The sequence below is a fragment of the Shewanella sp. UCD-KL12 genome (assembly GCF_001957125.1).
Lineage (GTDB): Bacteria > Pseudomonadota > Gammaproteobacteria > Enterobacterales > Shewanellaceae > Shewanella.
Window position 1 is genome coordinate 1 of the sequence record NZ_MPHJ01000022.1, and the last position, 57,671, is coordinate 57,671.

50 protein-coding genes and 1 pseudogene are annotated in these 57,671 nt (G+C 43.5%); 20 read left to right on the forward strand and 31 right to left on the reverse strand.

Annotated elements, in window-relative coordinates:
• Both BM736_RS22895 and BM736_RS22900 read left to right on the forward strand, forming a co-directional pair.
• Positions 1-201 (forward strand): annotated as a pseudogene (locus BM736_RS22895) (alpha-amylase family glycosyl hydrolase); the annotation flags it as partial.
• A 521-nt stretch (positions 202-722) separates the two neighbouring features.
• Positions 723-923 carry a hypothetical protein gene (locus BM736_RS22900; protein ID WP_076416602.1) on the forward strand — a complete coding sequence of 67 codons (201 nt, stop codon included), beginning with the start codon at positions 723-725 and terminating at the stop codon, positions 921-923.
• Here BM736_RS22900 and gltS read toward each other — a convergent pair.
• On the reverse strand, positions 913-2,142 hold the full coding sequence (gene gltS / locus BM736_RS22905; protein WP_076416603.1) for a sodium/glutamate symporter: 1,230 nt from the start codon (positions 2,140-2,142) through the stop codon (positions 913-915). The genes BM736_RS22900 and gltS overlap by 11 nt on opposite strands.
• 267 nt (positions 2,143-2,409) lie before the next feature.
• Between gltS and dapD the strand changes: the two genes are divergently transcribed.
• On the forward strand, positions 2,410-3,441 hold the full coding sequence (dapD, locus tag BM736_RS22910; protein ID WP_076416604.1) for a 2,3,4,5-tetrahydropyridine-2,6-dicarboxylate N-succinyltransferase: 1,032 nt from the start codon (positions 2,410-2,412) through the stop codon (positions 3,439-3,441).
• A gap of 122 nt (positions 3,442-3,563) precedes the next feature.
• Here the strand turns inward: dapD and BM736_RS22915 are convergent, their stop codons facing one another.
• Both BM736_RS22915 and BM736_RS22920 read right to left on the reverse strand, forming a co-directional pair.
• A complete protein-coding gene (locus BM736_RS22915; protein WP_256717995.1) occupies positions 3,564-3,986 on the reverse strand; it encodes a hypothetical protein in 423 nt (140 codons plus the stop codon).
• Between the two features lie 58 nt (positions 3,987-4,044).
• Complete coding sequence (locus BM736_RS22920) at positions 4,045-4,476, reverse strand: DUF3291 domain-containing protein (RefSeq protein ID WP_076416650.1); 432 nt, start codon at positions 4,474-4,476, stop codon at positions 4,045-4,047.
• Between the two features lie 270 nt (positions 4,477-4,746).
• On the opposite strand from BM736_RS22920, the gene BM736_RS22925 reads away from it, so the two are divergent.
• Positions 4,747-5,841: a GGDEF domain-containing protein gene (locus tag BM736_RS22925; protein ID WP_076416605.1), complete on the forward strand. Its 1,095-nt coding sequence runs from the start codon at positions 4,747-4,749 to the stop codon at positions 5,839-5,841.
• Between the two features lie 262 nt (positions 5,842-6,103).
• Here the strand turns inward: BM736_RS22925 and BM736_RS22930 are convergent, their stop codons facing one another.
• Entirely contained in the window at positions 6,104-7,393 is a 1,290-nt protein-coding gene (locus tag BM736_RS22930; protein ID WP_076416606.1) for a dicarboxylate/amino acid:cation symporter, read from the reverse strand.
• A gap of 344 nt (positions 7,394-7,737) precedes the next feature.
• On the opposite strand from BM736_RS22930, the gene BM736_RS22935 reads away from it, so the two are divergent.
• The 4 genes from BM736_RS22935 to BM736_RS22950 all read left to right on the forward strand — a co-directional run bounded on the left by BM736_RS22935 (position 7,738) and on the right by BM736_RS22950 (position 13,985).
• Complete coding sequence (locus BM736_RS22935) at positions 7,738-8,991, forward strand: dicarboxylate/amino acid:cation symporter (protein WP_076416607.1); 1,254 nt, start codon at positions 7,738-7,740, stop codon at positions 8,989-8,991.
• Between the two features lie 343 nt (positions 8,992-9,334).
• On the forward strand, positions 9,335-10,732 hold the full coding sequence (locus BM736_RS22940) for an MFS transporter (RefSeq protein WP_076416608.1): 1,398 nt from the start codon (positions 9,335-9,337) through the stop codon (positions 10,730-10,732).
• A gap of 14 nt (positions 10,733-10,746) precedes the next feature.
• Positions 10,747-13,155, forward strand: a complete 2,409-nt coding sequence (locus BM736_RS22945) for a GH36-type glycosyl hydrolase domain-containing protein (protein ID WP_076416609.1) — start codon at positions 10,747-10,749, stop codon at positions 13,153-13,155.
• A gap of 71 nt (positions 13,156-13,226) precedes the next feature.
• A complete protein-coding gene (locus BM736_RS22950) occupies positions 13,227-13,985 on the forward strand; it encodes a sugar-binding protein (RefSeq protein WP_076416651.1) in 759 nt (252 codons plus the stop codon).
• A 45-nt stretch (positions 13,986-14,030) separates the two neighbouring features.
• On the opposite strand, the gene BM736_RS22955 is transcribed toward BM736_RS22950, so the two are convergent.
• The 7 genes from BM736_RS22955 to BM736_RS22985 all read right to left on the reverse strand — a co-directional run bounded on the left by BM736_RS22955 (position 14,031) and on the right by BM736_RS22985 (position 22,437).
• On the reverse strand, positions 14,031-14,486 hold the full coding sequence (locus BM736_RS22955; RefSeq protein ID WP_076416610.1) for a YaiI/YqxD family protein: 456 nt from the start codon (positions 14,484-14,486) through the stop codon (positions 14,031-14,033).
• 160 nt (positions 14,487-14,646) lie between these two features.
• Positions 14,647-15,246: a glycine zipper domain-containing protein gene (locus BM736_RS22960; protein ID WP_076416611.1), complete on the reverse strand. Its 600-nt coding sequence runs from the start codon at positions 15,244-15,246 to the stop codon at positions 14,647-14,649.
• A gap of 258 nt (positions 15,247-15,504) precedes the next feature.
• Complete coding sequence (locus tag BM736_RS22965) at positions 15,505-16,449, reverse strand: LysR family transcriptional regulator (protein ID WP_076416612.1); 945 nt, start codon at positions 16,447-16,449, stop codon at positions 15,505-15,507.
• A 442-nt stretch (positions 16,450-16,891) separates the two neighbouring features.
• Entirely contained in the window at positions 16,892-17,068 is a 177-nt protein-coding gene (locus BM736_RS22970; RefSeq protein ID WP_076416613.1) for a carbon storage regulator, read from the reverse strand.
• Between the two features lie 212 nt (positions 17,069-17,280).
• Complete coding sequence (locus BM736_RS22975) at positions 17,281-18,657, reverse strand: sodium-dependent transporter (RefSeq protein WP_076416614.1); 1,377 nt, start codon at positions 18,655-18,657, stop codon at positions 17,281-17,283.
• A 232-nt stretch (positions 18,658-18,889) separates the two neighbouring features.
• Positions 18,890-20,128: a kynureninase gene (gene kynU / locus BM736_RS22980; protein ID WP_218638781.1), complete on the reverse strand. Its 1,239-nt coding sequence runs from the start codon at positions 20,126-20,128 to the stop codon at positions 18,890-18,892.
• Positions 20,129-20,595: 467 nt separating this feature from the next.
• Complete coding sequence (locus BM736_RS22985; protein WP_083700494.1) at positions 20,596-22,437, reverse strand: LVIVD repeat-containing protein; 1,842 nt, start codon at positions 22,435-22,437, stop codon at positions 20,596-20,598.
• A 459-nt stretch (positions 22,438-22,896) separates the two neighbouring features.
• Here BM736_RS22985 and BM736_RS22990 point away from each other — a divergent pair, with 459 nt between their 5' ends.
• The 3 genes from BM736_RS22990 to BM736_RS23000 all read left to right on the forward strand — a co-directional run bounded on the left by BM736_RS22990 (position 22,897) and on the right by BM736_RS23000 (position 26,834).
• On the forward strand, positions 22,897-23,979 hold the full coding sequence (locus BM736_RS22990; protein WP_076416616.1) for a M43 family zinc metalloprotease: 1,083 nt from the start codon (positions 22,897-22,899) through the stop codon (positions 23,977-23,979).
• A 287-nt stretch (positions 23,980-24,266) separates the two neighbouring features.
• On the forward strand, positions 24,267-24,887 hold the full coding sequence (locus tag BM736_RS22995) for an NAD(P)H-dependent oxidoreductase (RefSeq protein WP_076416617.1): 621 nt from the start codon (positions 24,267-24,269) through the stop codon (positions 24,885-24,887).
• Between the two features lie 15 nt (positions 24,888-24,902).
• Complete coding sequence (locus BM736_RS23000; protein WP_076416618.1) at positions 24,903-26,834, forward strand: monovalent cation:proton antiporter-2 (CPA2) family protein; 1,932 nt, start codon at positions 24,903-24,905, stop codon at positions 26,832-26,834.
• A 90-nt stretch (positions 26,835-26,924) separates the two neighbouring features.
• On the opposite strand, the gene hpf is transcribed toward BM736_RS23000, so the two are convergent.
• A complete protein-coding gene (gene hpf / locus BM736_RS23005; RefSeq protein WP_076416619.1) occupies positions 26,925-27,281 on the reverse strand; it encodes a ribosome hibernation-promoting factor, HPF/YfiA family in 357 nt (118 codons plus the stop codon).
• A gap of 717 nt (positions 27,282-27,998) precedes the next feature.
• Here hpf and BM736_RS23010 point away from each other — a divergent pair.
• The 4 genes from BM736_RS23010 to BM736_RS23025 all read left to right on the forward strand — a co-directional run bounded on the left by BM736_RS23010 (position 27,999) and on the right by BM736_RS23025 (position 31,027).
• Positions 27,999-28,313, forward strand: coding sequence for a hypothetical protein (locus tag BM736_RS23010; RefSeq protein ID WP_256717996.1), 315 nt, complete (start codon positions 27,999-28,001; stop codon positions 28,311-28,313).
• A 99-nt stretch (positions 28,314-28,412) separates the two neighbouring features.
• Positions 28,413-30,059 (forward strand): PepSY domain-containing protein, encoded by a 1,647-nt coding sequence (locus BM736_RS23015; RefSeq protein WP_076416620.1) that lies wholly within the window; start codon positions 28,413-28,415, stop codon positions 30,057-30,059.
• 1 nt (position 30,060) lies between these two features.
• Positions 30,061-30,408, forward strand: a complete 348-nt coding sequence (locus tag BM736_RS23020; protein WP_256717997.1) for a DUF3325 domain-containing protein — start codon at positions 30,061-30,063, stop codon at positions 30,406-30,408.
• Between the two features lie 142 nt (positions 30,409-30,550).
• Positions 30,551-31,027, forward strand: coding sequence for a hypothetical protein (locus BM736_RS23025; protein ID WP_076416621.1), 477 nt, complete (start codon positions 30,551-30,553; stop codon positions 31,025-31,027).
• 101 nt (positions 31,028-31,128) lie between these two features.
• Here the strand turns inward: BM736_RS23025 and BM736_RS23030 are convergent, their stop codons facing one another.
• The 5 genes from BM736_RS23030 to BM736_RS23050 all read right to left on the reverse strand — a co-directional run bounded on the left by BM736_RS23030 (position 31,129) and on the right by BM736_RS23050 (position 34,376).
• Entirely contained in the window at positions 31,129-31,791 is a 663-nt protein-coding gene (locus tag BM736_RS23030; RefSeq protein WP_076416622.1) for a potassium channel family protein, read from the reverse strand.
• Positions 31,792-31,795: 4 nt separating this feature from the next.
• On the reverse strand, positions 31,796-32,902 hold the full coding sequence (locus BM736_RS23035; RefSeq protein WP_076416623.1) for an AI-2E family transporter: 1,107 nt from the start codon (positions 32,900-32,902) through the stop codon (positions 31,796-31,798).
• A 274-nt stretch (positions 32,903-33,176) separates the two neighbouring features.
• The gene (locus tag BM736_RS23040) at positions 33,177-33,767 is read right to left on the reverse strand and encodes a hypothetical protein (RefSeq protein ID WP_076416624.1); all 591 of its coding nucleotides are present in this window, start codon (positions 33,765-33,767) and stop codon (positions 33,177-33,179) included.
• A 74-nt stretch (positions 33,768-33,841) separates the two neighbouring features.
• Entirely contained in the window at positions 33,842-34,051 is a 210-nt protein-coding gene (locus tag BM736_RS23045) for a hypothetical protein (protein ID WP_076416625.1), read from the reverse strand.
• A gap of 139 nt (positions 34,052-34,190) precedes the next feature.
• Complete coding sequence (locus BM736_RS23050; protein ID WP_076416626.1) at positions 34,191-34,376, reverse strand: hypothetical protein; 186 nt, start codon at positions 34,374-34,376, stop codon at positions 34,191-34,193.
• 232 nt (positions 34,377-34,608) lie between these two features.
• Between BM736_RS23050 and BM736_RS23055 the strand changes: the two genes are divergently transcribed.
• Together BM736_RS23055 and BM736_RS23060 are read left to right on the forward strand one after the other, a co-directional pair.
• Positions 34,609-35,058, forward strand: coding sequence for a hypothetical protein (locus BM736_RS23055; RefSeq protein ID WP_083700497.1), 450 nt, complete (start codon positions 34,609-34,611; stop codon positions 35,056-35,058).
• Positions 35,055-36,041: an HlyD family secretion protein gene (locus tag BM736_RS23060; protein WP_076416627.1), complete on the forward strand. Its 987-nt coding sequence runs from the start codon at positions 35,055-35,057 to the stop codon at positions 36,039-36,041. The genes BM736_RS23055 and BM736_RS23060 overlap by 4 nt, the downstream gene beginning before the upstream one ends.
• Before the next feature lie 14 nt (positions 36,042-36,055).
• On the opposite strand, the gene BM736_RS23065 is transcribed toward BM736_RS23060, so the two are convergent.
• The 5 genes from BM736_RS23065 to BM736_RS23085 all read right to left on the reverse strand — a co-directional run bounded on the left by BM736_RS23065 (position 36,056) and on the right by BM736_RS23085 (position 43,878).
• Positions 36,056-37,066, reverse strand: a complete 1,011-nt coding sequence (locus BM736_RS23065) for an AraC family transcriptional regulator (RefSeq protein ID WP_076416628.1) — start codon at positions 37,064-37,066, stop codon at positions 36,056-36,058.
• A 73-nt stretch (positions 37,067-37,139) separates the two neighbouring features.
• Positions 37,140-38,015, reverse strand: a complete 876-nt coding sequence (locus tag BM736_RS23070) for an outer membrane beta-barrel protein (RefSeq protein ID WP_076416629.1) — start codon at positions 38,013-38,015, stop codon at positions 37,140-37,142.
• A gap of 4 nt (positions 38,016-38,019) precedes the next feature.
• Complete coding sequence (locus tag BM736_RS23075) at positions 38,020-39,054, reverse strand: DUF2955 domain-containing protein (RefSeq protein ID WP_076416630.1); 1,035 nt, start codon at positions 39,052-39,054, stop codon at positions 38,020-38,022.
• Complete coding sequence (locus tag BM736_RS23080; RefSeq protein WP_076416631.1) at positions 39,044-40,210, reverse strand: HlyD family secretion protein; 1,167 nt, start codon at positions 40,208-40,210, stop codon at positions 39,044-39,046. The genes BM736_RS23075 and BM736_RS23080 overlap by 11 nt, the downstream gene beginning before the upstream one ends.
• Positions 40,211-40,596: 386 nt before the next feature.
• Positions 40,597-43,878, reverse strand: a complete 3,282-nt coding sequence (locus BM736_RS23085) for a S41 family peptidase (RefSeq protein ID WP_076416632.1) — start codon at positions 43,876-43,878, stop codon at positions 40,597-40,599.
• Between the two features lie 165 nt (positions 43,879-44,043).
• Here BM736_RS23085 and BM736_RS23090 point away from each other — a divergent pair, with 165 nt between their 5' ends.
• The gene (locus tag BM736_RS23090) at positions 44,044-44,523 is read left to right on the forward strand and encodes a hypothetical protein (protein ID WP_076416633.1); all 480 of its coding nucleotides are present in this window, start codon (positions 44,044-44,046) and stop codon (positions 44,521-44,523) included.
• Positions 44,524-44,594: 71 nt separating this feature from the next.
• On the opposite strand, the gene BM736_RS23095 is transcribed toward BM736_RS23090, so the two are convergent.
• The 4 genes from BM736_RS23095 to BM736_RS23110 all read right to left on the reverse strand — a co-directional run bounded on the left by BM736_RS23095 (position 44,595) and on the right by BM736_RS23110 (position 49,129).
• Positions 44,595-45,398: a hypothetical protein gene (locus tag BM736_RS23095; protein ID WP_076416634.1), complete on the reverse strand. Its 804-nt coding sequence runs from the start codon at positions 45,396-45,398 to the stop codon at positions 44,595-44,597.
• Positions 45,388-45,960, reverse strand: coding sequence for a sigma-70 family RNA polymerase sigma factor (locus BM736_RS23100; protein WP_179079102.1), 573 nt, complete (start codon positions 45,958-45,960; stop codon positions 45,388-45,390). The genes BM736_RS23095 and BM736_RS23100 overlap by 11 nt, the downstream gene beginning before the upstream one ends.
• A gap of 142 nt (positions 45,961-46,102) precedes the next feature.
• Positions 46,103-48,205 (reverse strand): VWA domain-containing protein, encoded by a 2,103-nt coding sequence (locus BM736_RS23105; RefSeq protein ID WP_076416636.1) that lies wholly within the window; start codon positions 48,203-48,205, stop codon positions 46,103-46,105.
• Positions 48,206-48,286: 81 nt separating this feature from the next.
• Positions 48,287-49,129 carry a hypothetical protein gene (locus BM736_RS23110; protein WP_076416637.1) on the reverse strand — a complete coding sequence of 281 codons (843 nt, stop codon included), beginning with the start codon at positions 49,127-49,129 and terminating at the stop codon, positions 48,287-48,289.
• A gap of 276 nt (positions 49,130-49,405) precedes the next feature.
• On the opposite strand from BM736_RS23110, the gene purE reads away from it, so the two are divergent.
• Positions 49,406-49,888 carry a 5-(carboxyamino)imidazole ribonucleotide mutase gene (gene purE, locus BM736_RS23115; protein WP_076416638.1) on the forward strand — a complete coding sequence of 161 codons (483 nt, stop codon included), beginning with the start codon at positions 49,406-49,408 and terminating at the stop codon, positions 49,886-49,888.
• A 1-nt stretch (position 49,889) separates the two neighbouring features.
• Positions 49,890-51,038: a 5-(carboxyamino)imidazole ribonucleotide synthase gene (locus BM736_RS23120; RefSeq protein WP_076416639.1), complete on the forward strand. Its 1,149-nt coding sequence runs from the start codon at positions 49,890-49,892 to the stop codon at positions 51,036-51,038.
• Positions 51,039-51,106: 68 nt separating this feature from the next.
• Here BM736_RS23120 and BM736_RS23125 read toward each other — a convergent pair whose 3' ends face one another.
• The 5 genes from BM736_RS23125 to BM736_RS23145 all read right to left on the reverse strand — a co-directional run bounded on the left by BM736_RS23125 (position 51,107) and on the right by BM736_RS23145 (position 57,476).
• A complete protein-coding gene (locus BM736_RS23125) occupies positions 51,107-51,724 on the reverse strand; it encodes a hypothetical protein (RefSeq protein WP_076416656.1) in 618 nt (205 codons plus the stop codon).
• A 133-nt stretch (positions 51,725-51,857) separates the two neighbouring features.
• Positions 51,858-52,268 carry a hypothetical protein gene (locus tag BM736_RS23130; RefSeq protein ID WP_083700505.1) on the reverse strand — a complete coding sequence of 137 codons (411 nt, stop codon included), beginning with the start codon at positions 52,266-52,268 and terminating at the stop codon, positions 51,858-51,860.
• Positions 52,255-53,853 (reverse strand): glutamate--cysteine ligase, encoded by a 1,599-nt coding sequence (gene gshA, locus BM736_RS23135; RefSeq protein WP_076416641.1) that lies wholly within the window; start codon positions 53,851-53,853, stop codon positions 52,255-52,257. Before gshA ends, BM736_RS23130 begins: the two co-directional genes overlap by 14 nt.
• A gap of 166 nt (positions 53,854-54,019) precedes the next feature.
• Positions 54,020-56,854: a pitrilysin family protein gene (locus BM736_RS23140; RefSeq protein ID WP_076416642.1), complete on the reverse strand. Its 2,835-nt coding sequence runs from the start codon at positions 56,852-56,854 to the stop codon at positions 54,020-54,022.
• 196 nt (positions 56,855-57,050) lie between these two features.
• On the reverse strand, positions 57,051-57,476 hold the full coding sequence (locus BM736_RS23145) for a YqaA family protein (protein ID WP_076416643.1): 426 nt from the start codon (positions 57,474-57,476) through the stop codon (positions 57,051-57,053).
• Between the last annotated feature and the right edge of the window lie 195 nt (positions 57,477-57,671).

Sequence of the window (57,671 nt, forward strand, 5' to 3'; positions counted from 1 at the left end):
ATCGACTCTAGCCGCCCAAAATTACTTGATGAACTTGGAATCTCATCCAATGCTTGGGTAACCTCAGCAAAAGAGTTTCGCCGCCAATACAGTGGTATTAGTGGTCGTTGGGATGCTATGTGTGATTTTAAAAAACAGCATCATTGTGGTCAATGGTGCAAAGGTAAGGCCAGTAGCGATGCACTTCACCCCTCGCCTTAGTCGTATATAAACTATCTACAATGGTTTGAGATAATTAGTGGCTTCGAATAAACCAAGATACTTTTTCTAATCAATGTCAGTTTGAGTTGACTCGATGATCTAGCAAGCTTCTGTCCATAAATCAGTTATGAACTGTAAATCTCACGCTACATTGAACTTGCTGGCAGAGCATCTGCTATGGGACGTGCAAGCTTCTAAATCAGGATGATTTAGTAGAGCCATCAGGGATGATTTTACGGCGACTTGCAAAGGGACATAGCAGATGAGCTGCATTTTATTAAAGTTAGATTGTTTGCTTTTGGCTGTATGAGCTACCCAAAGCGGCTTTTGTCCAGAAGTTAGTTACGAGCAGTAAACTGCAATCGAAGAGAGTAATAACCTGATGTAGATGCAGCTGTGGACTTCGGTTTCATGGTGAGGTATCACTTAGTGATACTCTTCGAACGGGAGATAGGGATATCGAACTGGCACTTCAACATGAAGGTTGTTTGAAACCGCAGAGCGCCCAGGGATGGACTCTTATGAAATCAAGAGCTAGCGTTCCACAGAAGTATCTACATGTGGGCCTGCTGCAGGCAATAAACACCAATGAAGCTTTGGTACTCAGTAAACTGACAAGTATCAAACCTGCCAGATACCCCCAAAAAGCTACTTGTTACTTGCTAGCAGGCAAGCTCCAAGTAGCTGGTAAGTTTCAAGCCGCTGACAAGGTTAGAAATTAACAAACAAGTTAATGATCATCGCATTGACGATATCGATAAAGAATCCACATACCAAAGGCACGATAATGAAGGCTTTGTGGGCCGCACCGTATTGCTGAGATACTGCGGTCATATTCACAATTGCTGTCGCCGTCGAGCCGAGTGTCACACCACCAAAACCTGAACAGATCACTGCGGCTTCATAATCTTTACCCATCATCCTAAAGACAATAAACACGGTAAAGACAATCGACAAAGTAACTTGTAGTGCCATCACCACCGAGATATACGCAAGACTGCCTTCAAGCTCCCAGATTTTGAGACTCATCAAGGCCATAGTTAAGAACATACCTAAGCAGATGTCTTGAATAAGTGACAAGCCTTTAGAGGCATCCTCAACATAGGTTCTATCTTTCTCTTTATCTCGACTTAAATAAGCGCGGCCAATATTACCTATGATGATACCCGCTAACAGACAGGCGACAAACATGGGCAGTTTAAGCCCTGCACCTTGCAGCCCTAAATCAATAAAGTAACCAATAATCAGGGTAACGTTCAACCATAACCAAGCACGTAAAACACCGAAGTAATCGACCTGAATATGCTTAGTATTATTGTTATGACTGGCACCAATATCTAAATTGTCATCAAGGTTAGGTTTTACCTGATGGCGTTTCATCAAATATGCCGCGATTGGGCCACCGATCACACAAGCTGCAATTAAACCTAAGGTATTTGATGCTATGCCTAGCTCACTGGCATTGGCTATTCCTAAATCCTCAACGAATGTAGGCGTCCAGGCCATAGCGGTTCCCACGCCACCAATAAGAGAGATTGAGCCGCTCATCAAGCCAGCTTTAGGGTCTAAGCCAAATAGTGTAGCAACACTGACGCCCATAAAGTTTTGCAGGAAGATAAAGACACTCGAAAGCACCAATAAGATAAGCAGAGGCTTGCCACCTTTAAGTAAGGTTGCAATATCGGCTTTTAAGCCAATACCGGCAAAGAAATAGAGCAGTAAGATATCTCTTACCTCTAAATTAAACTCTATCTGCAAACCAAAAGCGTAATAGAGGATCCCCACGATAGCTGCGCAAGCAAAACCACCCACTACAGGTTCCGGTATGCTGTATTTACGCAATAACTCATAACGAGAGATGATAGCTTTGCCGATAAACAGCGCAATAATCGCTAAAGTGAATGAGACAAAGTCTTTAATTTCGACTACCTGAGGTTCCATCTAATCGCTTCCTCCAAAAAATGAACGTACAGTTTACATAAAGTTAACAACAAACACATTAGTAGGTGCTTTCTTTTCATTAAGGCTGACTTAGAAGCAACTAAAACAGACCTCAGTCTGAAAATATGGTATTAAATAACGCAAAAAAAGTCATAAGTGAATGGGGCTAAAACTTTAAATGGCATATTAACCGAGCAATCAACACCCTATTGCCGGACAATTTGTTATAAAATCAATTATATCTTTTATCATGGAGAAAAAAACAACATGGCAACATTTTCACTTGCTTTTGGTAGTGCTACAAAAAACAACCAAGGAAAAATCATTGAAGCATTTTTCCCTAATCCACTACTAAATCCAGCTGAATCACTGATAACGGATATCAGCGCGATATTGGACTATCAAGGTGGTAATGAAGTTTTTGAAATTTCATCAGAACAAGCGACCCAACTGGCAGCCATTTTCACTCAGCATGATGATGCAGCCAACGCCAAGTTTTCATCATCTGCAGCACACAGTATTCAACCACTTGTTTTAGTTATCCTTGACCAAGACTCAAAACCTGAGACTGTCGCTGAAGGCTTCTTAAAGCTGCAACTGATTTCTCATCGCTTGATCAAACCACACGGTACTGTGTTAGATGGCATTTTTGGCTTATTACACAATATTGCTTGGACAAATCAGGGTCCTATCGACTTACCTGAATTAGCAGACCGCCAAATTGAAGCCCGATTAGCTGGTGAAGTACTTACTGTTAATTGTGTTGATAAATTCCCTAAGATGACAGATTACGTTGTCCCTGAAGGTGTGCGTATTGCACACACGGCGCGAGTTCGTTTAGGCGCGCATATAGGTAAAGGCACAACAATCATGCATGAAGGTTTTGTTAACTTTAACGCTGGCACAACCGGCGTGAGCATGGTTGAAGGTCGTATCTCTGCCGGTGTTGTCATCGGAGAAGGGACTGATATCGGCGGTGGGGCATCCATTATGGGCACACTCAGCGGCGGTGGACAGCTAGTCATCTCCATGGGTGAAAACTGCTTATTGGGCGCAAATGCCGGTCTTGGTATCCCATTAGGTGATCGTTGTACTCTTGAATCTGGCTTGTATATTACAGCGGGTTCTAAAGTACAGATGTTAGATGCTCAAAACAAACCTTTTGAAGTTGTGAAAGCAAGAGACTTAGCGGGTCAAAATGATCTGTTATTCCGTCGTAATTCAATCACAGGTACGATTGAATGCTTAACCAACAAGACGGCAGTTGAGCTTAATTCGGAACTACATTCAAATAACTAATTTTGCACAGTCGCTTAATTTGAATAAGTTGTACTGAATTATATTAAGGCAGAAGTAGACGTATTTAGCGCTATCTCTGCCTTTTTTGTAGCGGCATAAGGCTTTGAATATAAAAAATTAACCTAATTTCTGGTGTAAATTTGTAAAATAGGAGCGATATGCTTACCAAATGAAAGTGTCATAGAGATACTTTCTCCAGCTTTAAATTTTTGTTTATAGTGTCTTGGTGAGATACGTTTACCGTCCCCCAACAACGCCATAAGCTGATCATGTTGAAAAATTCGGCTGCCCGATGACTGGTTTTCAAGAGTCACAACCGCCCTTCGCTCCCCTTTCTCATTACTCATCAGTACATAGTTAACTACGCTAAAATCACTGATATTCGGTTGAATATCGCTATCGTTAGTAAAGTTGAGCGAGACATCATCGGACACGATACGGTCAACACTAAATACCTCACTTTTACCTTTACCATTGGCTGATAAACAGCTAAAACTGATCAAGGTAGAGAGCACTGCTATGCTTGCTATCAAGTTACGTCTCAAACCAACCTCCTACAAAAATAGATTTATTAGCTTCACAATGAAAACCTTACTGCTTTCATTAATCAGCTCTACGCTTAAAACTGAACGCAAAATCGGACTCACCATGCTCCCTGAAGTAGAGCAACCTCTCTTTTGCTTCTGCCACACTGGGCTGGTGACCTTCTGGTACCCACCAAAGCACATAGTTGGCCTCTTCTAACTTTTCAAACCACTCACTTTTACGCTTCAAAAAATCGATATGGTGAGTCTTAAATAAAAAGGATTTAAGTGACTCAACGGACTCCCAGACTGACAGGTTCACAATCAGCGATGGATCGTCGAAGGCTTGAATACTGGTCGCATCGCCACTTTCGTCCTGTAGTCGCCATACAAAACCTTGGCTGGCTTCAGCAATGGCATTAATGGGCACTAAGTTATCGACAAACTCTTTCATTAAAGGTTCATCCATTGCCGCCTTAGTACGGGCAATATTTATCTGAGCAAGCTGCATTTTCTCTGGCATCTAACGTCCCTATCCATATCGAGCAAATGTAAGTTTACTGACTCTACCTTAATTTAACTGGTGCTTAAATATACGAAACCAACTCAAATGTAATAATTAATAACCAGCTTTTGCGAACAATATGAATCATTTAAACAAAAGAAAAACGCCTTACAATATCAGCTCAATAAAGTAAAACGTGCGCTAGCACAAAGACATAAAGGTATTCAGCCCCTACAATCCTTCGCGGATAATAATTTACAAGTTTCGGTTAAAGATATGGATTCTTTTCAGTGGGATAGCCATTATATTACAGGGCTAAATGATGTTGATGAACAGCACCACAAGCTCGTCAGTTTGATCAATCGATTCGGTTGTCAGATAGCCAGAGATCAACTGGTATTAGAAGATATTGAAGCGGTGCTGAGTGAGCTTTGGGATTATACCCAACATCACTTTTCTGATGAAGAAGCCTTGATGAGACAAAAAGGGGTTGATGCGCGACACGTCGCAGAGCAGATAAAAGACCATCAGTACTTTCTGAATGAAATTTTAGAATACCGCGCCTGCATATCCATACAAAATAGAGAGACATTAAAAGGTTTACTCAAATTTCTGACCCAATGGTTAGCATTTCATATTCTGGGCGCCGACCAGAATATGGCTATGCAGATAGCAGCGATAGACTCAGGTTTAACGCCTGAGCAAGCTTACAATCAAGAGCAGCTACAAAGCAGCAATGCGACCACACCGCTTCTCACCGCCTTAAATGGTCTATTTGAACAGGTATGTACTCAAAATGAGCAACTTAAAAAGCTAAACCAATCCCTTGAAGAGAAGGTCTTAGCACGAACTCAAGCGCTTCTTGATGCCAATTCTCACTTAGAAAAGCTATCAAATACCGACCCATTAACTGGGCTGTATAACCGTCGTTATGCCATGGAGAAGCTAGTCCAGCTCTGGAGCCAGTCACAGACTAATCAGCATAGTTTAGCCTGTATCTTAATTGATGCTGATGACTTTAAGTCGGTCAATGATACATTTGGCCACGATGCTGGCGATACGGTTCTCTGTGAATTAGCCCGCCATTTAACTCATCATTTACGAACCGATGACTTAATCTGCCGCCTTGGGGGAGATGAGTTTATTGTGATCAGCCCTAACACAGGGCTTGCTGATATTAAGCAGTTAGCAGCGAAACTCCATTTCGAGATAGCCAATATAAAAATTGCACTCGGTGGGCATTATTGGCTAAGCAGTATCAGCGTTGGCGTTGCTGTTCAAACGCCCCAGATGACTCACTATCACGAACTGATTAAACAAGCCGATGAGTCGCTGTATCAAGCCAAAGCCAGAGATATTCGTATCGCCTAGTTAGCCAGCTAATCATCCCCAGGCTCAGTGATATCATGATCTTGCTCAGAAGGGTGTAGCTCCCCGCCCTCTAAGCAGGTGGTAAGGAGACTATAACTGGCAGTGTAAAACTAGCTTCATCCTCACTCAAACCTGCTAATCATCCCCAGGCTTAGTGATATCATGATCTTGCTCAGAAGGGTGTAGCTCCCCGCCCTCTAAGCAGGTGGTAAGGAGACTATAACTGGCAGTGTAAAACTAGATTCATCCTCACTCAAACCTGCTAATCATCCCCAGGCTTAGTGATATCATGATCTTGCTCAGAAGAAAGCACCCAAGCCTCTCCTTCTGAGCGTGCAATAATCACCGTACCGCATGCATCACTGTAGACATTAACTGCGGTTCTAAGCATATCCAACACTCTATCTGTGACTAAAAGCAGGCCTATCGCCTCCAGTGGTAATCCTATTGCACTCAATATGACAGTAATGGCCACTAAGCTGGCTGCAGGGATGCCGGCAACACCAATTGAGGTTAATAGAGCCACTAAGACGATGGTGAACTGAGTCACTAAGCCTAGCTCTATGCCATAAGCCTGCGCGATAAACATAGCGGCAACACACTCATAAAGCGCCGTACCATCCATATTGACCGTCGCGCCAAGAGGCAACACAAAACTGGCGGTTTTTCGTGATACTCCGGCGCGTTTTTTTACACACTCCATAGTCAAAGGCAGCGTGGCCGATGAAGATGCGGTAGAGAAAGCCATCAAGATGGCAGGTGACATAACAGTTAATTGCTTTAACGGGCTCACACCTGCAACAAACTTAAGTAAAATAGGAAGCGCGACAAAGGCATGTACAGCGAGCGCAGCCATTACCGTTAACAGAAAAACCAACATGGGCGCAAACGCATCGAAGCCTGTGGCACTCACCGTCTTAGCAATGAGTGCGAATATGCCAATAGGCGCGAACTTAAGAATAAATTGCGTTATTAGCACCATAGTCTTAGACACTCCGCGCCAGAAATCCCTTAGTACTTCTCCCCTACGTCCCTCAACCCGCCCCATGAAAAAGCCAAACAATAAACTGAAGAAGATAAGACCAAGCATCTGGCCTTCTGCTGCTGCCGAAATGATATTAGTTGGGATCATGCGAATAAAAATATCGACTAAATCTTTACCGCCTCTGCCCTCAACCTTAGTCAGACTTGATTCAAGCTCTGCTGTATCTGCATGAAGGTTAAGTAGCTCACCTGCAGGGGCGCCGTCGACCATACCTGGCGTTGTGATGTTGACTATGGTGAGACCAATTAAGATAGCGATTAAACTGGTTGTCACGTAATAACCTAAAGTTTTTAGCCCTAAACGCCCTAGATTGTCCCCCTGATTAAGGCTAGCCATACTGGAGATGATTGATGCCATGATCAAAGGAACAATGACCATTTTAAGGGCATTAAGAAACAGGGTGCCAACAAAACTAAAAACTTGATAAAAGTAGCCTTCAGGAGAGGTCAATAAGCCAACCAAGACAGCGATAACAATCGCTATCATTATCTGCCAATGAAGCTTCATCAGTTACACCTCTAGCCAAATGACTATTAACTCCCTACAAATACTAGCCAAGCACAGAGCATTTCGCTAAATCTGCTAAATATTTAGTGCATTTATCCTTAACCACGACGAACTTGTTAATAAAAAGCATCTCAAACAGACGTTATGTGTACCAGCTCCCCACCTAAGGTTAATGCCACCCCCAGCCTAAGTTATGGCTTTAAGGGGATTAGGTTAAAGTTAACGCTAATTGCCATGGTAGGACTTGTTAGCAGCTTGTATATAACAGAGTATTTTTAGCACTAATGACGGAAGTACAGCTCTAGGGAAGGGGTAAATATTATTAAAATTGAAGGTGCAGACTTATGTTCAAATCTCTATCATCCCGCATATTTGTCGGCTTATTTGCCGGCTTATTGTTAGGAACCATTATTCAATATGGTTTTGCTGGCAGCAGTTTTGCCAACACAACCTTAGTCGATATCGCTTCTGGCGCAGGCAGCATGTTCGTGCAGCTGATCATGATGCTGGTTGTTCCACTCGTTTTCTTCAGTATTGTCACAGGCATTGTTGAGCTACGAGATCTTAAGTCATTTGGTCGTTTAGGCAGCAAAACCTTTGCGCTATATCTAGCTAACACCATAGTGGCTATCATAGTCTCAATCGGTTTGGCCATGTGGATAGCACCTGGCGCGGGTATGCAGCTAGTGGGCGATCAAAATGCCAGCCTGACTTCAACTGAGCTTCCAGGCTTTATCGACATGATAGTCAACATCATCCCGAGCAACCCTGTCCATGCCTTCGCTACGGGGAACATGCTCCAGATCATCTTTATGGCGCTACTCACAGGTGGCATCGTTAAAGCGCTAGGTGATGAAGTTAAGCCTGTTGTGACCTTCTTCCAGCTGGGTAACAAGATCATGCTCAAGATGATCACAGTGGTGATGAGCGTGGCACCTATTGGTGTGTTCGCCCTTATGGTCAAACTCGGTGCGACTTTTGAACCTGAAGCTTTCCTAAGTGTATTTAGTTACATGGCGGTTATCGTGGGTCTACTGGCTTTCTGGGCCCTAGTGGTTTACCCGATGGTGATTGGTATGACAACCAATATCTCAGCTTCTGAGTTTCGCCGTAAAACCCGTGAGCAGTTCCTGTTCTCACTATCAACGGCTAGCTCAAATGCCACGATTCCAGTAACTATGCGTACCTTGACTGAAAAACTTGGCGTTAAGCGCAGCGTCGCAGGTTTCGGTGTCCCTATGGGCGCTACGATGAACATGAGTGGTGCTGCAATTTACATCACTGTGGCCGCCTTCTTCGTCGGTAATGCCTTCGGTGCCCCAATCACTATGGAGCAAGTTCCGGTACTGGCATTTAGTGTGTTCCTATTATCAATCGGCGCTGGCGGTGTACCTGGTGGTGGTATCGTCATGATTGGCGTATTGATCCACCAGATGGGTCTACCTGTAGAAGCGATTGCTTTGGTTGCAGCACTAGACCGTATCATTGATATGTTCTGTACCAGTACCAATGTTGTAGGAGACTCAGCAGTTGTGACTATGGTCGATCACAGCGAAAAAGTAGAAGAAGCTAACGTCAATGCACCTGTAAAATCTTAATTAAACAGCTAATTCTTAATCATTGATAATAAAAAGGCACCTTAGGGTGCCTTTTTTCATTACCTATATCCCCCTCTTCGATTACAGCGCTAAAGATTACTTTCCCCTTTTTATCTCAACACTTAGCTATTTTAAAAGCACTTGTATAGAGCAAGCCTCCACGCGTCATTAAACAACACCAACAAGCTACAGAGTAAAAAACAAGCTATTCAAACTTAAAACCTCATGCTATGTTAAATAAATGTAAGCGGTTACATTTATTGGTAACCTCACATTAAATCTGTTTAGCCACCCTATATGTAGCTTGCTAAAAGCTGAAATTATCGCCATTAAGAGCCGGACTATGACAATTCAAACTAACACTGTGGGTACAAGTTCCTCTTCAAAGACCAATGAGCATCTATCACTTAAAGAGAAGTGTGGATATGCCATGGGGGATGTGGCGTCTAATTTTTACTGGCGAGTATTCGATGTTTTTCTTTTCATCTTCTACACAGATGTATTTGGGCTATCGCCTGCTGCCGTCGGGACCATGATGCTAGTCACACGTCTCATCGATGCCTTTTCCGATCCTTTAATGGGCGCACTCGCTGACAGAACTCAAACTCGATTTGGCAAATTCCGCCCCTATTTAATTTGGGGCATTTTACCTATTGCTGCAGCGGGCGTGCTCACCTTCACAGTGCCGGACCTAAATGACTCAGGCAAACTTATCTGGGCTTATGCCACCTATATCTTCATGATGTTGGCTTACACCTTCATTAATGTCCCTTATGGCGCCCTACTCGGTGTGATAACCGGTGATACACAAAGCCGTACAACATTGACCAGCTTTCGTTTTATTGGCGCATTCTCGGGTGGTACCTTAGTCGCCTACCTCACCCCTGAGCTTGTAAGCTGGCTCGGGGGTGATAATGTTGAGTTAGGCTGGCAGCTGACAATGGGCCTATATGGCATTGTTGCAGCGCTGCTATTTAGTCTCTCTTTTTTCACTACGAAAGAGCGTATCTCTCCAGCGGCCAACCAAAGCACGCCTATCAAGCAAGATATTAAGGATCTATTTAATAATCGCCCTTGGATAATTCTATTTTCCCTAGCACTGATCATTATGATGACCATCTCACTAAGGGGCAGTACCGGGACTTTCTACTTTAAGTATTATGTCGGTCGTAAAGACTTAATTGGCAGTTTTGCCATGGTATATATGTTGTCTCTGGCAACCGGAGCGGCTTTAACCCCTCTGCTGACCCGTTATATGGATAAACGTAACCTACTATTTGTTTTGATGTCTTTAGTGACTATCTTCTCGGCGTTATTTTACTTTGTGCCTAGCGATAACATCCCGCTGATTTTTGCCCTACAGATAGCCATAGGCCTATGTCTCGGCCCTAAGTCTCCGTTGGTATTCTCTATGTATGCTGATACCGCAGACTTTTCAGAATGGAAAAATGGCAGACGGGCTACAGCAATGATTTTTTCTGCCGCATCATTTGCACAAAAGCTGGGAGGAGCGCTAGCGGGTGCCATGATAGGCTACCTACTCTCTTCAATGGGCTATGTGGCGAACCAAACTCAAAGCGCTAGCTCTGAGCAGAGTATCGTCTTGCTGATGACAGCCATACCCGCCCTGTTTGCCCTCTTATCGCTGTTTATCATTCGCCTATATCCACTCAATGACAGCAAGCTTAATGAACTACAAGATGTGTTATCTGCACGTTCAGCTAAAGCGAAAACAAGTTAATGTCGGAATACCCTATGAATAACCAAGCGCCTTTCTCATGTGTTGATCACGCATTGTACCTTCATGATCCAAAGAGCATGCCTAAAGCAAGCGGCTTTCTTTGGAATCCATCAATGATGTTACAGATGAACTGCAGAGGTTATGCGACTGCACAATTTATGCAGCCAGAGCCAGCAAAGTACGCTCATGGCCCAGCCCTTGAAGCCAAAACGTTTATGCAGCCTGAACACAGTTTCTACGCTCATCATCCGGCGCGCTTTTTTTACATCAAAGATGAAGATTCTAAAAAACTATTTTCAGCCCCTTTTGAGCCTGTGCGCCAGGACGCTAACCAGTACCAATTCACCGTACAGGCAGACAAGATAAAGTGGTTGATCAATTTTGATGATATAGAGATTGAGATAACACTTAATTTATCTGCAACCGATATTGTGGAGATGTGGCTGGTAACTCTTAAAAATGAAGCAGCCAAACCAAGAAATATCAGCTTCTATCCCTACTTCACTATTGGCAATATGTCTTGGATGAACCAAGGCGCTGATTTCGATACCGATCTCAATGCGATAGTCGCAAGCAGCGTAACCCCCTATCAGAAGGTCAGTGACTACCCTCGCCAAAAAGGGTTTAAAGACCTCACTTTTCTACTCGCTGACCGAGTCCCTTGTGCCTGGACATCACACCAGGCGAGCTTTGAAGGAGAAGGCGGTCTACATAACCCGGACAATATAGCCGCACAATACCTGTCACAAGAAGCTAGCCTATACGAAGCGCCTATCGCGGTTTATCAATATCGCTTAACGCTGGATAAGCAACAAACTGAACGCTTCAAATTTGTCTTTGGACCCGCCAAAGATAAAACCGAGATAGCTAAGATCAAACAGACTTACTTAGATACACAAGGCGGTTTCGAGCAGCAACAAGTGGCTTATAAAGCCTATATCGCCAACTACAAAGCCTGTATGCATATAGAAACGCCGGAGCCGCTTTTTAACCAAGTATTTAACCTCTGGCTACCAAGGCAGATGTATTACCATGGCGATGTAAATCGGTTAAGTACAGATCCGCAAACCCGAAACTATCTGCAAGATAATATGGGGATGAGTTATATCGCCCCTGAACGCAGCCGCTCAGCCTTTCTTAAAGCGCTATCACAGCAGCAAGTCAGTGGTGCTATGCCCGATGGTATTTTATTGAGCGCCGATGCTGAGCTTAAATATATCAACCAAATCCCTCATACCGATCACTGTGTATGGCTCCCTATCTGTATTTTGGCCTACCTCAATGAAACCGGAGATTTGTCACTGTTAAAGGAGAAGCTCCCCTATGCTGATGCGCCGCAGTCAGAGTCCGTTTTTCTGCATGTCAGTAAGGCATTAAACTGGCTTGTAGAGCATAGAGATAGCCGAGGCTTGAGCTATATCAATCAGGGTGATTGGTGCGATCCCATGAATATGGTGGGTTATAAGGGCAAAGGGGTATCAAGCTGGTTATCGCTAGCCACCGCCTATGCACTTAACCAATGGGCAGAACTCGCCCACCAGCTTGGCCACCATCAAATAGTTGATGATTACCTGACACAAGCTGCAGAGATAAACCAAGCGGTAAATCAACACTGTTGGGATGGTCATTGGTTCGCCCGGGGGATCACCGACGACAACCGTTTATTTGGTGTACAAGCAGAGAGTGAAGGACGCATCTACTTAAACCCTCAAAGTTGGGCCATGATGAGCGGCGCGGCTGATGAGGTGCAGCAGGCGAGCTTATGCAGGGCGATAGATGAACAACTGATGACCCCTTTTGGCCCTATGATGCTGGCTCCTTCCTATACTCAGATGCAAACAGATATCGGCCGACTGACTCAGAAGTTTCCTGGAACTGCCGAAAATGGCTCAGTGTATAACCATGCTAGCGTTTTTTATGCATGGAGCCTCTGCAAGCTGGGTAAACATCAACAGGCATTTGAACTACTTGTCCAGATGCTCCCCAACTTCCAAGATGCGATTTATCGAGGACAGTTGCCTAACTTTATTCCTAACTACTATCGCGGAGCTTACCATCAATACCCAAAAACGGCAGGAAGAAGTAGTCAGCTATTTAACACTGGTACTTTAGCTTGGTATTACCGCTGTTTTGTTGAAGAGATCATAGGAATTAAAGGCGATCTCAATGGGCTAATTATCAATCCGCACCTACCAAAACAGTGGCCATCTATCAGCCTGGAGCGCAAATTTCGCGGCGCCATATTTCATATCTCTATCAAACAAGTTCCATTAACCGCTGGCTCACCAACAACACCCCTTATCACGGTCAATGGTAAACTGATAAGTGGCAATCGCATCGATAATTTTAAAGCGGGTGAGCAATATACAGTTACTGTCGATGTGCCTACAAACTTAACCATGACCCAGAGTAAGGCCACATGAATATGAGCAGTTATCAGCAAGTATCATGGAACTTGGTATCATGGAACTTGGTATTAGTGTACTTGGTATTAATGCCCTTGGTATTAGTGCTTAGCAGCTTATTAAGCTCGCAAAGCCATGCATATGAGGCACCTTGGACCAAACAAGCACCACAAATTGATGGAAAGGCCGATGATACCGCTTGGTCTAAGGCTGCATGGCATCAGCTCGATCATCACATCGATGGAGAACGGCCTAGTGTGGATGATTTTAGTGGACGATTTAAAGTTCTCTGGGATCAAGACAAACTTTATCTACTTGCTGAGATCACCGACGACATATTAATAGACCGCTATGCCGATCCGCTGTACCGATATTGGGATGATGACTGTTTAGAGTTATTTATCGACGAAGATATCTCTGGGGGAGATCACCAATTTAACTTTAATGCTTTTGCCTATCACGTGGCACTCGACAATCAGGTTGTCGATATAGCCCCTCCCCTATCATCAGAGGCTGGATCAGTTCATACCAACTTTGTCTTGTTAAATCAGCATATCAACAGCGTATGGAAGCGCGATGAACACGTACCTCATAAAGTCATCTGGGAGCTCGCAGTCCACGTCTATGATGATACGTTTAGTATGGAGCCTAGGGTAAATAAGCCGAGCAAGCCGGTAAAGCTTTTTCAAGGCAAAAAGATGGGATTTATGCTGGCCTATTGCGATAACGATGGCAGCGAATCACGGGAGCACTTTATGGGCTCTCACGCCATCAAGCCTGTTAATGGCAGCAAGAATTTAGGCTATATCACAGCAGATGTGTTTGGTGAGCTTCACTTAGTTAAATAGCGAGCAAAATATGAGCCTATTGGCGACAAAAAGTGCCCGTATAATTTAACTCGGTTTATGGTGCTTAGTGATAAATCTATCTAACTGATTGGCAAACGCCTGACGCTCACTCTGGCCGAGCGCAGCAGGGCCACCTGTCTGTACGCCACTGGCTCGCATAGTATCCATAAAGTCGCGCATATTGAGTATCGACTTGATATTTTGCTCGGTATACAACTCACCACGTGGGTTGAGTGCTATACCACCTTTATCGATAACTTCTGATGCTAAGGGAATATCGGCCGTGATCACCAGATCGCCAGCATCAAGGCGCTTAACTATCTCATCATCAGCCACATCAAAGCCTGAAGGCACAGTGACCATCTTTATAAAGCGAGATGGAGGCACACGCATCGAGTGATTAGCCACAAGCGTGACCTCCACTTTAGCTCTATCTGCTGCCCTAAATAGGGTTTCTTTAATTACGCCGGGACACGCATCGGCATCGACCCAAATTTTCATGTTATCTCCTTTTCCTCTATCTCTTTATCATAAGCAAAAGGCGTAGCGCACAGATAGAAGAAACCGCCATGCTCGGCAGCCTTTATCGATTAATAAGGCTTTAGCTTTAATGGGCGGCACCTTAGCACAAAGCGCCTCTCAAAACACTAAAGCCCTGCGCTTACTTTACACTGTAGCCCTTAGCTTCAAGACAAGCTGAACTTGCCTTAAGGTAGTTCTCAGTCCCCTGAGTATTAGCCAGCTGTACTGACTGATTTTCAGCAGCTTGCGCTTGAGCCTGTTGCTGAGCGGCATTTTGCTCAGCCTGTGCCTGTTGCTCAGCAGCCTGAGCATTTGAACGCCTACTCTGGCGGCGGCCAGCTATAGCGCCTACAGCAGCGCCCGTTGCGGCTGCATCGCTACGGTCTTCATCACCAATTTCAGCGATAACGGCGCCAGCAGCAGCGCCAGCCATCGCGCCGCGCATTCCTGAGCCACTGTCAGAACCTTGCTCTACGCTTTGAGTAGTGCTTGTCGGTGCTGCATAGCTAATAGATTCTGCCACTTGTGGATTTTCAGGATCAAAGCCCGTCTCCTCAACAGCCCAAGCATGACAACTTTGCTTGTCTATACTTTGCTGCTCCTTGCTCTGTCCATCTTCTGGAAAGATATACTGCTCAGCATTAACAGCCGTTGAGAAGCAAAGTGCTAAACCTGAAATAGCTAACGCAGAAAGCGTCAGTGATGAGGTACGTAAAACCTGTGATAAAGATGATTTCATAAGGGTATCCTTTTAAAAGATGAAAGCTCAGGACAACAACAAAATGAACCTGAATGCTAAGCGCAGTAGTCTGATAACCACTTGAGTGTTAATACTCCAGTGACACGCTGCTAGGCTCAGAAAAAGATGATGAGCCGTTTATTGTGCTCATCGGATAGGAGAGATATTAGACAAAACGAAGTAAAACAAAAACAGCAACAAAAGAAACAAAGAGTTCCATTAATAGGAACTCATAACAAAGTTCACAGCAATGAATGTCTAGATTAAAAACCGCGTCGTTGCAGGAAGGGTTGCGCTTGGCATATCAGATTGTTCAAGCTCAGTAACCGCAAAATCGATAAAGCGCCGTACGACTAATGGCATAAATTGGTTACTGCGATACATTATCCAGCTGTGAAGTTGATAGACGACCCTCTCTTCACACAGAGGAATAAGCTTGTTATGGCTCACGAGTAACGCCCCTAAATGTACAGGTAATGCAGCAATCCCTAAGCCTGAAACACAGGCATCAATCAAGACTTGTACGTCATTGGTAACCAGTACGGTATCCAGCTTCTTCGGGTCAAAACCAGGCGCTAAACTGTGTTTAAACACTTTACCGCTGGGCAGACGTGTTTGAATATACTTAAGGCCGTCGAGCTGTGAGAAATCCTTCGGAACACCGACGCCACCAAATTCGGCGCCATCAAAGAATGAGGGAGCAGCGTAGAGTTTGAGTTTTGCCGTTTTGATTCGCCTAGCTATCAAGCTGCTATCTTCTAGCTCTTCACCAAAGCTAAAGCCGATATCGATATGTTGTTGAGAGAGGTTCAACTCCTCATTAGTGGTGATAAGTTCAGCTTTGACTTGGGGATACTTACCCATAAATTGATACACAGTGTTAGCCAACAACAGTGAATGAGCATTGGCTACCATCTGAACTCTTAGCTCACCAGATACCTCTTTTGTAGGTTCGGCAAGTTCAGTCAATGTTTGCTCAAGCTCAGCCAACATGGACTTCGACTTTTGATAAAAGACCTGCCCCTGTTCAGTTAAGCGCATCGATTTAGGTTCACGAGTAAAGAGCTTGGCACCAATTTCAGACTCTAGCGCCTTAATACGGCGACTAATATTAGACTTAGCTAGATCTAAGGTGTCAGAGGTTTTAACTAAGCTGCCACTCTCGACCACCTGCTGAAATAATTTGATATCTTCTGTCTTCAAACTTCACCCTTAAATCACATATACCATCTCTCTAAGGTACTTCATGTTCCAAAAAACTGACACATAAATCTGTGTTGTTCTATATTTTGAAACTCTTCAGTTAAATAAACAATTAGCTTATGAGCTCATCATCGGCTAAGTCAGCTCAGGTTTATGGGCATTGGGAGAGCACACTTATTAAGAGAGAATCGGACTTAGAAAAGAATAGGAAGTAGGAAGGTAACAGTGCTTTTCATAAATGGATAAGGCTGTTGCAAGGCAATAAACCGCAAACTAGCATGTTCACAGCTGCGGGGATATGAAGAGCTTAAGCGAAAGCTATTGAGTTGAGAAAAGATTAGCCGCTAAATATTGAGTCACTCAATACTTGTTCACAAAGCGCTTATTTAGAAGGTGTTTCAATAAACACTGAAAGTGAGCTTAGTAAACATCAGCTCACTCACTAATCGCCTAACTCTAAAATTTCACTGCGGTAGATATCAACTGAGCTATCAGCTTCAATGCCTATTCTATTATCTGAGAATACATTAATCTCGATATCTTTTAATTGCTGGCCCTTTTCATCAAAAATATTAGTAATGATGATTGATGAATTGGCCTTTCTGGTAAGTACGAGCATATGACCTCCCTGTATAAAAAGCTCTTCATAGGTGTAGCAATGAAGTCAGAAATTAGCAAGAAATAGCATAAAGCAGGTACATGACAAAGACATGTAGCTATTAAATATTATCGGCCGCTAAAGATAAAAAAGCCCCCACTCTCACAGCGAAGAGTAGGGGTAAAAGGAAATTTTTACCCAGTAACCACCTAGATCAAGGCTAATCCTTCAGACTATGCCGTGACCATTGAAAGAAAGACTAAGCCTAGCCCAACAGGGGCAACATAGCGGATTAAGAAATACCACACCTGATAAGCGATAGGCATCTCATCTCCATTAAGCTCATCAAATGTGATGGTTTTAGGTAATATCCAGCCTACGAATATACCGACGAAGATACTGCACAGTGGCATCATTAAGGTGGTGATGAAAAAATCAAAAACATCAAAGAAGGTTTTACCAGCAAACTTATCGATAAAGCCCAGAGGATGAACACCAGATAAAATATTGAATGAGAAGATTGAGAGTAGGCCTAAAGCCCAGCTCAGGCAGCCACAAGCGACAGCCGCTTTACGCCGAGACCATGATGTTTTCTCTCTGAGCCAAGCAACTGCACATTCCATCATAGAGATAGCCGATGTTAACGCTGCAAAAAACAGTAGTAAGAAAAACATTGGGCCGATAACACCACCGCCCGGCATCTGGTTAAAAGCAAAAGGTAGCGTCATAAACACGAGCCCTGGCCCACCGCTTGGGTCCATGCCATAGGCGAACACAATCGGGAATATCGCCATACCAGCTAGCAGCGCCACAAGTGTATCTGCGGTGATTATCGTCAGTGATGCACGGGGAATATTGGTCTTACGATCTAAATAAGCGCCGTATGCCATCAAGTTTGTGATCCCGACTCCTATCGAGAAAAATGCTTGGCCTATGGCATCGAGCACAACATCTGAATCTATTTTGGAGAAATCTGGAACAAACAGGAACTGAGCCGCCCGGTTAAAGTCGCCTTGAATAGCCGCAAAAATAACTAAACCCACCAGCATAATAAATAGTGCGGGCATCAACACCTTCACCGCTTTTTCGATACCCGCTTTTATCCCACGTGCAGACACGAATACCGTGATAAGCAGAAAAGCGCTGGCCCAGAGAAATAGCTCGCCAGCACTGGCATTTAGTCCATCGAAAGTGGCCTGCATCGCTGCATAATCGGCATTGGCAATCTCACCACTCCCTGACTTAAACACGTAGGCAATCGTCCATCCCCCTACAACGGTATAAAAAGAGAAGATGAGAATTGCGGCCGCAACCCCAAATAAGCCCATCCAGCGCCAGTTTAATGATTTCCCAGCTTCTTTCGCCACAGCAGAAATCGCGTTAGGTGGGCTCATCTGACCGCGACGGCCGACCAATAACTCTGCCATTAATATGGGAAGTACGATGACTAATACAGCCAGAATGTAGATAAGTACGAAAGCGCCGCCACCATTTTCACCCGCCGCATAGGGAAAGCGCCAGATATTGGCTAAACCCACTGCGGAGCCCACTGCGGCAAAGAGGAAGCCTAATTTAGATGACCACTGTTCATGTTGTGTTGATTGCTGCATGTCCTGCCTCGCTTTATTGTTATTTGCCTGCCTGCTTATCACGAGTCAAGGTGTGAGCAAGAGAGGCTAGCTCTTTTATCAGAGTCTCTGCGTAGGTAATGCTGAAACGGTAAACCTGAGGGTTAAATACGTTAATTAAGCTGATGTGCGATGTCGCACGAACTGCTCACGCTAACCTATTGCATTAAAAAGGTATCAGTTAACCCATTAACCAATACCTATTTAAAGCGATTTAGGTCACTGCATGTCGTTGGTTATACTGCGCTTCTTGCCAACGTCCTGTATCCATAATCTGCTTAATTTCAGCAATGGCATCCCAAAGGTCGACATAACGTAGGTAGAGCGGCGTAATACCAAATCGCAGCGTATCAGGTGCTCTGAAGTCTCCCATGATCCCAGCAGCAATCAGCGCCTGCATAATCGGGTACCCCTCTTTATGGCTCATGGCAACTTGGCTACCTCTAAGTTCACCTTTTGGGCTAATCACTTCAAAACCATACTCGCCACATTGCTCTTCAATTAGGCGGATCATCATGTCGCCCATGGCCAAAGACTTGTTACGGATCTGCTGCATGTCTGCGCGGGCACTGATCTCGATACCAATTTCTGATACAGACATAGTTAAAATCGGCTGAGTACCGCTTAGCATCTGCACTATGTCATCCGCCGGGGTATAGTCACGTTCAAATGCAAATGGCGCCTTATGTCCCCACCAACCAGTAAGAGGTTGTAGAGCCTTACCTTGGTGACGTTTAGCCACAAAGATAAATGCAGGGCTACCTGGGCCGCCATTGTAATATTTGTAGGTACAACCTATGGCAAAGTCAGCATTACAGGCATTAAGTTCAACAGGTAGGGCACCAGCGCTATGACACAGATCCCAGACTGAAATTGCGCCGACCTCATGGGTCAATGCCGTAATAGCCTTCATATCTAGCAAGCGTCCACTCTTATAGTGAACCTGAGTCAGACACACCACAGCAACACGACTGTCGATGGCCTTTACAATATCGTCGCCTTCAGCGAAAACGATTTCATAGTCACTATCAAGCTGCTCTATTAACCCTTGAACCATATAGTTATCTGTAGGGAAGTTACTGCCCTCCATCACTATTTTTTTTCGTTCAGGGCGTAACGTCAGTGCAGCAGAAAGCACCTTATAGAGGTTAATGCCAGTCGAGTCAGTCATAACAACTTCACCCGCATCGGCGCCAATTGTTGTCGCGATTTGATCGCCTATATGCGTGGTTAACGTAAACCAGTCATTGATATTCCAGCTCTTGATTAAGTCCACGCCCCATTGGCGACTGACGACATCTTGAGCACGGGCTAAGGCTTTAGTCGGCATCGCACCTAACGAGTTACCAGTCATATACACCACGCCTTCAGGCAAGGTGAACTCATCACGAAAATGAGCTAAAGGGTCTTCTCTATCTAAACGTTCGCAATCTTCACGGGTGAGGTATGTCACAGCTCTCTCCATCCTAGAAGGCCGGTAGTTAACTGACTGTCAGTCCACCAGCACTTTATTAATTTGGTTTTATTGTATTTATTTTCAATATTTTATTTTGCGCTTTGAATAGATACTAATCACAACTGATTTAACTTAAAAATAATATTAAGGTCAACAGGTATAACATTTTTAACATACCTAAAACCAGATGAAAAATGTCAAAGTTTGTTGCCAGTATCAGGCTTTAAGGTGTGTATGTTCGAAGGTTTGTGAGGCTTACGATTTATTGAAAAAAACCTGCTATCAAAAAGTAATAGCAGGTTGTTCAACGCAACTGGGAGGAAGAGTGAAAATGAAAGTTACACAATTTAAAGCCGTAAGATGAAGACTTCATATGCTCCCTAGCGCAACAGAAATGCTTGCCCTAGGGATTGACCCATAATACCTGTTAGCGATTGATAGGCATTAGTAGCGATGAGAGTCGATCACCGCTTTTCAGCGACACTCTTATCGGCAGCTAATGCCTGCTTAGGTTGTAGTGGCCAAGGGGTCGTTGGCGCATTAAAGCTTGGCTCACCTAATACCGGACTGGATAACACATAGATCCCGTGATTAGTGAACAACCAGAATAGATTACGATCATACTCAACATAGACACCATGAGATAAGTTACCACGGGCAAAGTCCGGTACGCGCTCTTCATTAAATGGTGGTACAAAGTAAGCCGTGATCTTAGGGTCTTTAGTGTCGGTTACATCAAACACCTGTAACCCAGCATTGTAGAAGTTAAAAGGTAAGATCCCAGCTTTAGGTGTACCAGGTTGTGTATAGTAGCCAGTACGCTTTGGGCCAAAACTGCCACGGCGCTGACAAAAGTCAGTAAACTTAGCATCTGCAGGTGGTGTTGGCCTTGGTAATACCCCTACAGCAAAAGGTTTTTCAGGATCACTGACATCAATCATATGCACATCTTTATATGGCTCGAAACAGTCTTCATTGAGTGGGTAACCACTGAAATACACGATCCCGGTCTTTTCAACTTGAGATACATCGATAAAGTCGCCCTCGGTACCTGCAACACTTGGGGCAAAATTCATATGACTAACCACTGTCATATTGGCAGGGTCAGATATATCAACAACATAAAATCCTAGCCCCCCCATAGCTGCATAGCCGTACTTACCGCCTTTCTCCACAGGAGTCGGGATAAATAGTGACATACGAGCGCCCATCCAAGAGGTGCGGTTGCCCGCCCTTGGGTTAGCCTTATAAACCGCTTCATGCTCTTTATCGAACGCGATTTGGCCTGGTACAGTCAGCTGATTAAGAAACTTAGGATTAGCTGGATCTGACATATCCCATGATTGATAACCCGCAGAATAGAGATCGTTGCCATACTCTGTCAGTGCATAGCTGGCATCAGGCGCTGCTGCAACAAACATGGTATCGCCACCAAAATACGCAGGAATATCACGTACGCCAGAGCCTTGTTGCTCACCAATTTTTGCATCGGGATGGTTTATATCGGTGGTACGCTCAGCGAGCAGTGTCCAATCTTTTGGTAGTGGACCATTCATCTCATAGACTTTAAAGCCTTTAAGATGATTGGCTTTTCGAATCGCTTCCACTTTTTCGGGTTCAGCCATCTTGTCATGAAGTAAACCAAAACGTCTTATCTCGAACGCTTGCACCATCACATACTTACCCAGCTTTTCATTAAACTGAATGGAAGCGGCACCAAACATATCATCTTCTGGGTAGGGATTATGTTCAACACCCTCGGGACCATTAGGCCCCCAATTCTTTCCGCGGGTAAACAGTAACTCTAACTTTTTCGGATTAGTAATATCGAAAATTTTAAGCTCTCGGCGCACGTACTGATATAGGTATCGACGTCCGTCAAAATCCACCATATTTTGCCAAGTGTGAAAAGGCTCAACTGTAATTGGATAATAAGCCTCTACTTTCATGTTCTTGCTGTATTGCTCTTTATCCCAATAATCAAGCAGACCATCAAACGGTTTACTTTCATAAGTATGAGCCGTCGCTATAGGATGAGTAAAAACCCCGGTTTTAGCATCCATCCCATAGCTCCCTTTAACAGGATCAACAGGCTTTTTATTACCGACCAGCTCACTGACATGCTTAACCCACTTATCAGTTACATTTTCGGCTTGACCACTCGCTGCTTGCGAGCTGAAAGAAAGTATCACTGCAAAACATGCAGCGGACAGAGTTGAAACCTTACATAAGGTAGAAACAGGCAGGTTTTTAATTGTTTTTTTAGCGCCTTTGGTTCTACAAATCACTTCGGTAGAATAAGCCATACTTCCTCTCGAATCAGTTGGTTACGAACAACACTACAGATAAGTGCCGATAACAATATCAGTTCGATTCTAAGAAAGCATTACATAATAAGATAATAATATTACCTGCCACGGTTATAGCTTTTTAGATATATCCATAACCAAGCAACAGTAGATTTTTCAAGTTGCTGATTACTGATTATGGACGCATCAGATATCTAATAGTATCAAACAAATACCAACTAACTACCGACTCTCCTAAGACGGTCACAACCATAGTTGTTTACAATTTGCTTACATCGTCTATTTACAAGTCAACCCATACAGGTATATTAAATATTGGATATTTTATTTTAATTACTTATTTACCATTTGTAGTTTGAGTAATGATTAATAATGTTGTCATCCAGCTCATTAGGCAGGGCCCTTCAAGGTTCGTTTGCTTAACTACCCTAAATTAATAATAAGAGTGACAACACAATGATAAATAAAATAACCCTCTCAATTTTCGCTGCTGCCGTTACAGCAACATCATTGGCACATGCCAAACAACCAGAGTTTTCAGATCATCACTGTAAAGCCGCAGAAACCAACGCTCAGCACTACAAAAACTTTCCATCAGCCTTGATTGAAGCCCAAGCCAGACATAAAAAAATAGCGAACGTTCACTCAGCAAGACAAAGCGCCGCTCAAGCGGCGCAGGGAAATGCTCATTCGCAGGATAGTAGTGACACCTCTTATATTATGGGAATATCAGCAACACCAAGTTATATCGTCCCTGTGGTATTTCATGTATATGGCACAGTGCATAATGGCGATACAGTCAATGATGCAGTCATTATCGATGCGCTCTATAAGACCAATGAGGACTTTCAAGGACAAACTGCCGACTATGCTGATATTGACCCTGAGTTTCAAAGTGTAAAAGACCACCTCAATATTGAGTTTCGCCTCGCTGGTATTGATCCCAACGGCAACCCAACGACTGGAATAATCTATCACCCAGAGTCATCAGGCGCGGGGAACTACTCAAGCTCAGATGTGAAAAATGATCACTGGGATAATTACAAGTATATGAATGTCTACATTCAAAATGACTTGTATGCCGATGGCGTCACGAACAACTCAGGAGTTGCTTGGTACCCTGATAGCGGAATGTCTGATGATGGTTTAGCACGTGTGGCATATAACGGCGCGTATTTAGGCACCAATACCGATGAGAATTTTCGCTCAGTACTCACCCATGAGTTTGGTCACTTTATGGATTTGATTCATACCTTCGAAGGCGGGTGCAAACGAGGTGCGGCTAAGCGCTGTTCACGCACAGGCGATGAAGCCTGCGATACACCACAGCAAAATAGTTGGCAGATGAACCCAGGTGATGGCGGCATTCTTAACTGCATGGGGCAGACTATCAATTGGCAAAACTTTATGGCTTATTCTGATCAATATGCCAACTTTACCCAAGATCAGGTCGATCGCATGATTAATGGTTTAAACAGCTCTTCACGCGCAAGCCTTTGGTCTGCATCGAACCTATCAGCAACAGGCGTTGCCAACTAATTAGCAAGCCTATGACACGCTCACTGGCCACCGATATGGCTAGTGAGCAAAACAATAAAAATATGATAAAGAACAGACCAACTCAACAATACAGCTCAAATACCCCTTCATAACTATCGCAGCGAAATACCCGCCAAATAGATTAAACGTTAAAACTCTGGCCATTCGGTCATAGCAAGATTAAAGCGTAAGCATATCCACTCTCAAATAAGTGCGAACATCTTTCTGCCTATGCTAACTTATACCAATTGATATTAGCGCTAGCTCCCCTCACACAAGGATCTGTTATGCCCGAGGAAAGAAAGAAAATCTTAGTCTTATTCGCCCATCCTTCCCAAGAGCGCTCGGAGGTTAATAGGCTACTATTTAAAGCGAGCCAAGAGCATGTTGACGTAACAGCAGTGGACCTTTACCGAGAGTACCCTACTTTTCACATTAATATTGACAAAGAGCAGCAACGTTTAATCGACCATGATGTGATCGTTTTTCTTTTTCCACTGCACTGGTATTCGACACCCGCCATCTTAAAGCAGTGGCAAGACTTAGTCTTAGAGTATGGTTTTGCCTATGGTGAAGGCGGCACAGCATTAAAAGACAAAGTATTCTTTTGCGCCACCACTGCAGGCGGCAGCGAACATGCCTACCAGCACGAAGGCTACAATCACTTCTCTATCCGTGAATTACTGCACCCGATAGAACAAACGGCCAATTTAACAGGCATGAAATACCTTGCCCCCTTAGTGCTATTTAGCAGTCGAAATGCCAAAGAAGAGGGACGGATCCCAGCCCATGTTCAAACATATAGCCAGCTTTTATCTGCATTAGCGAGTGATACTCTAGACTTAGAAAATGCGGCTTCACGGCCTTTACTTATGCGACCTACAGAGCAAGAAGCCGAATCACATTAGGAGAAGGTATTTATTATGACCGCTTATTTTATTCAAGCCTTTATTTACCTTTGCGCTGCAGTGATAGCCGTACCTCTAGCTAAACGCTTAGGGCTCGGCTCTGTCTTGGGCTACCTGATTGCGGGGGTCGTGATAGGCCCCGTTGTGGGCTTAGTAGGAAGTGAAACCAATACATTGCAACACTTTGCTGAGTTTGGTGTGGTAATGATGCTCTTTTTAGTTGGTTTAGAGCTCGAACCCCGCATGCTTTGGGGGATGCGTAATAAGCTATTAGGTTTAGGTGGGTTACAGGTAGGCCTCACTACTGCTGTCATTACGGCTGCAGGGCTCTGGTTTGGCCTCGTTTGGAGTGTAGCCTTGACGGTCGGTCTTATTTTCGCTCTGTCATCCACTGCTATCGTGTTACAAACATTCAACGAAAAAAGCCTCACTAAAACCGAAGGTGGGAAAAACGCTTTTTCAGTGCTGCTATTTCAAGATATTGCCGTGATCCCTATGCTGGCACTTATTCCGCTACTGGCTCTGCCTGAATTAGTTGAAAAGGCTCAAAGCCTTGTTGGCCAAGCAGCAGAACATCATGAGGAGCTGTCGCTCGTTGCAGGACTTCCTGGCTGGGCATATGGCATCACAGTGTTGCTCGCCATCGCCATTGTTGTCATCGGTGGTCACTACCTAAGTCGCCCCTTATTCCGTTATGTGGCCAGCTCGGGACTACGTGAAATATTTACCGCCACGGCGCTGATGCTCGTTATCGGTATTGCAGCCTTGATGAGTTTGGTTGGCCTATCACCTGCCCTTGGCACATTTTTAGCCGGCGTAGTGCTGGCTAACAGTGAGTTTCGCCATGAGCTTGAATCCAATATTGAACCCTTTAAGGGACTTTTACTGGGGCTGTTTTTCATCACAGTAGGGGCGGGTATAGATTTTGATGTACTTGCGAGCAATATAGGACCGGTTCTAGGTATCACTGCTGCAGTCATGCTAGTCAAAGCCTTAGTCCTGTTTCTGTTGGCTTTTATTTTTAGAATAAAAAGTAGTGACCGCTGGTTATTCGCGCTGAGTTTAGCCCAAGCGGGAGAATTTGGCTTCGTACTGCTTAGCTACACAGTGCAAAACCATGTTATACCAACCGAACTGGCTCAGATGCTCTCCTTAGTGGTTGCCCTGTCTATGTTCCTAACGCCGGGTCTGTTTATCTTTTTCGACAAGGTGATCTTACCTAGATACACCATCAGTGAAAACGATCGTGAAGCCGATGAAATCACAGAAAAAGGCACTGTTATCATCGCTGGTGTAGGCCGTTTCGGTCAGATGGTAAACCGTTTTTTACGCGCCAATAAGATTGAAACAGTGGTATTGGATCAGTCCGTATCTCAAGTTGAGAACCTAAGAAAAATTAATGTGAAGAGTTTTTATGGGGATGCCACGCAACCAGACTTACTTCATACCGCGGGCATTGAAGATGCCGCGATGTTAGTCATTGCTATCGACAATAATGAACGTGCTGTCGAACTGACGCAATATATCAAGCATACCTACCCTAAGGTGAAAATCTTTGCCCGTGCCTTCGATAGAGGACATCATTTTGAGCTAAAGCATGCCGGCGCTGACTTTATTGTTAGTGAAACCTATCATTCTGCACTAGAGCTAGGTAAAGAAGCGCTCATAAACCTTGGCGTTCATCCGTTTAAAGCTGAACAGAAAAAAGCGACACTACGTGAGCTAGAGCTTTGCTATAAAGACTCCCTCTATGAGATGTGGAAGAAAAATAGTGAAGACAGTAAATACAGCACTCACTTCAGAGAGCTATTTATCGAGCTAGAAACCGCTATAGCTAAAGCGATGAAAAGTGAAAGTTTTGATGAACAAGCTAAAGTTGAACGCGGCTGGACACCACCGCCAAAAGGCTATGAAAAACAGATGAATGAGCTTAGTGATGAACGATAAATTGGCGCTAGCTATTGAATAGTCATATTCAAAACACAAAAAAGCCACCTTGCGGTGGCTTTTTTATTTAAACAGTTTTTACTTATCAGCCTAAACTAACTTCATATCCTGAATGATTTCATGGGCAATTTCTGGTGTAGTACTGACAGGCTTTTCATGCTTATCAGCCTTTAGCTGACCTTTACGGTGCTTAAGCGCTGCATCGAGCTTCTTCTTTGCAGCCGCAATAGCCGGATACATTACATCGTTTTTCCCCGATGCAGAAATTCGACTACCTTCATAATTAGTGCGTAACTCAACCTGAAACTCTCCATGCTCTTTTGAGATGGTTACATCTAACGAGATGAGTGTCGGGAAGTGGGTTGCGATCTTGGAAAACTTTTCGTCCAAATGTTCTTTGATTGAATCTGTAACATCTACGTGGTGACCAGAAAGATTTATTTTCATAGGTTTTCCTTTTAAGAATTACTTCAATAATAGAACTGGGGATTGATGGTTTAAAACACAAGGGCTAATTTGAAAAAATTATTGATATTTTCTCTGCCACGCGTTTCTACTCTGTATTTTCCCACTCAATCTGCCGTTCTCAGCTCTGTATCTATTCTAACGTTTACTGTACTAGTACCGACTATAGACAATAAAAATGCTGACAAATTCAATGTCGTGCGGACTTTTTCATTTCATTCTTGACTCAACTGGCACACGCCACGAGTTCTTATGTTTCCCCTAATCTGCTTACATTCATATTTACTCCTCATATTTCCTAAAAGCAAGCACCGTCAATATTCAATGTCTAAAATTAAGACAAAACTAAGGTAAACGTCATAAAAATAGGCAAAGCGTCGAATTATTCCACAGATAAATGAGTGAATATTACAGGGCTGTTAAGCCTAAGCATAAACCATCACACTTGTCTCTGGAGTAAAAATTGGCCACTAGTTAACAAGTCCTGTCGCTCAGACTACTCAATCAGCAGCACACTTAGCCAAGCAGCTCCGCAAATCAATATCTTATAAATGTGAAATAGCTCTCTAAATGAAGATTTACACGTAAATACGAATGAAAATAGTTATCATGGGCAACTTGTTGGAGTAACATTATTCATATCATTTTGATGTTCCGTTTTGATAAATGGATAGAAAGATAAATTGGGATTAGTGAATAGTGACGATAGAGCAAGTGAGATCTTGGGTTGGTAAAGCGGTCACAAGCAAACGTGATAGTTATAATGTCACTGTCATATCACGAAGTACGGCAGCTATTTTTGGCGGTTACATACTCGCTGCAACGCTATGCAGCTTTATCGCAGCGGCCCTGCCCTTACCTTTGGTTGACGCAACATTAATAGCAACCATGCTTTCGTTCGGTTTTTACGCCGCAGCAGCAATAAGAGCATTTAGCGTCGCCAGCTCCCTCCAAGCTTGGTTAGAGTTATTGGGGTTAAGCTTAGTCATATCTCTTTTAACTCAGTTATTTTAGTTAACTCGATAGCCAAATTATTCTTACTTCGCATTTTTAAAAGCAAGCCAAGCTATTGCTTGATCTCGATATAATAACCAACTCTCCTTAGGCAAAATAATGAAAGATACCTTTTTTCGCACCATGACTTGGCTACATACTTGGGTTGGGCTGCTTGTATGCTGGCTGTTGTTACTGGTTTTTTTTGCTGGCACGTTAAGCTATTACCGCCATGAGATGAATTTATGGGTCAAGCCAGAATTACACTCAGGTACACTCCAAAACTACCAAGCGAGTGAACTTGAAAAGCAGATAAGCACAGGTCAAAACTATTTAAATGCTCACGCACAAGGTGCTAGAGATTGGCGGATCAACTTACCGACTGAGCGTAAACCTTATTTAAGTTTTGGCTGGCAATCACAACCTGCCAAAGGTGAGCGAAGAGGTCAGTTTGTCGAGCATATATCGAAAACCAACAGCAGCGAGATGATTACTGACGTTAGAGAATCAAAAGGGGGACACTTTTTCTATCGTTTGCACTTCAACCTGCACTATTTACCAACGATTGCAGGGCGCTGGGTGATCGGATCTTGTAGCATGTTTATGTTACTAGCCCTCATCAGTGGCATTGTCATTCACAAGCGTATTTTTAAAGATCTATTCAGTTTTAGACGCAATAAAGGCAGCCGCTCTTGGCTAGACGGCCACAATGTCAGCTCCGTCATAGCACTGCCCTACCACTTAATGATCACCTATACCGGGCTGATGACCTTGATGTTCATCTATATGCCATGGGGAGTAGAAACAAATTACGATGGTGATAATAGAGCTTTTCGTTCCGATTTAAATCCTGCCAGGATCCAAACTAAAGCCAGCGGAACAAAGGCGAAGCTTATCGATGCTACAAGTTTACTTCCTAAGGTAAAAAGTTACTGGGGAGAAGCGCCAATTAAACAAGTTGTGATATCCAACCCTTATGATGCTAACAGCCGAATTAGCTTTTATCGTCATAACAAACAAGACCTGACAGACAAACGCACTCAAATGGTGTTCAGTGGTGCTACTGGTGAGTTAGTCGTTATGACGCCATTGGAGAAAACAGCGACTCATGCAACCTATGACACCATGATATCTCTGCACACAGCAAGGTTTGCAGAACCTATTTTGCGCGCACTCTTCTTCTTTTGTGGATTACTCGGCTGCGCAATGATAACCACTGGCGCATTGCTCTGGGCAATTAAAATCCGCCAAAGCCAACAAAAACAGTTAGCGAAAGGACTGAAAGAGAGCCTAGGCCTTAGGCTTGTAGAGGGACTCAATCTAACATTTATTGCAGGTTTACCTTTAGCTACCGCGATATTCTTCTACGCCAATAGACTTATTCCTGCAGGGGCAAACAATAGAAGTGATTGGGAGGTACATAGCTTTTTCATCACACTTGTAGTGGTTGCCGCTATCGCTTGGAAAAACCGCTCTTTAGCAAGCTGGAGAGTCGTACTTGGGCTTGGTGCAATAAGCTTCTTAGGCCTGCCCATACTTAATGCGCTCACATCCGGTGTTAGCCTGTTCGACAATATCATAGATCAACAGTGGGGCTTAGTTGGCTTCGATAGTCTATGTATTGTCACAGGAGTAACACTGCTATTTGCGATTAGCAGAACAGTGCTCTTTGAAAGAAAAAAACAGCGCCCTAGCACTGCGCGAAAAAATGCAAAACCGACTAGAGACAAGCAAGTTGTGGCTTTAAATGCCACCAAAGGAGCTTAATGTGATCACAAGCCCAATGATACTTAGCATATTGCTGATGAGTTATATCGCGTTTGGTTGTCTAGCATTAGCGATGTTTTCACACTATAGAGACACATTTTCCACCTCGCCTACAACATTGCAAAGTCGTCTGTTTTATTGGGTAGGTTGGCTACTGTTGGGGTCAACACTTTTGCTCTCTATTAATAATATAGGTGTCGCATATGGCAGTGTTGTTTTTGTCGGAGCGATGGCGCCCGCAGGTCTACTGATCATTTTAACCTTAAGCTATAAGGCAAAAAGCTTACCTGTGTATATGCTTTTAAGTTTTATAAGCATGCTGGCTTTCTTAGGCATATCTTTTTTCTAATCGCTATTCTCTAAATGAGACTATTTATCTGCGAATATTAGCTTTAGCTACCAAATAAAACGTCGAGTTTTGATCAAGTTCAGCCTTTATTCAGTTTATAACTTGTACAATAGCGACAAGTTCAGACAGATTAGAGGCTGATATGCAGATTCACTCAAACACACCGTACACAGCAAATACGACTCCCGTTGCACCATCGAGTGTAAACCAGGCTGTCACGGCTGCAAATCAAGCTCAAGTTGCTACAGGCTCGCCTTTACCTAACATAACCGATACTGTGACACTGTCGGCTCAAGCTCTGGCACTGTCTCAACAGCCTCCCATGACAAGTAAAGATGCAGAAACACTCCCTGTTACTCCCAACTTGCCTAACCAAGGCGAAAAGGTCGATGACTACGTTGAGTTCCGTAAAGCTAAAGCTCAATATCAAGTCTATTCAGATATAGCTGGAATGGCGACAGGTAATAGCAACAACATCTCAGCGCCTACAGCCTATTATTTATCAAATAACGATGAAGCACGCTCCGCAGTCGTAGACAATAAAGCTCAGCAGCAAAATGTTTCTGCTATGCAAGCCTATGCACAAGCTTCACAAGATGCACAAGAGTGGTATGAATAGAGCTAGTCTTGCCACTGTTTAGCTTCCAGTACACTTACAACAAGACGCAGTATCAATATAGAAAGCTCGCCCTTTATCGCTCTATTTAATAAAAGCGAGTGCTAGCTTTCATTGTCCTGAGACATCTTAGCGCCAACTAAACTTGCGACAAGAATAGCCATGTAAAATTGCCCTGCTATCGCTTCCATATATGCCAGCGCTCGAGGCACAGGTAACGCTGGAGAGATCTCCCCGTAACCTACTGTTGTTAGTGTTATAAAACTATAATAGATCACACTCGTAAAGTTATCAGTCCAAGGCTTAACTTCTAGGCCGTTAAATGCAAGTCCAAATAGCTCAATATTAATCAAATACATGATGGCCCAAATCAGCCCCATCAAAAGAAATATACAGATTGAACCTATAATTTGATTACCAGTGATCTTACCGCTAAACAGCACTTGTTTTGCAGCTGTCCACATCGACATCAATAGAAAACCTAAGATAGAAAACAGGGTAATAAGGTCTAGGTTTAAGGTTTCCATCATTGAGCCTAATGCAGATAGAGCAGCTATCGATAACAAAAAACCTAAACCATTTCGATACCAGAGCTTGTCTTTACCAATCCCGATAACAGCCACAGACAGACAGATCACGGTGGTTGCGACGATCATTATCTGACCACCGTGAAAGAGTTGCTCGGCGATTGCCGAGCCTAGAAGTAAAAAAACAAGTGATAACAGAAGATAAGAGAAATTATCTTCTTGGGAAAGCTTCCTGCTCATACCGCTACTTAGCCTCGCTTTGAATCTCTTCCTCATCCACTGAGTCAGGCTCACTATCAATCCAGGCAATAAATAGCTTATAACCAAGCGCCAGTACAACAGCGCCAACAAATAGGCCCACAATGCCCGATAGCATCATACCGCCAATAGCACCGATGAGAATAACTAGCATAGGAATATCAACACCACGGCCCATCAGCATAGGTTTTAAGATTGCGTCACTAGCACTCACCAGTATGCCCCACACCATAAACATGATTGCCACAGAGGAGGACTCAACAGAGAAAACATAGGCCATAATCGGTGCTAATATAAGAATTGGTGGCAGCTGAACTATCGCTAATAACAGCACGATTAACATCCAAATCCCAGTTGCAGGAACCCCAACTAACCCCATGCCTATTCCTGACAAAATAGACTGTATTAGTGCAACACCTATAACCCCTTGAACAACACTGCGTACCGTAGCAACAGATAGTACTGAGAACTCCTCACCATGAGAGCCCGCTAGCCTTATTGCGATTTTATGGAAAACTTCGCTTGCCCCTTTGCCATTGGTAATAAACACCCCAGCAATAATAATTGAGATAACAAATTGAAGCACGGTCATCCCAAAGCCACCAAGCGCAGAGGCTCCTTTAGAAACAACAGATTTTATCTCTTCAGCATGTGCTTTAACGACGCTATCTAAATTCGTCGAGGACTTGTCCCAAAATTGGTATAGCTTGTCACCAATCAATGGCAGATCGGCAACCGATTCCTTTGGCGACGGGATGACAAATGTCCCCTCCTGCACCTCCCCGATAAAATCTTGAGTCCCTGTAACAAGGGCACCAGAAAATAAAAAAGTTGGCACTAACAATAGCGCAAGAGATAGCACAGTCACCAAGGCACTGGATTTACCTAAGCTTAAACCACTTTTACTTGCTAATTTTAATACTAATGGAGAAAGCGCAATCGCAATGATCCCCCCCCATACAATTGGCATGATAAAAGGTTTAACTATCTCAAAGCACCAGATCACCACCAAAAAAATCACCGCTATCTTAATAGCTGCATCGACCGCCTGCTTAGTAAAAACTTGTGATGTGTCACTCTGCTGTCCACTCATTTTAGCTCCATTAATATACATGCTTACTTGTTAACAATTGGTCAACCACTTAAATTAAAACTATAGGAAAGGCAATATAAAGGCAATATAAAATCAATAACCTACAACCATTAAACAGATAAAGCCAACCCTAACCAAAAACAACAAACAGTTCACAGTAATCGAATAATTACTCTATTAAAGCGTTAATGACCTCTAATATAATTCCAGGCTATAGCTTAGCTAAGGCAAAAAAAAGAGCGCTAAAAAGCGCCCTAATTTATTCGAGATGGGGTTAACCCTCTTTCTCGATAAAGTCATCAGTGAAGTCTGTCTTCCAGTACTTATAGCCCTGTACGGTAGCTTGAGCAGCCGCTCCCATTAAGTTCACTTGGTAGGTTTTTACACCGGAAACATCAACTGACTGGTTAGCAGATGCTTGATCGCCACTGCCTTCATACTCAGCACTTGCTTCTGCTTGTGCTTGACCTTCATAGCCTGACTCTTTAAAGCGATTCAGGGCTTCTCTATTCATAAAAGCTTGAACAAAAGCGACCTGCTTCCACCCTATACCTGCACCGACACCACCTGTAGCGAAGCGATAATAGGAGATGGCTCCCTTTTCATTAAGCACGCACACTCCACCACCTGTCGAAAGTGCAAACAAATAACTGTTACTACCAGTGCAAGTCACATAAGCCACTGAACTTGCCACAGCAGACTTAGCACCTTTGTGCTCACTATAGATCTCCTGTAATGCATTATCTATCTCTTGGCGCGCATTGGCTTTTTTCGCCTCTGGCGTACTTCCCGTTGCACAACCGGTTAATACAAGCGGAATAGTGATAACAGCAGCTTTAACTAAACTTGAAAGATTAAATTTCATAATACACCTTATAACTGAGTAAAAATAACGTGCAAAATAAACTGCATACTGCACAAAATTGTTGATGTTCAACGTTAACGCACACCAAATTGATTACGTAAGCTATCAGCTACAATCTCATCTTGGACTATAACCTCTACCTCGTTGTGACAATCATAATTGCAAACTAGATCTTGCTGAGTATCCTGACTTTCAATATCAAAGCTAGGATAAGCAATTGCTTTTGAGATAATCACGGTAAGCAATACTGCAAAAGTAAGCTTAATGGCGACACTCCATTTCATATGTCACCTTAATACTAGCTAAAAATAAGTATCTGACGAGCACCTTGAACGCTATGTTGTAAATACTAACTTATATAAAACAATATTAGTTACCATCTCACGCCACAGGTATTTGTCATGCTAATTTTGAAAACCGATATTAAAGAGTAAGTGCGCGATATTCTTTCATTATCTTTCTCACACTCTTCCACCAGCCAATAATTACAGCACTTTGTGAGGTCAAAAAAATCAACTCCCCCCAAATCAGCCCAGTGATGATGGCGGTTAATGTGCCTGAAACAATCCATAGGGTTGAGAAGATAAGTACAATGACTGCTTGTCCCATAATGCCTCCCACTAAGAAATTATCTGTAGTATAGAGTGCTTATAATTTTGATAGTTACCATTTGATGACAGCTGGGAGAGTCCATTTCATCATGATAGGCAGCAGAAAGCCTAAGCTCACTTACATTTATCGAAAATACTATTACATCAACTTGGCGTCAAATGGTAACTCAAGTATTCCAATGATCAATATTCTACTTACTCAACAGGATCTAACTTTGTAAGAGAGGATTATGACAACTCAATCATTAACTAATGATGCCAGAGAAAGAAGCAGTATCTTTCAAAAGCATAAATTTAAGCTCTATATACTCCTCGGTTTAGTTGCGATAGTCGCCGGCTCATTTGCTCTGTCATCAGGTTTTACTATTCACCATAAAAATATACCTGATGACTACTGGACAACGACTTCTGTACTTAAACATAAGCTACTCGATACAGAGGTCTTTATCGGCGCATTAACCATGATGCTTATCGTCACCATCTGTCTAGCGCTATGGGGCTACTGGAAACTGCACTGTTTACCTAAAAAGTACGCCGCGCATACAGGTCAGACTAAGCTGATCTTCTGGCTCTGTACTTTAGGTTTTTTCTATAACTGGTTATGGATAGCAGCAGCTCTGATCGTGGTCACTGATTGGGAAAAGATATATAACGCATTCAATAGGAGTACTAAAAAGTGAAAGAGCTACTTTATCCTTATATTTTTATCTGTTGGATACTCATTAAAACTGGAGTCGTAAAAAAGACTACATCGAATTATGCCACCATGACCATTCTTGGAGTCTTAATCAATGTTGCCGTTTTTTTTGCTCACCGCTTTTATTCGCCTATTGATCTCACCGACTCCTCAGTTGTTCGCGCACAGACAGCAGTTCTTAGTCCCATCACTGAGTCGATTGACAAATATTACATTGGCCATAATGAGCGAGTAACAAAAGGCCAGTTGCTCTATACCTTGAAAAGCCAAGAGGAGCAAAACAATGTTAATCAGCTCAAAGCCGATACGGGCGTTATTACCACTCAAATTACTCAAACAGAAACTGATCTTAATCGTCTTACACAGCTTGAAGGGACAGTCGCACAGCGTGATATTGAGACTATTGAACTTAAACTGGTTGAACTTAACTTTCAAAAAGAATCACTCGACGCGCAACTTAGTCAGGCAGAGTTTGAACTCAGTCAACTTGAGATCCGAGCTCCCTTTACAGGAGCCGTTACCCGACTAGATACAGCAGAGGGTTCACGGGTAGGTAACATTCAGTTATGGAATACTGAGACAAAAATATTAGAGATGCGGATCCCAGATCAACTATGGGCTCGAGTTAAACCTGGTCAGTTCGCCGAGTTTTATGTCGATGCATACCCAGGACACATTTTCAGAGGCCGGGTACATTCACTCGCCTTAGCCACAGGTGAGGCGAGAGGGAATCATGGTAGTCAAGAGCAGGGAGTTGCTCAGCAACTTGTAAACAATGGAAAAAATATTGGCCGTACTGTATTGATTGAATTTAACGATCCAGAGAGCATAGAGATCCCAGTTGGTGCAAGGGGCTCGGCCTGGATATCTACTGAGAAGCCATTCACGCTGCTTGGTCCAATAGATATGTTAGGAGCTGCAACGCTTAGACTTAAAGCGATGAAGAGTTTTCTAGGTGCATTTTAATGAATAGTTTCAATCTATTGAATCAGCATTTTACGGTAAGCACGTGGTGAGTGGCCAGTCATGCGCTTAAAAGCCCTAGAGAAATGTGCAACATCTGAGTAGCCTAAGGTTGACGAGATTCGAGTGACGGGGATTGTAAAGTCAGCCATAAGCTCCATGGCCTGCGACTGGATAATCTTATCCACGACTTCAGAATAGCTCACATTTTCTGCCGCTAGTCGGCGCTGCAACGTCCGCACACTTATATTTAAAATGATCGCAGCTTGCGCTATAGGTAAACGCCCCATTGAGATATAGGGAGTAATCGCATCACGAAAAGAGTGTAAAAAGAGTGAAGGGGCTAACGCTGGATCTTGGTGTTTCTTTTGGACCCAGCCTACTTTCAATTTCACCTCCTGCTGGAGTTCGAGATCAGTTAAGCTGATAGCACAAACAGCTCGCTCAGTAAAAAATTGAGTATGCTTGAGTAAAAGCGCATCTTTAATTGATTGAGAACTGCTATACCGCATTACTATATCTCTTGGTCCCCAATCACTGTGAGTAAGACCGCGAATGAGTTCAACCATAAAGATCAGTGCAAACTGCTCTGCAAGGTGATGACTATGTTCTATCTTCTGCCTTCGATCGCGTATAAACCAATTACGGCCAACTAAATGCCTGAGCTGAACATTCGTATGAGTGGTTTCCGTATTCATAAACTCAATAAACGTATTGAGCGCTTCTCTTAATGTCGAACCTGACTCTATCCGGCTAATGTACCTTGGAATAAAAACGTTTCGACAGGCATACCAAATTAACTCACCGTATTTTTTTTGCCCCGCTTTATCGTAAATAAGCTCAAGCAAATTGATCACAGCATTTTCAGGTACAAAATCAAATTCGGTATCTAAAATATTCTCAGGTAGCCCAGCCATTGAAATAAGCGGATAGATATCTCTATCCAGTTTTCTTAACTGATTAACTAAGGTAACTGTGTACTCTGCATTAAATAGAGGAACAAGCTGAGCAGGGTTTGCGGCGGGCATTGTGCGCTCCAATAGAGGCTAAAACAATAAAGCTAAACCTGCTTTTTCAGGTTTAGCTTCAAACTGTTATTGATTAAAACTCATAAGATAGCGTTAGCATAGGGCCATGAAAGCCATAGTGAATACTGGTTGTCGTGTGCTGACCTTCTATATCAGCTGTCACTTTATAGTATTTATAGGATAAATCTGCGGCAAACTTACCTTCAAAATTGTATTCAATACCACCACTTAAATCGATAAGCTCACCCTTAATATCATCAATTTTTATATAAAAATATTGGGCATGACCAGTCACACTCCAGCTATCAGCAAATTGATAATGAGCCAGTAAGCCAAGGTCGGGAAGCGGCGCTGTCATATCAGTAAACACGACACTATCCGGGTCAACATCTACAATGCCACAATTATCATCAACACAAGCCCCTATTTCACCCTCAAAGCCCAGCTCTAACCACATTACGTGGAGGCCCGCTGTAAAAATCAGATCCCATTGATCATCTTTATAAAAGTCATACCCATAACCAATACGCGCAATGTCGACATTGAATGTGGTAGTGATCTCAGCGCCGAGTTGAATCGAATAGGTTTCATCAATATCTGGATTGGGGTGGTCAAACTCATAGGGTACAGTGATATTTTTATTGGTTGCATCACGGTGTAAACGCTTCCAATCAAAGTAAATTCCGTGCTGGTCGTTAAACCAATATGCAACTTCAACAAAAGGGAGAAACTCACTCTCAACTAGCTCTAAATCAGTTTCAAAATCAAGCTGAAACTCTTTATCTGTTAGTGGGCTGGTGACATCCATGCCAGAGTCTGAATTAGAGTAAAACCCGCCTACTGCAATCTTAAAGCGGCTTTCATCAGCACTGCTAATTGGTGATAAAGTTAACCCAGTCGCAAGCAATAGCGGCATCCATATCTTGTTAAACTTAGCGTTGAGCTGCATATCCCTACCTCTCAATTTTTCTTAAAAAACGCCAGTCTCTGCTCTCTAAAAAAAATGAGGCAAAAACCATATAGGCTCCAACAAGCATCAACTGCAATATCCGCATATAGAAATTTTCAGCAACGCCCTTATCAGCTGATGACGCTGTTGAGCCAACGACAACAATAAGCGCAGAAAATATAGCTGCATATAATGGTGCTTTAGTTGGATCTTCATAGATCTTTTTCGCAAATAATATGGCGGCTAAACTTGCTAAAATGACATAGAAAGAAAGCTCTGGAACTGTCACTAACAAATTATAGAAAACAATGGCTAATAAGCCACCTATTCCATTAGTGATGAGGAGAAACAGGCTCACTTTGACACTTTTATCTCCCGCAGCTTGCAAAGAGAGAATTGCGATAAATATCATGGTGAGCAGTGCACCGGATATCTCAAGTAAATAGAAGAAACAGATAACAGGGAAAGCTAAGATCAGCGCCTTAAACGATTCATAGGCTCTATCTTCAGAAGACTGCTCAGGCATTGGGTGTTGCTCTCGTGTCTCAGATAGATCAGGAAAAAGAGCGTGCAACAGCGTAAATATCGCCACAGCTACGACCCCAGAAAAGCTCAGCCCAAACCCAACCATGAGTGCCGCTCCTGGCTGCTGTAACCCAAGGTAAGGCAACAATAAAATGGCAATGATCAATACTGTGGCAAAGAAGTTCCATTTAGGATCACTAAAAAGATAATATGCCCACATCATCACCATTGCGATAAGCGGTAACAACACAAAAGGATACTGTGTAGGGCCAAAGCTCACCATCCAAGCGATGAAGATGGTGCAGATCATCGAAAGCAATAGCTCATAGACGGTTTGTTTAGTGGGTTCCTGTCTATCAACTAAAAACTTGGCAACGAACACAGGTACAATAAATGCTAACGGCCAAGCGAAAGCTGCAGAGATCGCAATGGATATCGCGATCCCTAATGTAAAACGCAGTACCTTACGGGTATAGATCTGCTCCTCTGTCGCGGTAGGGGCACTACCTAACATAAGATAGCCAGCTCACTAAACGTATCCACGCCTTACCAAATAGATTAAACAGACCACCATCAGAGGTGTAAACAATGACATCGGCTTGACCACCTACACGCTTCAACCCTTGTGTTTCATCACCAGTGATTAAAATCGTTACAGGAAAACGTTGAGATTGTCTAAGCCAACCACTCTGGCCAGCTACCTGTGCTAGCTTGCCTGTTTGCTCACTCTGCCCCCAATCAATACCGTAATCAATATTTCCTACCTTGCCTTTAAAAACTTTGCCAGGCGCATAGTCCAGTGCAAATTCAACCTCGGCACCAGGCTGCATATTACCGAGACTGTTTTCTCTAAAGTACGCCTCTATCCACACATCTTCAGAGGAGATAAACGTCATCAAGGGTTGTCCGGCATTAGCAAACACACCTTCTTTGAGGCGAAAATTAGACGCACCGCCATCTGTAGGTGCACGTATCTCTGTTCTTTGTAGGTTTAACTCAGCTTGTTGTAGCGCGAGTAGTGCAGATTTAATATTAGTATTGTTCTCGCCTTCAGCCCCAAGTCGCTCCTCCGCTTTCGCTAAGTCTGCTTTTGCAGCAGCAACCCCAGCTTCGGCGCTCGTCAACTCTGCATGAGCATTATCGGCATCAGCTTGAGACATTACCGCTCTGTCGACCATAGTAAAAATACGTTTAGATTGAACTTGGGCATTTTTATAATTAGCAATTGCATTGGTCACTTTAGCTTGAGCCGCTGCAACATTTGCTGTCTGTGCTCCCATGTTTTGGCCTGCCTGCTTAAGCTTTTGCTGAGCAGTTTCAAGGGCTATTTCATAATCTAATGGGTCAATTTTGGCTAATAAGTCCCCCTCTTTAACTAAGGTGTTAGGGGTGACCGAAATATCAATGATCTCTCCAGAAACTTGAGGGCTAATAGGCACAACGAACGCCCTGACACGGCCAAGATCGGTTGATGGAATAAAGCGGTCAGCGATAAGGTGAAAAGTAAACATCACAGTTGCAATGATTAGTATCGCGTTAGTGGCTTTTCTAATCTTATTCGTCTTTGATTTACTCTCATCAACACCCGCGTCATTGGGAGCATCAACCGAGGTCTGTGCTGGCTCTACTTGATCGTGTGTAGTTTGACTGCCTTCACCTTTCTCACTCATTTGCAATTCCTATCCGTTCAAAAAAGTATGCAACTCATTACCGATTAAATTCAACTTCAAGCTTGTTTTTAATACTAAAAAACCAAATCAACCTTAACAAAAGCACAACCCAAATGACACACAATTCAACATTTTATCCCTAAGGACCCGATATAAAAAAGTTGTCGTAACCCGCTATTTTTACGTCTTACAGGCGTAAATAGTTACCCTTTCGCGCCAGTTTAAGTGGGGCTCTTAATAAGTGAAATGGAGAATATGGAATGAGTGATACAGAGGAGAACAAGAAAAACGGAAGTTATCAGCCTGGGAACTGCTTGGCTGATAACCTCCTAAAATAGTACTTCTGGTGAGGAAGTCTAAGCTTGCATATTAGGACTATCTATTCGTTAATCCTTAATATCATCAGCCATACCAGTTGATGGGATTGGCTGTGCTTTAAGCGGTAAAATGGGCTGCTTAATCAACTCATCTTTTAGATAAGAGATGGCCTTATCAAGTTGGGCGTCAGTGCCAGTGAAGGTCGCATAAGGTAAGTTATCCACCTCTATATCTGGGCTCACCCCTCTCCCCTCAAGCACCCAACGTCCGTCCATTGCATATTGAGGATACTCAGCGACTCGCGCCATGCCTTTATCAGTTAAACCATTTCGGCCCGATAACCAGACTCCAGCACCTGCCGTTTGCTTACCAATTAATGGCGCAATCCCCAAAGCTTTAACACCCGCAGAGAAGGTTTCTCCATCCGAATAGGTCAATTGGTCAGTCAATACCACCAAGTGTCCACGGAACGTCTGCTGCATATTTGTACTCGGTGTTCCGCGTGTTGGCTGCCAAAATGCCCACGTTCTGCGCAGCAATTTTTCAATGATCCAGCTATCGATATTACCGCCACGATTGCGGCGTACATCGATGATTAATCCCTCTTTATCATAGTTAGCATAAAATTCACGAGCGAAGCTGGCGATATCACCACTGCCCATGGCATAGAGGTGTAAATAACCAAATTTGCCTTCGCTACTGTCACTAACCTTAGTACCGTTATGATTAACCCAATCAAGGTATCTGAGCTTAGCATCTGTGCGTATGCTGACTGGTTTTACAATAGTCTTATGAACTTTGCTACCACGCTTAACCTCAAGCAGTACTTGCTTTTTCTCTTGGTTACGTAGATAACGTGTCACATCAGCAACACTCGATATCTGCTTGCCATTAATCGCAAGAATAATGTCGCCAACTTTTGCATCAACGCTCACTTTCGCAAGGGGAGCAGCTTGAGATGGCAGCTCAGGGTCATTTTGATAGATATGAGCTATCTCTACGCCATTGTCTGTCTGCTTTAGGCGAGCTCCCAGACTTGCGGCTTTGGCCATCTCACTGTCTTTAGCCAGATCCCCGCCACGAACCTGCGAATGTAGCGAGTCCAGCTCTCCCATCATCTGCTTAAAGAGATCATTGAGTTCATGACGATCTGTCAATCTATCTACCATTGGCTGGTATTTAGCTTTGGTTGCTGACCAGTCGAGACCACGCATTTTTTTGTCATAAAAGGAATCTCGATGCATCAACCAAGCATCTTCAAACATCTGTTGCCACTCAAGCTTAGGCTCTATGGCAAGCTGCCATTGTGCGATATTCACCTTGGCATTGTTGAGCTCTTTAGGCAGCTTATCGCCAGCATCAACAATCAACATCTCTTTACCGCCATGGTTGGACTTACGCAAAAATAGTTTCTCCCCGTCAGCCGACATACCATAGCTGGCAATATCTTTAGCAAAAGTGTCTACTTTGGGGTTGAGTGGGTTGAACTTCACTAACTTTAAGCTTGGTTTACTTCCGCGAGTCACTGCACGATCGAGAAAATAGAGACCATCATTATTCATCGTTAAGTTCGAGTAGTTGCCAGCTGCAACAGGGACTTGCCAGAGTCTCTGGCTCAGCCCTTTCCAATCTACGCTCACCTTAGTTGCTTCGCCCTGCTCTTTGTCTTCACTCTGGGCTTGTAAAAGCTCATTTGGTTTTTGAAAAGCAAACCTCGCATCTTTATCTAGTGCCAGAGCAAAAATCTGGGTGCGTTTGTCAAACATAGGGCCTAAGTTACGATCGCCCCAAGGAGAGGTTGGTGTAGAGTTAAACTGCCTATTAGATAGGAAATAGAGCCAATTTCCGTCACTGCTAAATGCTGGCGAGAAAGACTCATACTTATCACTTGTTAACGTTTCAGCACGCTGTTTACCCAGAGAGTACAGCACGACTTGGGGTCTAGGCTTACCTATTTCAGCTTTGGTCACTGCTATAAATTGGCTATCAGGAGACCAAATTACATCGGTATAGGGACCTAATCCCTCTCCATCAGTAATCACCTTTTTATGGCGATTTTTCTTTAAGTCCAACAACCATAAATTGCCATCATAATCATCACTGGCAATGTACCTTCCATCTGGCGATACACTCAATGACATACGTAATGTATAGCCATTATCCGTTAACTGTTTCGAATTGGAACTACCATCAGCGGCAAAACGCCAGATCTCCTGCTCCCCTGATGCATCGCTGATACCATAGACCCACTTGCCATCTGGGCTTAACACCGCATCTCTAATGCGACTACTACCTGGTAATGCAATCTCAATTAAGCGAGAGCCATCTGTTGCAGCAACTGCAACGTGGCTTCTTGCGGTGATCACCACCTTGCTGCCTGACGGAGCAAGGTGTGTTGATGTCGCATACTTCATCGGATCATTGACCCAATGTACACGGCGCTGCGGAAAATCAGAAACCAGATTAATATCTAAGTTACGAGTGGTATTCGCTGCAATATCATAGAGCTTAATATCAGCTCCTTGCTGGAATACAATTCGACCATTATCAATGCGTGCACCACGTACCTGCCAATCAGAAAATTGAGTGTGCTGCTTAATATCTTTACCATCTAACGCCATAGACCAGATGTTGTCATTGCCGTCATTATCGCTGACAAAATAGAGGCGATCATTCCACAACATAGGTTGGCGCACAGAGCCAATATGACTCTGCGTTAATAGCTCTGCTTCATGCTTAGCACCGAGTTCAAAACGCCACAACTCTCCCTTTGCACCACCTCGATAAACCTTGGCGTTATCCCCTGTGGTTTGCAAACCAAAGCGAGTGAAGTAGAGGTACTCCCCCTTATTATCAATAGTGCCTTCAATAGCATCCGCTAAAGGCAGATCTGCCGTTTCTAACGTATCAGGGTTTACACTTCTCAGTACCCAGTAGTTAGCAGGGCCAAATGCATTGTCCGTGGCATATAAAACATGACCATCAGCTGTCCACCCTTGCACGCGAACACGGCTATTCTCAAAGCTCACTCTTTTGGCTTGCCCGCCAGAGATAGGGATAATATAGACTTCCTGGCTTCCCTCATAATTGGCGACATAAGCAACCCATTTACCGTCTTTCGATATTGTCGCCCCTAGCTCCTCAGCAGGTAAGCTAGTCAATCTTTGCGCCTGCTGCTGACCTAACTGCTTGGTCCACAGATCTCCCTCAGCCGTAAATACTAAGGTATTTTCATTTAAGGCCGGAGCACGGTAATAACCAGGCTTTGTGGAATCAGATGCTAAAACAGATGAAGCACTTAGACTGCCAAGCGCTAATAAAGTACAGGCAACAGAAAGACGAAGTTTCATGATTGGCTCGTTATTTATTATTAATAGAATTTTTCAAGGCCAACAAGGTAGCAAACTTTTATTAAAGCAACAGTAAAAATTAATACATAAATCATTAGCAAATGTGTACAAGTAATCAGCCCGACTATACTCAGTAGATGTCTTGGTCAAAAGATGGGCTAATCAATGAAAAGTGAGGAGGTAGATAAGCAAGCATCAGCGCCGGTTTCTCAAGAGACTGAAGAGGTTAGCCTAGATTTCCCCACGCCTATAAGACAAGATCCCGTGATTGAAAAACTGCTAAAAAAACTCCCCCCCTCCTTAGCAGGCAGTTACTCAGATGAACAACTTCAAGGCATGCGAGTCGCCCTAGGCGATCGCACTTGGGGCACGCACTTTATCGATAGTCGAGGCACCTTTGCTTTTCCATTTGTCCCTTGGCGCTTCTATTATGTCTTCTTGCTCGGTAAGAACCGCAGAGCCTATACCCGCCGAGAAAAGCATGCCTCAATGCTAATGTTTATCGGCTTGGTCTTAAGCTTTATCTTGATCAGCGTATTACTTGGCATACTCACACTCTATATTCTAAAGTCTGCACTTGGCATCGACCTGCTCGAAGGCACATCTTTAGGCGTTTGGGACTGGGTTCGCGAACTATTTGATTGATAAACACAGATGCAGCCTACGTGTCTAACTAAAGAGGCATATGTCATTCGCAACATACGCCTCCTTTCCCCTTAATCCTGTTCTGTCTTGGCTTTTAACTCCTTCCAACGCTGATGCTCCGGATGGTCCACTTGATTAAGCTGAGGGTATTGCTTGGTTATCTTGATGATAAGCTTCTCAGCTTCTGCAAATTGCTCAGTGTCTATTAAGCGCGCAAGGTGATTCAACATCTGCTTCGCACTCACTACGGCTTCATGCTGTGGCATTAACTCAACGCTTGGCGCATCAACTCCTTTTGTTGCACTTCCATCGAACTGATAGGACTGACCAGCCTGCTTCAGACTTGGCTCAACTCCACGCTCGAGCTCTGCAGGTGAAGACGACATCGCCCTAGGCATCATCTGTACTTGATTAACTTCTTGGCTCGCAGCTTGATTCGAATCAGTGGCCTTAGAAGGCACTCTATCACTCTGTACACTAACGCCTTCTGCAGCTGAAACAGGCTCATTCATCTGCATCATCATGGGCATAGCATCATCGGATAAGATCTCTTGCGGGCTTTGCGGATTCAACATGATGACAGTCACCACCAGCATCACAGAAGCAGCTGACGAGAGTACCCAGCGATTTTTACGCCAAAAGCTGTTTTCGACCCGAATAACCTTATCAGCACTTTTATCAGTCTCTAAAGTGTTATCTTGTTGGTTAGCCACAGAGGGGCCGTTTTCGGCGCAGTTCTCTTTCGCCAACTTAATGATGGCATCATCAAGCTCTTGACTTGGTAGCTCCTGCTCTTGCAGTTGATACCAGGTCTGTAGATCACTGTCGAACTCTTCATTGAGTTTGTTAACGGCCTTATTTTTACTATCTTTCATCTTGCACCTCCTGCCACTTGTTCATCACACAGGATTTGAGCCCTTGATTAGCATAACGAATGCGGCTTTTGGTGGCTTCGAGTGTCACGCCAACGATCTCAGCAATAGCCCCAGCAGTGAACCCAGCTTCCATATTAAGCAGTAACGCCTCTTTCTGTACTGTCGGCAACAAGGCTATGCATCGCTTTAGCAAGTTCGCTTTGACACTGTCTTCCATCACTTTATCAGGTGAAAACTCATCACTAGGTAAAAAATTGTCACTATCTACTGCATCGCTGTCTTGCTCATTACCAAATTTTTCGCTAAATAGATCGACCGGTTTAACGGCTCTTACATGATCGATAAGCAAGTTGTGAGCAATCCGGTAGAGCCAAGTCGTAAACTTGGCCGTAGACTCGTAACTTGATGCGGCTTTTATGACTCTGCCCCAAGTCTCCTGATAGAGGTCTTCAGCAAGTTGAAGATCACCTATTTGACGAACGAAGTATCGGTATAGTCCACCTTTATGCTTTTGGTACAGAGATTCAAACGCCCTGCTATCCCCTCTGGCATAACAGAGCATCAGACGTTGATCCTCTTCAGCCTCAATACTCTCTTTCCCTAACGGTTCAGCCACACATCTCTCCTGCTTCTTTCTGCTTTCCCTTAATCCAATCAGTACAACAGGTGCCCTGTCAGTCAAGGAGAAAGAGGTTATCGGTAGACTACTCATTGAAAGTTTGCACGCCCTGAACCCCTTTGTCTATCTCAAGCTGGCTTTGTGGCGACTTTATGTGTGGTGCGATGTATTTAGCAGGTTTGCTTGACTCAAGATTAATCTGGCTATGAGCTTTAGACTGAGCAAACGGCTTAACACTTGGTTTATGGATAGGAAAAGAGTTAACCTTCATCTCCACCACAGGAGAAATGAGTTTGTCGCTTCGTACGTTGCCCTGCTGTGAAACACCTTGCTCTTGCTTGGCCAACATCTCAGCGGTTTTCGCTAGCTGAATAAACTCATGACGATATCCAAACTCATCAGGGCCTAATGCTGATTGCGCGATGTCGATGACCTTGGCATAGTCTAAATCATGGGTGTAATGACTGTGATTTAACAGCTGGCCAAGGCCCGCGACTGCTGCTGAAAACCTATAGTCATCACTGGCTTGAGCGAAGCTGTTAACCGATGATTTCTGGGTTATTGGCTTAGATATTAATCGGCTTGCCTCTTCACCTAAGGGCTTATATCTCAGCTTAACAAAGGCTATCTCTTCTCGGCTGTACTTTTCCCTACCCGTGGTTTTATCCAAACCATACCTAAGGGCATCATTAGCCTGATTGGGGCTATCGACATAACTGAGTTCATATAAGGCCGTTACGGTATGGCCCGCACCAATTTCGCCAGCATCAACTTTGTCATTATTAAAGTCTTCACGATTAAGCGCTCGATTTTCATAGCCTATTAAGCGGTACTCTGACACTAAGGCCGGATTAAATTCGACCTGCACTTTGACATCTTTGGCAATCGTCATCAGGGTTGAACTTAACTCATCAACCAATACTTTTCGGGCTTCATTAAGTGTATCTATGTAAGCGTAATGACCATTACCTTTATCAGCGAGTTGCTCCATCAGGTGATCATTGTAGTTCCCCTGACCAAAGCCTAATGTCGTTAACGCGATACCTTTATCACGCTTTGCTTCTATGAGTGATATCAGCGATTCATGGTGAGTAATACCTAAGTTAAAATCACCATCGGTTGCCAGGATAACTCGATTAACACCACCCTCTATAAAGTGCTGTTCTGCTAGCTGATAGGCCTTTTTTATCCCTGCGCTTCCATTAGTTGAACCTTGCGCCTTTAACTCATCTAAAGCTTGTGAGATCCTTTGAAAGTCATTACCTTTGCATCCATCTAATACGACTCCTGACGCCCCGGCATAGACGACGATTGAGATACTATCTTGCTCACTGAGTTGCTGAGATAGCATCTTTAATGAAGTTTTTAGCAAAGGTAATTTATCTTTTGAGGCCATAGAGCCCGACACATCAAGTAGAAAGACCAAGTTACTCGGACCGATTTGAGACTTATCTAATTCAAAGCCCTTAAGCCCGATTTTAAGTAACATTTTATCGGCATTATAAGGTGAGGCAGCCAGCTCAGTATGAAGGCTAAATGCGTGTTCATTGATTGGCGATACTGAATATTGATAATCAAAATAGTTAATCATCTCCTCAACTCTCAGTGTGCCTTGCTGAGGTAAACGCCCTTGATTTATCCAGCGTCTCAATGTCGAATAACTACCGGTATCGGTATCGATGGAGAAAGTCGACACAGGAATTTCACCAGCAACCATGATGCCATTGGCGACTTGACGCTCAAAGTTATCTCGAGCTACGGCTTCATATCCATGCGGCTCTCTAGGCATACTCATCTGGCCCATTGCATGAGTAGGGCTCAAAGCCTTCATTTTTTGCACCTGCGCAGCAACCGGTTTACCTGCAGCGTAAACATCAGCTGACTTTCCCTCAGATAACTCATGTTGCGATCTTAAGGCGGGCATTAGATTATCATCTTGAGCTTGTACTTCATGAGATGCAGTAACTTGAAAGCGCTGCACAGGCTTACTTTCCAGTTCGGCTTGGTGAGCTTTCTGAACTTGCTCAGGCACTGGCTCAGATTTTACCGTTTTATCTTCTGTTTGCTGACCATTACAAGCCGACAAGGCGAGAAACAGCGACACTGAGATAAGCGACAATCGATAACGTCTATTCACTTGTTGGCTAGCGTGAAGAGTATTAATGGAGCAGGTATTTGGCTTGTTCATGAACTTCCCCTTTCATCTGTTGTTTCTCTTATTAACGAGAACAGATGTAAAAAGGGTTACGTTTTTACAGTGACGCAGATATTACTGAGTAAACAATGAGTCTAACTTTGGTTTTAAGAGCTCAGCCTCGGTAACTCCAAAATGGTTAATGTGCATATCAATGTAGGCTTGACTGACCCCAGGCTTAGTAAAACTTGAATTTATCGCATCAATAATAGCGCCCCCTTTGATGGTTTTTGAGCAAGCAATATAGCCTAACATTAACTCAGAAATGTCCGTGATGGGCAGAGCGATAACCCGCTCGTCAATACCTTCATCTTGCAGATAACCTTCAATTGAAAGCGTGTACTCAAGAATTCCGTCCAACCTTCCTGCCAGCAGCATATCGACTAACTTATCAGAGGAATCGATGCCACCTCGGGTAAAAATATGCTTAGCGTATTTTTCAATTTGAGCATCTAACTCAACCCCATAGGTTCGAGATTTAACCACGCCTAACTTTAATGCGGGGTTATGCTCAAGCTGCTGAAATGAAAATGGTGATTTAAATCGACTTTCATTGCGAGCAAGGGTTATCAACCTGATCGGAGGAAAAACAGATAATGGATATTGGCTATATTCGGCGATATCAAGCCTATCTGCAGTTTTCAGCTTATTCATCACACATGCATTATCTAGACGAATCAGCTCAGCCCAAGAGCGGCTCATACTCACCTGCTGATAACCAACCGATAGCTTAATGGGACTTTCAACACGGAGCATATTCCAAATACTAATGATTAAATTGTCTTCACCATCAATTGAACCGCTATAGGTTTCATTTTCACCTAAAATGATCATCTCTAATGTCTTATCTTTAGCTATCGCTGACAATGAAATGATTACACCCAAAATCAAGACTAAGATAATACTGACTGCTCTCATTGACTCCTCCTACACAGACAAGAGTGCTTGTTGATTTATTGCTGACAGCCCCTCCCTTAACCAGTTAAGTATGGCTCAAAAGTAGTAAATCCACCTTTTGATGGAGTGCGTATATACAGAGGCCGAAAATGCGCCTAATTAAGAGAAAATAGCGTTCTCTCAAGCAAACGGTACATTTGTTAGCAAAGCTTCGAATAACAGACTTCTATGTGTATAATCGGGCGCAAATTTCGAGTATGTCATGTTTATTTAAGCTCACCCTTAGAAGGAGTATGTATGAAAGTTGGTATCATTATGGGTTCCAAATCTGACTGGCCGACCATGGAACATGCGGCAACAATGTTAGATACATTTGGTATCGCCTATGAGACCCGAGTTGTTTCTGCCCACAGAACACCTCATCTGCTAGCCGAATACGCTTCAACAGCTGCAGAACGTGGTATTAACGTCATTATCGCTGGTGCTGGCGGCGCGGCGCATCTACCGGGAATGGTTGCAGCATACACTAGCTTGCCTGTACTCGGCGTGCCGGTAAAATCTAAAGCCCTTAATGGTATTGATTCATTACTCTCAATCTGCCAAATGCCGAAAGGTGTTGCAGTAGGCACTTTAGCTATCGGTGACGCAGGCGCTGCCAATGCAGGCTTATTAGCCGCTCAAATATTGGGCTCTCAGCAACCTGAGATTTTTGAGAAGATTGAGGCTTTTCGTCAGCAGCAAACCAACACAATATTAGCTAACCCAGATCCTGCGATTTAATATGAACATATTAGTTTTAGGTGCTGGGCAACTAGCACGTATGATGAGCTTAGAAGGTGCGCCGCTAAATTTGAATGTGCGCGCCTATGATGTTGGCTCCAAGAAAATAATTCATCCTCTTACCCTCGAGGACTTTAACCAAACTCTAGAGCAGGCCATCTCACTCGTTGATGTGATCACCTCAGAGTTCGAGCATATCCCCGACGATGTATTGACCTTGTGCTGCCAAAGTGGAAAGTTCTACCCAGGTAAAGCCGCAATTAAAACTGGCGGCGATCGCAGTATTGAAAAAGCCCTTCTCGATACAACGGGTGTGCCTTCTGCTCCCTATAAATTGATCACCGAAAAACAACACCTGTTAGATGCTGTCCCCTTGTTAGGCTTACCTCTGGTAATCAAAACGTGCCAAGCGGGTTATGATGGTAAAGGACAGTGGCGTTTAAAATCATTAGAACAACTTGATTCTGTTTGGGATGAAATGGCTGGTTTTATTGCTAGCGGTACACAAACCCTCCCACACACCATTATTGCTGAGAAGATGATCCCCTTTGATCGTGAAGTCTCTGTGATTGGCGTGAGGGATAAAAGTGGTAATGTAAAAACTTACCCTGTCACTGAAAACCAGCATACCAATGGCGTATTAACTTTATCGTTAGCGGCAGCAATGGATGATAATATCCAGCAACAAGCGATAGATGCATTTAATAAGCTTGCAGCCTCTATGGATTACGTCGGTGTATTAGCCATTGAGTTTTTTGAGGTAGCGGGGACCTTAATGGTTAATGAGATCGCACCTAGAGTACATAACTCAGGTCACTGGACTCAGCAAGGTACCGCATGCAGCCAGTTTGAAAACCATCTGCGTGCAGTTTCAGGATTACCTATGGGTGATACTGGTATTCAAAAGCCTAGTGTGATGATCAATGTATTAGGTCAAGCTTCAATCTCAACACAAGTACTCGAGATTGCAGATGTTAAGAGCCATTGGTACGGTAAAGAGCAAAAGGTTGGCCGAAAAATGGGCCACATCAATGTCTCTGCTGAAAACAATCTAGCACTGGGTAAGAAATTAGCGCAACTGGCAGATATACTGCCAGAGCATGATTACCCCGGCGTACGTTCAATGGCAGAACGATTGTTACAGAGTTAACGCTAAACAATTGATATAGCCGAGTTCATACCTAAGGTGTAACTCGGCTTTTTTATGTCTAGACAGTTTTAACCGAAAAACAAACGCCAAAGCCAGGAGGAGTCAAGATCTTCTTTGCAACCTCTATATTGCGCTGCATATCGTTTAGAACGTGAGTCGACTCTATCGGCAACTTTAATTAGCCAAGCTTTTTGGTTGTAGGTTTTACGCTTATAGCCCCCCCAACCTTCATGGTAATTAAGGTATTGATTCCTAGCATCCCACTTTGACACACCATTTATCTTATGGGTTTTATAGATAAACCAGCCCATAAAATCCATCGCATCATCAAAGTTGCTTCGGCTCGACCAGGAGTTACCTGTTTCGCGAACGTAATCATCCCAGGTCATGGTTTTTGCTTGAGCATAGCCATAAGCATCACTGGCTCTACCTATAGGGATAAAACCAAGAAAATACTCCATAGGTGGCGCCGCATTGTGCTTAAAGGAGCTCTCTTGATACATCATAGCCAAAGGGACATGCACTGGCACGCCCCACTTCTCTTGCGTTTTTTGAGCTGCACTGTACCAAGAGCGGTTCTCTTGATAGATCGAACATAAGTTTTCAGGATCTTTTGGGGGAGGAGTTGCACAGCCAGTTAATACGAGTGCGATCACTGCCGCACAAAGAAGGGAATACCATTTCATAAATACAGATACCATCTGGTTAATATCAATAACAAAAAAGAGCGACTCAAGTGTCACACTCTTGAGTAAAAGAAGCAATTCCCCGATGCAATATCTGCTGATTATTAACGACTCGCTGTTATTTTTTTACCTCTCATTCACACTCTGTTGGCTCTTCAAGCCAGATCATAGGTTGCCAGAAGCCATCATCATTGCCACGGTATCGTTTATCGGTATTAAATTTTGCCGCAAAGTGATATCGACGATTTGCTTCAACCTTAACCAACAACTCCTTGGGTGTACGGGCTGCAAGTTTGACTTTTAAAGAGGGCGCACTGATTAACTCAGCAAATGTAAACCTGTATTCACCAGGTGAGAGTTGATAGTTAGGCTTAGAGATCACTGGCTTACCATCAAGATGGGTCACCACAGCACGATAAAGGTCATCTTGCTGATCAGGCTCTAGATAACCAGACACGAAACCACACTCAAGGCCTTTGTCAGGCTGTGAAGCACAGCCTGACAGCAAGATAAGTAGCGCTAAAGCTAACTTAGCTCGCAGCATTAAAGTAATCATCAAGGTATGTCGCAAAACTCTGCGTCGACTCCGCTTCCATCTTCGCTTGCTCTAATAGCGAATCTTTTGCAGCTTCTTGATAGCGAGTTACCACAGATTGAGGCAGCTCATATTCACTTAAGGTTTTATGATATTGCTTGGCCAGTTGTTTAACCCAACAGCCATGGTCAATCTCATCTTGCTTAAGTGCTTTAATGATCTGTCCTGAAAGGGTGAGCTCAGGATCATTTACGCAGGCAAGCCACTTATCTAACGCTTCGCCGTATTGTTTATCTGTGTCGCTATCTAGCAGTGCAGCAATTGACTTTAATGAGCTAAAGAGCTCTTTCATCCACTCTTTTAAAGCGACTGGCTCGCCATTTCTGCTTAATTCAAGTCCAGGTTTACGCCCTTGAAGAATGACACTATTTAAGTTGGCCGCGATCTCCTGCTCTTGGATATCCCCAGTTTTCTCTGAATCATTCAGCAGGCAATGCAGGAGGAACATATCTAAAAATCGAATTTGTGAAGCCTCAATCCCTACTGCACTATAGGGATTGACATCAAGGGCTCTAACTTCAATATATTCAACCCCAGCTCTCGCTAGAGATTCTGAAGGTTTCTCACCATTTAAACCTACACGCTTAGCTCTGATAGGCGAGTAAAATTCATTTTCAATTTGCAGTACGTTGGCGTTTAACTGTCTAAATTCGCCATCGACTTTAACCCCAATTTCTTCAAAACTAGCCGAAGGCATATTGATTGCCTTCTGCATCCCATCTAAATATTGCTCTAGGGAGTCGTAGCTAATGTTTAACCTTTCCTGCTCTTTATTGGTATAACCGAGATCGCTCATTCTCAAAGACGTCGCGTAAGGAAGATACAGAGTACCGTTACCCATCTCTTCAAATTCTATGTCGGTTTGTTGGTCTTTAACAAAAGAGCGGCACAGTGCAGGCGATGCACCAAACAGGTAAGGCAGTACCCACACCATTCGACGATAGTTGCGGATCAACCCTAGGTAAGATTCAGAGATAAAGTCAGTCTTCGACGCTTGTTGATCACTTAACTGATATAGCCTATCCCAGAGAGAGTCTGATACCGAAAAATTAAAATGCACACCTGAGATAATCTGCATCTGAGCACCATAACGATAGGTTAACCCCTTTCGATATAGTCGCTTCATCTTACCTGTATTAGACGTACCGTAATCAGCAATTGGGATATCAGCAACCTCACCAACAAAACAAGGCATGCTAACAGGCCAAAGTCCCTGTTGATCAAGGTTTTGCACAGTAAAGGCGTGTGTATAGGTCAGATCTTCCAACAAGCTGTCAATATCACTAAAAACAGGAGTAATAAACTCTAGTAGTGACTCGCTGTAATCGGTAGTGATCCTTGAGTGAGTAAGGGCTGAACCTAACGCACTAGGATGGGGATCTGTTGCAAGGTGGCCTGAATCATTAATTCTTAATGCTTCACGCTCTATTCCACGCTGCATGCCTTGTAGTGCTTGACGACCTACTGGATCAGAAAGGTTGTCGATCAGTTTATTGAAAGAGTTCAATATTTTATTCTCAAGTTTTGTCATCATTTAGGCTTGTCATGGATAGACCCTCTTAGATTGAATCTTATTTCAAAATACAATCATGAGAGAAAACGTCTCTGCCAAGTCTGCTTCCTAGCTAAAAATAACGGTATCTTGACCTAGAAAAGATACCGTTATTTACTGCCTCTAGATATTGGGTCTAAATTACAGATTACAACTCTAAAGTTTTCACTGGATATCCAAGTGCTTTAATATCCGCCTCAATCGATGCCTTATCACCCACAATTAATACTACCATTTTGTGAAGATCTAACTGTTTCTTAGCGAGCGTGTTTAACTCATCTTTCGACACAGAGTTAGTGATCTTGGTCTGCTGCTCAGTGAAGTTATCGTCCAGCTCGAAACGTTGTATACGGCGCATAAAGCCCGCTTTTTGATAAGGAGTCTCATAATCAAGCGCTTTTCCTTGAGAGATAGAAGCTCGCATAAAGGCCAGCTCTTCATCAGTCATACCAGATTGGCGATAGGCTTTGATCTCTTTAACAAACTCCACTAACGCTTCAGAGGTCACATCACTACGCACACTAGCCTGAGCTTGATAAACGCCTAGCTCAATTCCACCTGCAAAAAAGCTTCTCGCGCCATAGGTATACCCTTTATCTTCACGTAAATTCAGGTTAATTCGGCTATTAAATGCACCGCCTAAAGGATAATTCATCAGGTATGACTTAAAGTACTCACCCGTTGCATCATAAGGTAAAGCTCGCTTACCGATCTTAATCACAGATTGCGCAGCGCCAGGTTTATCTAAAATGTATATTTTACCGCCCTTAAGCTTAGGCAACTTTGATAAGGGTGGCAGAGGCGTTGCAGCACCTGACCATTGGCTAAAGCCTTTGAGTTTACCCAGAACTTCAGATTCACTTAGGTTGCTCACTGCAATAATTTGGGCATTGCCAGCGCGATACTGCTCTTTATAGAAAGCTTTAACATCATTGAGTGTCAAAGATGAAACACTTTCTAAGGTACCACTACTGCTGACACCCAATGGACTTTCACTGCCGTAAAGTAAGCCATCAAAAGCTGTATTGGCCAAGAAATTAGGGTCAGACATCATATGTTGTAAGCTTTGCAGTTGCTGCTGCTTTAACCTATCGAAATCACTGGCCTTAAAAGCGGGTTCAAATAATCGCTCCTGCACTACGGCTAATGTTTCATCAAGACGAGATGTCAGGCTCGAAACTTTGATATAACTTTGATATGCACTTGAGCCAAATGTGACACTACTGCCTAGCATCTCCAATGCTTGCGCCAGCTCCTCAGAGCTACGCGATACACTCGACTCATTGAGCATAGCAGCCGTTAAACCTGACAGACCTGCTTTTTCAACAGGAACCAGTCTATGGCCACCATTGAGGTAAATAACCAATTCAACTGTAGGGGTCTCTTCACTTTCAGTCCCCATCACCTCAATATTATTCGCTAAGCTTCCCTTCCAAAGGGTTGGTGATGAAAGTACAGGCGCAGGTCCAGCCTCAGGCATCTTAGTACGGTCAAACGATGAAACGACTTGCTTGTGCTCCTCAAGCCCCTCAACTGCAACACTTGAAACACTCAATGCTGGCGGCGTGAAGGTATCTTCATGGGCAATAAGCTTATCTTGCCCCTCTGGAACAACGCTCATGACAACCATAGGCTTGTTTTTGATGTACTGATTAAAAACACGCATCACATCGGCTTTAGTGACGTTTGCATAACGCTTAAGATCGGAGGTGATCATATCTGGATTACCAGAAAACGTCTGGTTAAAGGCCAAGGTCGATACTTTGCCAGAAACACTTTGCAGTCCAAAAATAGTGCTAGCTTCAAATTGGACTTTTACTTTCTCCAGATCATCATCTGTCACACCACGCTGCTCAAATTCTGCAATAGATTCCTGAATCCGCTGCTCGATATCAGCCAAATTGCCACCTTTGGCAGGGTTTGCTAAGGCATACATAGAAAATTGACAAGCTAACTCTTGGCAAGGATGACTGACACCCGCTTGAACGGCATAGCCATCTTTCACTAAGTTTTTATAAAATATTGATGTTTTGCCCCCACCTAAGATATTTGAAAGCAGGTCTAATGCTGCCTCATCTTGATGGCGAGCATAGACTGTGGGGAATGCAATACGTAACAAGGGAAGATGTACTCTATCTTCCATTGAGATATAACGGGTTTTATCTAAACTAACGAGCTGCTTTTCATCAGGCTCAACCTTGGGACCTGATGGGATCTCACCGAAGTATTTATTGACCCAGGCTAATGTCTGGAACTCATCAAAATCTCCGCCTATTGTCAAAGTCGCATTATTTGGACCATACCAACGCTGGAAGAAGTGCTTAACATCATCTAAGTTAGCTCGTTGCAAATCTTCAGGCCAGCCAATAACTGGCCATGAATACTGGTGTCCCTGAGGATAGAAAGCTTGGTTAAACTGCTCACCCATTCGCCCATATGGCTGGTTATCTATTCGTTGAGCGCGTTCGTTCTTGACCGTTTCACGTTGAACTTCAAACTTCTTTTCAGTCAAGGCAGGTAAAAAGAAGCCCATTCGATCTGACTCTAACCAAAGCATCTTCTCTAATTGGTTGCTAGGCACAGTTTCGAAGTAATTTGTTCTATCAGTATTGGTGGTACCATTGAGGGTGCCACCTGCTTCAGTCACAGTTTTAAAATGCTGTTCGTCACCTACATGTTGTGAGCCTTGAAACATCATATGCTCAAACAAGTGGGCAAAACCCGATCGTCCTTCGAACTCTCTCGCTGAGCCAACATGATAGGTCACATCGACATGCACTAATGGATCTGACTTGTCTTGATGAAGAATAACGGTAAGGCCATTGGAAAGTTGGTACTTTTTATAGGGAATGCCGACTTGGGATTCTGTAAACTTAACCGTTTCTAGTAATGTTACACCTGCTGGTAGGTTTGAAACGGACTCTTGATTCGCACAGCCAGCCAGAGCTGAAGAGATCGCTACAGCTAATATCCATCTTTTCAATGTTTTCTCCTTAAAAATAGTCTATTTATAGCTCATATAGGTAAGCGCGGTGTCGAGTATCACCCAACACTTTCAGTTGTTTATTACCTACTTTAGTCCTTTAACTGAGTTCTTTAACCGAGTTCTTTAACCGAGTACTTTAACCGAGTACTTTAATCGCCATTAGTATTCACTCATAAGGAACTGGCTTGGTCAGTTAACCGAACCAGTGCAGAGTAAATGCTGCGACTAAAAAGTAACGTACACTTTTACCTATTAGTATCATCAGAGTCGACCTCAGCAAAGGAAGTTTCATCCATCCGGCTAATAAACATAATAAATCACCAATAATCGGCGTCCAAGCTAATAATAACGACCAATAGCCGTACTTTTGAATAAGTGATAATGAATGCTTATATCGACCTTTAGCCATCTCCTCTGGACTACGAGCAAATCGGCCTAATGTTCCTAGATAATAGCTAGTGATTGACCCTAATGTATTACCCAAACTCGCTAAAATAACCAGCGCAAGCCAGTTTGAATTATCGTCATTGATCAATGCGATAAGTAAAATTTCTGATCCGCCTGGCAACAAGGTCGCAGCAACAAAAGCTGCACTGAACATCAACCATAACTCTGTCATAAATGCTTACCTAATGAAAAATCGTAATTTTTTGTTATTAATGAAGAAATAAAAACCATGTTAACCACTCGTTAACTCGTAAAGTTATTAAAACAAACTCAATTATCACAATAAGTTATAACGAAATCGGTTTGTTTTGCAACTAGCTCTATCTATACAATGAAAACATCGGATAATAGCGTTATCGCCTTGGGC

Coding starts and splice junctions, on each gene's coding strand:
- BM736_RS23065 (WP_076416628.1), bottom strand. CDS start 37,066: ATGCCCGCCGCAAACCCTGCTCAGCTTGTTCCTCTATTTAATGCAGAG.
- BM736_RS22950 (WP_076416651.1), top strand. CDS start 13,227: ATGCCCTTGGTATTAGTGCTTAGCAGCTTATTAAGCTCGCAAAGCCAT.
- BM736_RS23085 (WP_076416632.1), bottom strand. CDS start 43,878: ATGAAACTTCGTCTTTCTGTTGCCTGTACTTTATTAGCGCTTGGCAGT.
- gltS (WP_076416603.1), bottom strand. CDS start 2,142: ATGGAACCTCAGGTAGTCGAAATTAAAGACTTTGTCTCATTCACTTTA.
- BM736_RS23035 (WP_076416623.1), bottom strand. CDS start 32,902: ATGAGTGGACAGCAGAGTGACACATCACAAGTTTTTACTAAGCAGGCG.
- BM736_RS23000 (WP_076416618.1), top strand. CDS start 24,903: ATGACCGCTTATTTTATTCAAGCCTTTATTTACCTTTGCGCTGCAGTG.
- BM736_RS23100 (WP_179079102.1), bottom strand. CDS start 45,960: ATGCTCTGTTATGCCAGAGGGGATAGCAGGGCGTTTGAATCTCTGTAC.
- BM736_RS22985 (WP_083700494.1), bottom strand. CDS start 22,437: ATGGCTTATTCTACCGAAGTGATTTGTAGAACCAAAGGCGCTAAAAAA.
- BM736_RS22940 (WP_076416608.1), top strand. CDS start 9,335: ATGACAATTCAAACTAACACTGTGGGTACAAGTTCCTCTTCAAAGACC.
- BM736_RS22960 (WP_076416611.1), bottom strand. CDS start 15,246: ATGAAATCATCTTTATCACAGGTTTTACGTACCTCATCACTGACGCTT.
- BM736_RS22955 (WP_076416610.1), bottom strand. CDS start 14,486: ATGAAAATTTGGGTCGATGCCGATGCGTGTCCCGGCGTAATTAAAGAA.
- hpf (WP_076416619.1), bottom strand. CDS start 27,281: ATGAAAATAAATCTTTCTGGTCACCACGTAGATGTTACAGATTCAATC.
- BM736_RS23040 (WP_076416624.1), bottom strand. CDS start 33,767: ATGAAATTTAATCTTTCAAGTTTAGTTAAAGCTGCTGTTATCACTATT.
- BM736_RS22990 (WP_076416616.1), top strand. CDS start 22,897: ATGATAAATAAAATAACCCTCTCAATTTTCGCTGCTGCCGTTACAGCA.
- BM736_RS23075 (WP_076416630.1), bottom strand. CDS start 39,054: ATGTTAGGTAGTGCCCCTACCGCGACAGAGGAGCAGATCTATACCCGT.
- BM736_RS22975 (WP_076416614.1), bottom strand. CDS start 18,657: ATGCAGCAATCAACACAACATGAACAGTGGTCATCTAAATTAGGCTTC.
- BM736_RS22925 (WP_076416605.1), top strand. CDS start 4,747: ATGGATTCTTTTCAGTGGGATAGCCATTATATTACAGGGCTAAATGAT.
- purE (WP_076416638.1), top strand. CDS start 49,406: ATGAAAGTTGGTATCATTATGGGTTCCAAATCTGACTGGCCGACCATG.
- BM736_RS22945 (WP_076416609.1), top strand. CDS start 10,747: ATGAATAACCAAGCGCCTTTCTCATGTGTTGATCACGCATTGTACCTT.
- BM736_RS23110 (WP_076416637.1), bottom strand. CDS start 49,129: ATGAGAGCAGTCAGTATTATCTTAGTCTTGATTTTGGGTGTAATCATT.
- BM736_RS22900 (WP_076416602.1), top strand. CDS start 723: ATGAAATCAAGAGCTAGCGTTCCACAGAAGTATCTACATGTGGGCCTG.
- BM736_RS23070 (WP_076416629.1), bottom strand. CDS start 38,015: ATGCAGCTCAACGCTAAGTTTAACAAGATATGGATGCCGCTATTGCTT.
- BM736_RS22995 (WP_076416617.1), top strand. CDS start 24,267: ATGCCCGAGGAAAGAAAGAAAATCTTAGTCTTATTCGCCCATCCTTCC.
- BM736_RS23120 (WP_076416639.1), top strand. CDS start 49,890: ATGAACATATTAGTTTTAGGTGCTGGGCAACTAGCACGTATGATGAGC.
- BM736_RS22920 (WP_076416650.1), bottom strand. CDS start 4,476: ATGCAGCTTGCTCAGATAAATATTGCCCGTACTAAGGCGGCAATGGAT.
- BM736_RS23090 (WP_076416633.1), top strand. CDS start 44,044: ATGAAAAGTGAGGAGGTAGATAAGCAAGCATCAGCGCCGGTTTCTCAA.
- dapD (WP_076416604.1), top strand. CDS start 2,410: ATGGCAACATTTTCACTTGCTTTTGGTAGTGCTACAAAAAACAACCAA.
- BM736_RS23045 (WP_076416625.1), bottom strand. CDS start 34,051: ATGAAATGGAGTGTCGCCATTAAGCTTACTTTTGCAGTATTGCTTACC.
- BM736_RS23015 (WP_076416620.1), top strand. CDS start 28,413: ATGAAAGATACCTTTTTTCGCACCATGACTTGGCTACATACTTGGGTT.
- BM736_RS23105 (WP_076416636.1), bottom strand. CDS start 48,205: ATGAACAAGCCAAATACCTGCTCCATTAATACTCTTCACGCTAGCCAA.
- BM736_RS23055 (WP_083700497.1), top strand. CDS start 34,609: ATGACAACTCAATCATTAACTAATGATGCCAGAGAAAGAAGCAGTATC.
- BM736_RS22935 (WP_076416607.1), top strand. CDS start 7,738: ATGTTCAAATCTCTATCATCCCGCATATTTGTCGGCTTATTTGCCGGC.
- BM736_RS23130 (WP_083700505.1), bottom strand. CDS start 52,268: ATGCTGCGAGCTAAGTTAGCTTTAGCGCTACTTATCTTGCTGTCAGGC.
- BM736_RS23145 (WP_076416643.1), bottom strand. CDS start 57,476: ATGACAGAGTTATGGTTGATGTTCAGTGCAGCTTTTGTTGCTGCGACC.
- BM736_RS23025 (WP_076416621.1), top strand. CDS start 30,551: ATGCAGATTCACTCAAACACACCGTACACAGCAAATACGACTCCCGTT.
- BM736_RS22970 (WP_076416613.1), bottom strand. CDS start 17,068: ATGCTCGTACTTACCAGAAAGGCCAATTCATCAATCATCATTACTAAT.
- BM736_RS22930 (WP_076416606.1), bottom strand. CDS start 7,393: ATGAAGCTTCATTGGCAGATAATGATAGCGATTGTTATCGCTGTCTTG.
- BM736_RS23125 (WP_076416656.1), bottom strand. CDS start 51,724: ATGAAATGGTATTCCCTTCTTTGTGCGGCAGTGATCGCACTCGTATTA.
- BM736_RS23095 (WP_076416634.1), bottom strand. CDS start 45,398: ATGAAAGATAGTAAAAATAAGGCCGTTAACAAACTCAATGAAGAGTTC.
- BM736_RS23030 (WP_076416622.1), bottom strand. CDS start 31,791: ATGAGCAGGAAGCTTTCCCAAGAAGATAATTTCTCTTATCTTCTGTTA.
- BM736_RS23080 (WP_076416631.1), bottom strand. CDS start 40,210: ATGAGTGAGAAAGGTGAAGGCAGTCAAACTACACACGATCAAGTAGAG.
- BM736_RS23050 (WP_076416626.1), bottom strand. CDS start 34,376: ATGGGACAAGCAGTCATTGTACTTATCTTCTCAACCCTATGGATTGTT.
- gshA (WP_076416641.1), bottom strand. CDS start 53,853: ATGATGACAAAACTTGAGAATAAAATATTGAACTCTTTCAATAAACTG.